This is a genomic window from Kitasatospora aureofaciens (genome assembly GCF_001188955.3).
GTDB classification, from domain to species: domain Bacteria; phylum Actinomycetota; class Actinomycetes; order Streptomycetales; family Streptomycetaceae; genus Kitasatospora; species Kitasatospora aureofaciens.
Genome location: NZ_JPRF03000001.1, coordinates 455,251 through 512,921, shown reverse-complemented (window position 1 = coordinate 512,921; position 57,671 = coordinate 455,251). Strand labels below are relative to the sequence as shown.

44 protein-coding genes and 4 pseudogenes (1 of these 48 running past the window's edge) are annotated in these 57,671 nt (G+C 71.1%); 16 read left to right on the top strand and 32 right to left on the bottom strand.

Features of this window, described 5'->3' with window-relative positions; all coding sequences use genetic code 11:
• Window positions 1-141: 141 nt before the first annotated feature.
• From HS99_RS48090 to HS99_RS02195, 4 genes and pseudogenes are all read left to right on the top strand, one after another.
• Window positions 142-468 (top strand): annotated as a pseudogene (locus HS99_RS48090) (hypothetical protein); the annotation flags it as partial.
• 33 nt (window positions 469-501) lie between these two features.
• Window positions 502-921, top strand: coding sequence for a DUF2267 domain-containing protein (locus tag HS99_RS46130; protein WP_050367043.1), 420 nt, complete (start codon window positions 502-504; stop codon window positions 919-921).
• Window positions 922-975: 54 nt separating this feature from the next.
• Window positions 976-1,179, top strand: coding sequence for a hypothetical protein (locus HS99_RS02200; protein ID WP_063737764.1), 204 nt, complete (start codon window positions 976-978; stop codon window positions 1,177-1,179).
• A 118-nt stretch (window positions 1,180-1,297) separates the two neighbouring features.
• Window positions 1,298-2,425: a site-2 protease family protein gene (locus HS99_RS02195; protein WP_030555656.1), complete on the top strand. Its 1,128-nt coding sequence runs from the start codon at window positions 1,298-1,300 to the stop codon at window positions 2,423-2,425.
• A gap of 257 nt (window positions 2,426-2,682) precedes the next feature.
• Here HS99_RS02195 and HS99_RS46125 read toward each other — a convergent pair whose 3' ends face one another.
• Window positions 2,683-3,066, bottom strand: coding sequence for an ATP-dependent metallopeptidase FtsH/Yme1/Tma family protein (locus HS99_RS46125; protein WP_030555658.1), 384 nt, complete (start codon window positions 3,064-3,066; stop codon window positions 2,683-2,685).
• 338 nt (window positions 3,067-3,404) lie between these two features.
• Here HS99_RS46125 and HS99_RS02185 point away from each other — a divergent pair, with 338 nt between their 5' ends.
• Window positions 3,405-3,821, top strand: coding sequence for an Hsp20/alpha crystallin family protein (locus HS99_RS02185; protein ID WP_030555660.1), 417 nt, complete (start codon window positions 3,405-3,407; stop codon window positions 3,819-3,821).
• Between the two features lie 212 nt (window positions 3,822-4,033).
• Here HS99_RS02185 and HS99_RS44490 read toward each other — a convergent pair whose 3' ends face one another.
• Both HS99_RS44490 and HS99_RS48300 read right to left on the bottom strand, forming a co-directional pair.
• Window positions 4,034-4,597, bottom strand: a complete 564-nt coding sequence (locus tag HS99_RS44490; RefSeq protein WP_050366315.1) for an Rv1733c family protein — start codon at window positions 4,595-4,597, stop codon at window positions 4,034-4,036.
• A gap of 827 nt (window positions 4,598-5,424) precedes the next feature.
• Window positions 5,425-6,069, bottom strand: a complete 645-nt coding sequence (locus tag HS99_RS48300) for a universal stress protein (protein ID WP_170066658.1) — start codon at window positions 6,067-6,069, stop codon at window positions 5,425-5,427.
• 1,010 nt (window positions 6,070-7,079) lie between these two features.
• Here HS99_RS48300 and HS99_RS02170 point away from each other — a divergent pair.
• Window positions 7,080-8,432 carry a phosphoribosyltransferase family protein gene (locus HS99_RS02170; protein WP_030556202.1) on the top strand — a complete coding sequence of 451 codons (1,353 nt, stop codon included), beginning with the start codon at window positions 7,080-7,082 and terminating at the stop codon, window positions 8,430-8,432.
• On the opposite strand, the gene HS99_RS02165 is transcribed toward HS99_RS02170, so the two are convergent.
• On the bottom strand, window positions 8,392-9,630 hold the full coding sequence (locus HS99_RS02165) for an acyltransferase family protein (protein WP_046386028.1): 1,239 nt from the start codon (window positions 9,628-9,630) through the stop codon (window positions 8,392-8,394). The genes HS99_RS02170 and HS99_RS02165 overlap by 41 nt on opposite strands.
• 158 nt (window positions 9,631-9,788) lie before the next feature.
• A complete protein-coding gene (locus tag HS99_RS02160) occupies window positions 9,789-10,073 on the bottom strand; it encodes a DUF1540 domain-containing protein (protein ID WP_030556207.1) in 285 nt (94 codons plus the stop codon).
• Window positions 10,074-10,458: 385 nt separating this feature from the next.
• On the opposite strand from HS99_RS02160, the gene HS99_RS02155 reads away from it, so the two are divergent.
• Both HS99_RS02155 and HS99_RS02150 read left to right on the top strand, forming a co-directional pair.
• Window positions 10,459-11,331: a universal stress protein gene (locus tag HS99_RS02155; protein ID WP_043481224.1), complete on the top strand. Its 873-nt coding sequence runs from the start codon at window positions 10,459-10,461 to the stop codon at window positions 11,329-11,331.
• Window positions 11,332-12,209: 878 nt separating this feature from the next.
• Window positions 12,210-12,707 carry an adenosine-specific kinase gene (locus HS99_RS02150; protein WP_030556212.1) on the top strand — a complete coding sequence of 166 codons (498 nt, stop codon included), beginning with the start codon at window positions 12,210-12,212 and terminating at the stop codon, window positions 12,705-12,707.
• Between the two features lie 71 nt (window positions 12,708-12,778).
• Here HS99_RS02150 and HS99_RS02145 read toward each other — a convergent pair whose 3' ends face one another.
• From HS99_RS02145 to HS99_RS02120, 7 genes and pseudogenes are all read right to left on the bottom strand, one after another.
• Window positions 12,779-13,318 carry a PspA/IM30 family protein gene (locus HS99_RS02145; RefSeq protein WP_370863213.1) on the bottom strand — a complete coding sequence of 180 codons (540 nt, stop codon included), beginning with the start codon at window positions 13,316-13,318 and terminating at the stop codon, window positions 12,779-12,781.
• Window positions 13,319-13,350: 32 nt separating this feature from the next.
• Window positions 13,351-13,480 (bottom strand): annotated as a pseudogene (locus HS99_RS48295) (transposase); the annotation flags it as partial.
• 55 nt (window positions 13,481-13,535) lie between these two features.
• Entirely contained in the window at window positions 13,536-14,459 is a 924-nt protein-coding gene (locus tag HS99_RS02140) for a carbohydrate ABC transporter permease (RefSeq protein ID WP_078938917.1), read from the bottom strand.
• The gene (locus HS99_RS02135) at window positions 14,456-15,769 is read right to left on the bottom strand and encodes a carbohydrate ABC transporter permease (protein WP_030556219.1); all 1,314 of its coding nucleotides are present in this window, start codon (window positions 15,767-15,769) and stop codon (window positions 14,456-14,458) included. Before HS99_RS02135 ends, HS99_RS02140 begins: the two co-directional genes overlap by 4 nt.
• Before the next feature lie 6 nt (window positions 15,770-15,775).
• On the bottom strand, window positions 15,776-17,104 hold the full coding sequence (locus HS99_RS02130; protein WP_030556221.1) for an ABC transporter substrate-binding protein: 1,329 nt from the start codon (window positions 17,102-17,104) through the stop codon (window positions 15,776-15,778).
• 53 nt (window positions 17,105-17,157) lie between these two features.
• On the bottom strand, window positions 17,158-18,753 hold the full coding sequence (locus tag HS99_RS02125) for a glycoside hydrolase family 13 protein (protein WP_043481246.1): 1,596 nt from the start codon (window positions 18,751-18,753) through the stop codon (window positions 17,158-17,160).
• Between the two features lie 311 nt (window positions 18,754-19,064).
• Window positions 19,065-20,372, bottom strand: coding sequence for an ABC transporter substrate-binding protein (locus HS99_RS02120; RefSeq protein ID WP_078938624.1), 1,308 nt, complete (start codon window positions 20,370-20,372; stop codon window positions 19,065-19,067).
• A 144-nt stretch (window positions 20,373-20,516) separates the two neighbouring features.
• Here HS99_RS02120 and HS99_RS02115 point away from each other — a divergent pair, with 144 nt between their 5' ends.
• Genes HS99_RS02115 through HS99_RS02105 form a run of 3 tightly spaced genes read left to right on the top strand, consistent with a single transcriptional unit; the run spans window position 20,517 to window position 24,149 of the window.
• Entirely contained in the window at window positions 20,517-21,020 is a 504-nt protein-coding gene (locus tag HS99_RS02115; RefSeq protein ID WP_030556227.1) for a PadR family transcriptional regulator, read from the top strand.
• Window positions 21,017-21,778, top strand: a complete 762-nt coding sequence (locus HS99_RS02110) for an ABC transporter ATP-binding protein (protein ID WP_043481227.1) — start codon at window positions 21,017-21,019, stop codon at window positions 21,776-21,778. The genes HS99_RS02115 and HS99_RS02110 overlap by 4 nt, the downstream gene beginning before the upstream one ends.
• Before the next feature lie 4 nt (window positions 21,779-21,782).
• On the top strand, window positions 21,783-24,149 hold the full coding sequence (locus tag HS99_RS02105; protein ID WP_046385803.1) for an FtsX-like permease family protein: 2,367 nt from the start codon (window positions 21,783-21,785) through the stop codon (window positions 24,147-24,149).
• Between the two features lie 94 nt (window positions 24,150-24,243).
• On the opposite strand, the pseudogene HS99_RS43045 reads toward HS99_RS02105, so the two are convergent.
• The 3 genes and pseudogenes from HS99_RS43045 to HS99_RS02095 all read right to left on the bottom strand — a co-directional run.
• Window positions 24,244-24,372: pseudogene (locus tag HS99_RS43045) on the bottom strand (family 1 glycosylhydrolase); the annotation flags it as partial.
• Window positions 24,373-24,785: 413 nt separating this feature from the next.
• The gene (locus HS99_RS02100) at window positions 24,786-26,954 is read right to left on the bottom strand and encodes a DEAD/DEAH box helicase (RefSeq protein ID WP_043481229.1); all 2,169 of its coding nucleotides are present in this window, start codon (window positions 26,952-26,954) and stop codon (window positions 24,786-24,788) included.
• Window positions 26,955-27,348: 394 nt separating this feature from the next.
• Window positions 27,349-27,773: pseudogene (locus HS99_RS02095) on the bottom strand (transposase); the annotation flags it as partial.
• 637 nt (window positions 27,774-28,410) lie between these two features.
• Here HS99_RS02095 and HS99_RS02085 point away from each other — a divergent pair.
• Entirely contained in the window at window positions 28,411-30,051 is a 1,641-nt protein-coding gene (locus HS99_RS02085; RefSeq protein ID WP_030556239.1) for a glycoside hydrolase family 27 protein, read from the top strand.
• Between the two features lie 222 nt (window positions 30,052-30,273).
• On the opposite strand, the gene HS99_RS02080 is transcribed toward HS99_RS02085, so the two are convergent.
• Entirely contained in the window at window positions 30,274-32,529 is a 2,256-nt protein-coding gene (locus HS99_RS02080) for an MMPL family transporter (RefSeq protein ID WP_078938581.1), read from the bottom strand.
• 144 nt (window positions 32,530-32,673) lie between these two features.
• Here HS99_RS02080 and HS99_RS02075 point away from each other — a divergent pair, with 144 nt between their 5' ends.
• The gene (locus HS99_RS02075) at window positions 32,674-33,348 is read left to right on the top strand and encodes a TetR/AcrR family transcriptional regulator (protein ID WP_063737763.1); all 675 of its coding nucleotides are present in this window, start codon (window positions 32,674-32,676) and stop codon (window positions 33,346-33,348) included.
• A gap of 173 nt (window positions 33,349-33,521) precedes the next feature.
• On the opposite strand, the gene HS99_RS02070 is transcribed toward HS99_RS02075, so the two are convergent.
• Window positions 33,522-33,764: a hypothetical protein gene (locus HS99_RS02070; RefSeq protein ID WP_030556246.1), complete on the bottom strand. Its 243-nt coding sequence runs from the start codon at window positions 33,762-33,764 to the stop codon at window positions 33,522-33,524.
• 14 nt (window positions 33,765-33,778) lie between these two features.
• Between HS99_RS02070 and HS99_RS02065 the strand changes: the two genes are divergently transcribed.
• Window positions 33,779-34,045 carry a hypothetical protein gene (locus HS99_RS02065; RefSeq protein WP_030556247.1) on the top strand — a complete coding sequence of 89 codons (267 nt, stop codon included), beginning with the start codon at window positions 33,779-33,781 and terminating at the stop codon, window positions 34,043-34,045.
• A gap of 332 nt (window positions 34,046-34,377) precedes the next feature.
• Here the strand turns inward: HS99_RS02065 and yjfF are convergent, their stop codons facing one another.
• From yjfF to HS99_RS02025, 9 genes are all read right to left on the bottom strand, one after another.
• On the bottom strand, window positions 34,378-35,349 hold the full coding sequence (yjfF, locus tag HS99_RS02060; protein WP_078867414.1) for a galactofuranose ABC transporter, permease protein YjfF: 972 nt from the start codon (window positions 35,347-35,349) through the stop codon (window positions 34,378-34,380).
• Window positions 35,346-36,428 carry an ABC transporter permease gene (locus HS99_RS02055; protein WP_030285835.1) on the bottom strand — a complete coding sequence of 361 codons (1,083 nt, stop codon included), beginning with the start codon at window positions 36,426-36,428 and terminating at the stop codon, window positions 35,346-35,348. The genes yjfF and HS99_RS02055 overlap by 4 nt, the downstream gene beginning before the upstream one ends.
• A complete protein-coding gene (locus HS99_RS02050) occupies window positions 36,425-37,948 on the bottom strand; it encodes a sugar ABC transporter ATP-binding protein (RefSeq protein WP_030556250.1) in 1,524 nt (507 codons plus the stop codon). Before HS99_RS02050 ends, HS99_RS02055 begins: the two co-directional genes overlap by 4 nt.
• A gap of 78 nt (window positions 37,949-38,026) precedes the next feature.
• Window positions 38,027-39,010, bottom strand: coding sequence for an ABC transporter substrate-binding protein (locus HS99_RS02045; protein WP_030285838.1), 984 nt, complete (start codon window positions 39,008-39,010; stop codon window positions 38,027-38,029).
• Window positions 39,011-39,422: 412 nt separating this feature from the next.
• Window positions 39,423-40,823, bottom strand: coding sequence for an IS3 family transposase (locus HS99_RS40505; RefSeq protein ID WP_078938582.1), 1,401 nt, complete (start codon window positions 40,821-40,823; stop codon window positions 39,423-39,425).
• A gap of 406 nt (window positions 40,824-41,229) precedes the next feature.
• Window positions 41,230-42,261, bottom strand: a complete 1,032-nt coding sequence (locus HS99_RS02035) for a LacI family DNA-binding transcriptional regulator (RefSeq protein WP_030285840.1) — start codon at window positions 42,259-42,261, stop codon at window positions 41,230-41,232.
• Window positions 42,262-42,406: 145 nt separating this feature from the next.
• Complete coding sequence (locus tag HS99_RS44485; protein WP_157881784.1) at window positions 42,407-42,556, bottom strand: hypothetical protein; 150 nt, start codon at window positions 42,554-42,556, stop codon at window positions 42,407-42,409.
• Between the two features lie 116 nt (window positions 42,557-42,672).
• Window positions 42,673-44,226: an alpha-L-arabinofuranosidase B gene (locus HS99_RS02030; RefSeq protein ID WP_030556254.1), complete on the bottom strand. Its 1,554-nt coding sequence runs from the start codon at window positions 44,224-44,226 to the stop codon at window positions 42,673-42,675.
• Window positions 44,227-44,373: 147 nt separating this feature from the next.
• The gene (locus tag HS99_RS02025) at window positions 44,374-45,936 is read right to left on the bottom strand and encodes an alpha-L-arabinofuranosidase B (RefSeq protein WP_030285845.1); all 1,563 of its coding nucleotides are present in this window, start codon (window positions 45,934-45,936) and stop codon (window positions 44,374-44,376) included.
• A gap of 474 nt (window positions 45,937-46,410) precedes the next feature.
• Between HS99_RS02025 and HS99_RS02020 the strand changes: the two genes are divergently transcribed.
• On the top strand, window positions 46,411-49,122 hold the full coding sequence (locus HS99_RS02020; protein WP_030556257.1) for a beta-L-arabinofuranosidase domain-containing protein: 2,712 nt from the start codon (window positions 46,411-46,413) through the stop codon (window positions 49,120-49,122).
• Window positions 49,123-49,300: 178 nt separating this feature from the next.
• Here the strand turns inward: HS99_RS02020 and HS99_RS02015 are convergent, their stop codons facing one another.
• Window positions 49,301-50,662, bottom strand: coding sequence for a jacalin-like lectin (locus tag HS99_RS02015; RefSeq protein WP_043481232.1), 1,362 nt, complete (start codon window positions 50,660-50,662; stop codon window positions 49,301-49,303).
• A 564-nt stretch (window positions 50,663-51,226) separates the two neighbouring features.
• Here HS99_RS02015 and HS99_RS48290 point away from each other — a divergent pair.
• Window positions 51,227-51,412 (top strand): ubiquitination-like system serine protease family protein, encoded by a 186-nt coding sequence (locus tag HS99_RS48290; protein ID WP_360329546.1) that lies wholly within the window; start codon window positions 51,227-51,229, stop codon window positions 51,410-51,412.
• Window positions 51,413-51,673: 261 nt separating this feature from the next.
• Here HS99_RS48290 and HS99_RS02010 read toward each other — a convergent pair whose 3' ends face one another.
• The 5 genes in view from HS99_RS02010 to HS99_RS01990 are tightly spaced (at most 30 nt apart) and all read right to left on the bottom strand, a layout consistent with a single transcriptional unit that may run on beyond the window.
• The gene (locus HS99_RS02010; protein WP_030285852.1) at window positions 51,674-51,871 is read right to left on the bottom strand and encodes a hypothetical protein; all 198 of its coding nucleotides are present in this window, start codon (window positions 51,869-51,871) and stop codon (window positions 51,674-51,676) included.
• Window positions 51,871-52,623, bottom strand: a complete 753-nt coding sequence (locus HS99_RS02005) for an SRPBCC family protein (RefSeq protein ID WP_030285854.1) — start codon at window positions 52,621-52,623, stop codon at window positions 51,871-51,873. The genes HS99_RS02010 and HS99_RS02005 overlap by 1 nt, the downstream gene beginning before the upstream one ends.
• A 30-nt stretch (window positions 52,624-52,653) precedes the next feature.
• Window positions 52,654-53,901, bottom strand: a complete 1,248-nt coding sequence (locus tag HS99_RS02000) for a cytochrome P450 (protein ID WP_030285856.1) — start codon at window positions 53,899-53,901, stop codon at window positions 52,654-52,656.
• Window positions 53,902-53,906: 5 nt separating this feature from the next.
• Window positions 53,907-54,122 carry an MbtH family protein gene (locus tag HS99_RS01995; RefSeq protein ID WP_030556262.1) on the bottom strand — a complete coding sequence of 72 codons (216 nt, stop codon included), beginning with the start codon at window positions 54,120-54,122 and terminating at the stop codon, window positions 53,907-53,909.
• A gap of 3 nt (window positions 54,123-54,125) precedes the next feature.
• Window positions 54,126-57,671 carry the 3' end of a non-ribosomal peptide synthase/polyketide synthase gene (locus HS99_RS01990; protein ID WP_050367038.1) on the bottom strand. The gene runs 20,433 nt beyond the window's last position, so only the last 3,546 of its 23,979 coding nucleotides appear in the window; its start codon lies off the right edge, out of view; its stop codon occupies window positions 54,126-54,128.

Genomic DNA, 57,671 nt, shown 5'->3' with positions numbered 1-57,671 from the left:
CGTGCCCATCTGCGGCCGAAACCGCTCACCCTTCCAGGCTCATCCCTCGCACCACCGCAGGCAATCCGTGCCAGGTACCGCAGGCGGACACGGCCACGAAGCACTCGGCAGGCCTTACCCTCCCCGGTAGACACGCGTCAGGTGCCCGACGACCGGCCCTCGGGATGCGAAGCCTCCACAACCGGGACAACTCTGGAGGGGACGGCCCCCGTCCACTGGGCGCTGTCCGACGAGCCCTGGCCGGAACGGATCGGCACATTCGACGTGATTCCGGCGGTTCGCCAGTCCCCGGGTCGCGCTCCCACACGCCCGAACCCGCCCCACCGAGGAGGCGGCAGTCATGAGCGCTGCGCGGGACATCATGCACGCCGGGGCGACCTGCGTGCTGGAGAGCGAAACGCTGGAGACGGCGGCTCGGCGGATGCGCGAACTGGACTCGATGCGCTGCCGATCTGCGGCGCCGACAACCGGCTGCACGGTATCGTCACCGACCGCGACATTGTGGTGAAGTGCCTCGCCGAGGGTCGGGACCCGAGGACCACGCCCGCGAGCGAGCTCGCCCAGGGCAAGCCGGTCACCGTCGACGCGGACGCCGACCAGGACGAGGTCCTGCGGCTCATGGAGGAGCACCGCGACCGGCTCCCGACCGACGTCGTGGCTCACCTCGGCGCGCAGCTGCCGTCCCTCGTCCGGGGCGTCTTCTACGAGGGCTGGAACCCGCACCCCACACCGGCGAAGTTCGAGCGGCAGGAGTACCTCGACCGTTTCTCCCACGAGGCCTCCCTCCCGACCGAGGACGCTGAGGACATCGTCCGCGCTGTCACCCGAGCCGTGTTCCTGCACATCCCACCGGAGCAGCTGGAGCACGTCTTCGACACGCTTCCGCACGATCTGCGGTCACTCGTCACCCCTGCGGCTTAGGCGCCCGGACTCGGGCGGGAGACGGCGGGCACGACGGGCCGGTACCGGCGGGTCGTGGTGAAGCTCAGCGGTGATGCGTTTACGGGCGAAGCTGGCCGGGGGACGGCCCCGGTCAGCCTCGTGCACCTCACCGAGGAGATCCTCGCGGTGCACGAACTCGGCGTCCCACCCGGTGCGATGCGCGCGATCTGCCAGGACCGCGACATCGGCACCCGTATCTCCGGCCGCGATCCGGCCGGGCAGCTCCCGGCAGCATGAGGCGGCGGTCCTGGGCCCGGCAGTCCTGGCAACAGGCCCGTAAGGCCCTGTGCCAGCCCTCGCGGCGGGAGGACAGTGGAGGCTCGAAGGCGTTCGGCGAGCCCTGGGAGAGGTCAGGATGCACGGGTCCGTGCGGCTGGGCAGGGTCTTCGGCATACCGCTGCGGATCCACTGGAGCGCGCCCGTCCTGATCCTGTTCCTCGGCGTCGGCCTGGCGGGGCAGACGCTCCCCGCGTGGGTCCCCGGCCGCTCCTCCGCCGCCTACGGCTTCGCCGGCCTGGCCGGGGCCCTGCTGCTCACCGTGAGCCTGCTGCTGCACGAAACGGCCCACGCGGTCACCGCACGCCGCGCGGGCATTCGCGTCGACGACATGACCGTCTTCGCGCTCGGCGGCGTCACGCGGATGGGACGTCCCCCGAGCCCACGGCTGCAGTTCGCCGTCGCCGGGATCGGGCCGCTCACCAGCCTGGTACTGGGTGGGCTGACCCTGGCCGCCGGGCTCGGCGCGCTGCACACCGTGCACTGGGCGATGCCCTCGGCGGTACTGCTGTGGACCGGCTGGACCAACCTGCTGCTCGGTGCGTTCAACCTGCTGCCCGCCGCGCCCCTGGACGGCGGCCGACTCCTCCAGGCGGCGGTCTGGTGGCGCCGGGGCGACCGCGAACGCGCCGAGCGCGTCGCCGGCCGGGCCGGCCAGGCCGTCGGCCTCCTGCTGTCAGCCGCCGGCTGGGTAGAACTGCTCTACGGCAACGGAGCCGGAATCTGGTTCGTCCTCATCGGCCTGTTCATGTGGTCCTCCGCCACGGCCGAGGTCCGCCGCGCCGCGCTGGTGGCCGCGCTACGCGGCGTCCGGATCGGCCAGGCCATGATCCCCGCGACCGCCGCGCCCGACTGGCTCACCGCGGACCGCCTCCTCGCCGACCCCGCCGCCCGCGCCGCTCACCAGCCGGTGGTCCCCCTGGTCGACGTCGACGGCCGAGCGAGCGGCCTGCTCGACCTGCGCCGCCTCACAGCGGTCCCGCCCGCCCACCGTGGCGAGGTGCGAGCCCGCGAGTTCGCCACACCGCTGTCGCGATGCCTGACCGCCGCACCGCAGGACGATCTCGTCGAGGTCCTGGACCGTGCGGCCGCTCCGCCACCGGTCCTCGTCCTGGACGACGGCCGACTGGCCGGGATCGTCACCGCCGAGGTCCTCGACCGGCTGGCCCGCAGACGCCTTGCCGCGACTGGGACCACCCCGCGCTGATCCCGGCGTACGACCGATCGGCGGTCTCCGCGGATACCGCGGGGCGGGGCGCAGAACCGGCATCGGAGCAGACGCCTGCCACCGCCGACGGCCTTGGCCTGCCCTGGAATTCGTGTCGCGCGAACCGGGCCGGGGCCCGAGGCGCCGCCGGACACGGGACCGGGTGGCCCTGGCCCGCGGAGGCCACCGGGCCGACCGACGGGGCGTCCGAGGAAGCCAGGCGGTGACCCGCGTTCGGCAGGCGCGGCGGCTCTGCGTCAGCGACCGCGCACGATCACGACTGGACACGGGGCGTGCTGGGCGCACTGCTGGCTGACGGAGCCCAGCAGGGCACCGGTGAACTTGATGCCGTCCTTGAGGGTGCCGCTGACCGCGCCCTTGTCGGTGATCTCGACGGTCTTGACCTGGCCCGCGTCCACCCTGCCGGTGAAGTCCGTGTAGGCGTAGCGCGTCCCCGTTCCGGACGGAGCCCGGGACAGCAGGACGAACAGCGTCACAGCCACGGCGATCGGCAGGATCCACCGCCGCCAGCTCGGTGGCTCCTGCGCCGGCTTCGGCGCGGGCTTCGGCGGGTCGGACGGTGGCCCGGGTCTGGCCCGCCCGGTCGGATGCCGGGCGGGGAAGCGACTGCGCGTGATCATCACGTACCTCCGTCCCCATCGTCCGCCACCGGGAACACCGCAGGCAGGGCCGACCGGGCCCGCCGACCCTGCCGCACTCCGGGAATGTGGCACTGGGCTGAACCCGCCGGAGGGCCGCGGCGCAGCACAGCCTCAGAAGCTTGGGGCCGCGGTGCTGCCCGGAGTCGCGTGTCGGCCGCCTGCCCCCGATCGGGGCCGCAGCCGTAGCGCACTGTCACAGCATGTGAACACTCCGACCGGAGACGGGAGTTGATGCCGGACGGTTGGCTCCGATCGCGGCCTCGCGGTCGGCGCAGCAGCATGGAGGAAAGGGATCAGCCGAGCGAGGAGGATGCGAGATGGCCGGCGATCTGCTTCAGCGGCGTGCGCACTGGTGGCCGTCGTTCTCGGAGCTGTTCGAGGACTTTCCCGCGGACCTGCGGATGGGCGAACACCTCATCCGGGTCGAGGAGTCCGAGGAGGACGGGGCCTACGTGGTGAAGGCCGAGCTTCCGGGGATCGACCCGGACAAGGACGTCGAGATCACCTTCGAGGGCGGGGTCCTGACCGTCCACGCCGAACGCAGCGAGGAGAAGAAGGAGAAACAGCGTTCCGAGTTCCGCTACGGCTCCTTCACCCGCAGCATCCGGCTGCCCGAAGGCGTGAAGGAGCAGGAGATCACGGCCAGTTACGACAACGGCGTGCTGACCGTGAAGGCCCCGATCGGTGAGGTCGAGAAGCCGACCCGACGGATAGAGATCTCCAGAGGAACCTGACACACGACCAGAGCGGGGCCTGGCCGGACCGCTTCCGGGGCCGGCGGGGCCCGCTCGTCCGCCCGCCTCACGCTGTCGGAAGGTGCTCTGGCCTGTCGCGGTCGGACATGTTGTCCCCCAAGCGGGCAGTGGCCGAACGCCCCGCCTCCGCGGGCCGGTCGGCCCGATCCGACCGAAAAGCGACGGTCCGATCCTCGGCCACGCCGCCTCGCTCAGCTGGGAAGCCGCTTGGACCAGCGCGGCTCGACCTGGCTCCACTCCGCGTCCCACTGGGCGTAGCGGTGGTGGTCCAGCACGCAGACCGAGCCCTTCCAGGCGGCCAGGCACAGGAGTGAGAGGGTTCCGGCGGTCATGGCGGCGGTCGTCCAGGCGGCCGCGGCGGCCTGGCCGCGGGTGAGGGGCGCGGAGGTGACCGTGTCCTGGTGGTCGACCCACAGCGGGACGGGGGTACCGGCCCGTTCTCCGGGCCACATCCGGACGGTGGCGGTATGAGTAGTGCCGTCGGCTGCCGTCCAGGCGGCGGTTGCCGGGACCCGGCTGTAGTCGTTGTTCGACGGGACGGGCGCGGCGGCGGTCAGGTGCGCGGTGACGGTGTGCCGGGCCGAGGACTCGACGTGCCCGGTGTGCATCTGGGCTCGGTAGGTCAGAAGGCCGGCACTGACCGCGGCGGCGGGAAGGCCGATGACCATGACGGCGAGCAGGACGCGGGCGAGCCACCACTGGATGCGGTCCGAGGTCCGCCGTACCGGGTTGCGCCGGCTCGGATGCGTGGACATGGCGTCCGCCTCCCACCGTTCCTGAGGCATCGGCTGAGCTGTCTTCCATCCTTGAACCCCGGACCCGTGCCGGTCATGGTCCAGGTGGCCCATATCGGCCCGAAGACCGGCCCTGAACGGACAGGGCCGACTATGCGAACAAGACCTTGTCACGCGCTGACAGGGCCGATGGTCCCTATCAGCGTGGCAGTCCGTCTGGCGACGGGGGCTACGCTCGCCCGTCTTGCGGCCGGTTGGGACGTGGGTGGGTGTGTAGGTGCGGCCCTCGCTCCCCCATTCGCCCCACGGTGGCCGGTGGCCGGCATCGATCGCACGCAGGCTGGGGCGGCCGATGTGGGCGAACACCAGCCACCGCACGCCCCGCCGCTGGGCTTCGGTGGCGACATCGCGGACGCTCATGTGACCGCCGACACCGCCGCGGAAACGGATCGGCCGATCCCAGCCAGAGGCCTCGGCGAACATCAGGTCGGCTCCGTCGGCCCAGGCGGGGAACTTCCAGAACTCCGGTGCCCACACGGCCACCAGGCCGTCAGCCTCGATCCGGTAGCCCCAGGCGGGATGCGAGGTGTGCACGACCGGACACGCCCGGACGGCCAGCCCGTCCAGGTCGAGATCCCCCGCCTGGGGGACGAGTTTGTGCTCGGCTGCCATTCGGTGCAGGGCGGACCGGAGTTCCGCGTGTTCGTCCGTCACCAGCCAAGCGTCCAGGCACACCGGGGGTTCGGCGCCCGGGCCGCCGTCGAAGGCCACGGCACTCCGGCCGTGGCGCAGCAGAAGTCCGGCGGGCGCGTACCGGGGGGAGTTCATGGCGCCCACGCCCAGCAGCGTCAGGTGCGGGCCCTGTCCGCGCGTCCCGCGGGCAGGGGATGTCGGCATCGCCGTGGCTGCCAAGCGGCGTGGCGGTCCGGGGCACGGAACTCGGGTGCGGTCACTTCGGGTGGTGGGCTGCGGAGTGTGGTCCGGGCATGCCGCGTGTCGCGGCGGTGCCGATGTCGATGTGGCTGTCGTCGGACGTGTGGTGGAGCGTCTGGTGGACGGCCACGACTCCGTCGACGCCGCGGCACAGGCGCTCGATGATGGGGACGAGGCTCTTGCGTTCGACCGTCCCGGTCAGGGTGACGACACAGGTAGCCCCCTCCGGTACCGATGCCCTGTGAGCCGAGTACCAGCAGTTGCTCGTCGCCTGCGGCGGACAGCAGGGCGGCGGGAGTGGCGGCGGGCAGCAGTTCGGTGGTGAAGGAAACGTCCGGGTAGTGCCCGCGCAGCTCGCTCTCCGCGCCCCGGAGAATGCGCTGCCCCACGGCTGTCCGAACCTCCCCGCTCGGGAGGTGCGGCGCCGCGACAGGGCTGAGCAGCCACAGCTGCACCAGCCGTACGGGCAGTCCCCGCAGTTGGGCCTCCCGCGCTGCCCACCGGGCGGCCGACAGGCTTTCGGCCGAGCCGTCAAGGCCCACGGTGATCTCCAACCGCATGCGAATTCGCCTCCTACGAGTTGCCCGAGCCGACGAGGCAGTTGCGACGGGCGGCCGGACCGACCACCTCTTCGTACCGACCGAGACGTCAGCCGGCCTGCTTCTCATCGTGGCCCCGCGGATCCCCCTCGGCATGGGCCGGTGAGCCCATACCCGGACGGTGATGGACCTTGCCCGGGTCGGGTCCGAGCCGGCGAGCTCGCCCGGCCCGGGTGGCCCGCCCCATGGTCACCGACACACCGGTTCAAGCTGGCGGCTCGCCCGGCACGACGACGGGCAGGTGGGCGTGATGGACGATCTCCGTGCTCGTCGAGCCGAGCGCGAGACGGCCCCAGAGGCCGGTTGCCACGGGACCCGACCACGAGCGGGCCCGCGCCCTGGCTCGCGTCCAGCAGGACCTGCGCGGGGCGGCCGCGCTCGCAGTGGACCTCGACCTCGACGAACGGCTCGCCGACCTGCCGGCGCAGTTCCTCGCCGGAGTCCGTCACCTCGGGGGCGGCCACGTCATGCAGGTGCGTCGGCGGCTCACCGCTCGTGCGGGGCCGGACAGGCGTGCTCAGGCCGGACGGGTCGGCGTGGCCGGAACCGTAGGCGTGCACGGCCCGTACCGACGCCGCGCACCTGGGCCTCGCGCAGGGCGAAGAGCACGGCCTGACGGGCCGGCTCCGAGCCATCCGTGCCGACCACGACGGGACCGGCGGAGCCCGGTGTGGGAGTGCTGCTCACGGGGGCCTCCAGGGCGCGCGCCTCGACTGTCCGTACGGACCGGCGCGACGGATCCGGATGCTCCGAGGGCGTGCGGTCGCCGACTGGCCCGCCTGCTTTCATGCTCCCCCGCCGCCACCACCGCGGCACGTCCGCCCCCGGCGCCCGGCGTCTGTCCGGGAGTCGGGGGACGGCCGCGGCGCTCCGGCTCGGTCACTCGCGCGCGTCCGGCGGCAAGAGGATCGTGGAAAGCGGCGGCCCGGCGCGGGGTCCGGGTCCGGCCGCGATCCCGGAAGAGGTGGATCATGTACTTCGTCGATCGTGTAGACGCGGGGCGGCGCCTCGCCGAGCGGGTCAGGCACCTCGCGGGCCGCGAGGTGATCGTCCTCGGGCTTCCCCGCGGCGGTGTTCCGGTGGCGGCCGAGGTCGCGAAGGTGCTGCACACCCCGCTGGACGTGATCGTGGTGCGCAAGCTCGGCGTGCCGTTCCAGCCCGAGCTGGGCATGGGCGCGATCGGCGAGGGCGGGGTGCGCATCGTCAACGACGCGGTGATGCGGGCAACCCGGACCACCGAGCAGGACCTCGCCGAGGTGGAGGCGCGGGAGCGGATCGAGCTCGACCGAAGGGCACGGCGGTACCGCGGTGACCGGCCCCGCACTGAGCTCGCCGGCCGTACGGCGATCGTGGTGGACGACGGGATCGCGACCGGCTCGACCGCGCTGGCGGCATGTCTGATCGCCAGGAACCAGGGCGCGGCCCGCGTGGTGCTCGCCGTCCCCGTCGCCCCGCCGGACTGGACCCGCAGGCTGGCGGACGCGGCGGACGAGCGGGTGGCGCTGTCGACGCCCGGGGAGTTCTACGGGATCGGCCAGTTCTACGAGGACTTCGCACAGACCACCGACGCCGAGGTGATCTCCTGCCTGGACGAGGCCGCCGTCCGGATGGCCGGTGACCGGCCACCCGACCCCGCCTCGCGGCTGCCCGCTCGGTCCGTTCCGGCGAGGGCCGACGATCCGGAAGTGGTCGTGGACGCAGGGCCGGTACGGCTCGGCGGCCAGCTGACCGTACCGGAGGGGACGGCGGGGATCGTGGTGTTCGCCCACGGCAGCGGCAGCAGCCGGCACAGTCCGCGCAACCGGTTCGTCGCGGGCGCGCTGAACCGGGCGGGTCTGGCCACCCTGCTGTTCGACCTGCTCACCGAGGAGGAGGCGTTCGACCGGGCGAACGTCTTCGACACCGCGCTGCTCGCCCGACGCCTGACCGACGCCACCCGCTGGCTGCACGGCCGCGACGACGTCGGCGGGCTCGCGGTCGGCTACTTCGGGGCCAGCACCGGAGCCGCCGCGGCACTGTGGGCGGCCGCGGAACCGGGCTCCACGGTCCGGGCGGTCGTCTCCCGCGGGGGGCGGCCCGACCTCGCAGGCCCCCGCCTACCCGCCGTCACCGCCCCCACCCTGCTCATCGTCGGCGGCGACGACCACGTGGTCCTCGACCTCAACCAGCAGGCCCAGGCACGGCTGCACTGCGAGAACCAGCTCGCCGTCATCCCGGGCGCCACCCACCTGTTCGAGGAACCCGGCACACTCGAAGAGGCCGCGGACCTGGCCGCGCAGTGGTTCACCGCCCACCTCGCCCCGGCGCCGGACCGCGCACCCTGAGGCCGACGTCCCACAGCCGACCCGACCGACGGCGCCGGCTGCAGGAGAACAGCACCAGCAGGAACCCGCCGACGTACAACGCGAGGACGCCCCAGGCCACGCGCCCGGCCGGGGCGAAGCCGCCGACGGCCAGTCGGGCGAGAGCGGGCAGGACCACGGCCAGACCGCAGGCGAGCAGAACGGCCGCCCCGCGCCCACCGCCTCCCGGGCCTGCGGCAAGGCGGCGCAGCGGCCGCTGCGCCCGTTGCACGGCCAGGGTCAGTGGGACGATCAGAAGGGCCAGGACGGCGAGCCAGAGCGGGCGCAGTGCCCACCACTGCCAGGAGCCGACAGCGGGCTGGGGGGCGATCCCGGACGGGTAGAACGTGATCGCGACGACCACCACCGGGACGGGATGCCACAGGTAGACCGTCATCACCGCCCGGTTGAGGCGGGCGAGCAGGGCGATGGACGGCGGCGTGGTGTTGCCGGCGCGGCTGCCGGTACCGACCATGTCCACCGGGAACGGGCCCCAGGCCAGCAGACCCGCGAGGAGGACGGTGCCGGCTGCGGCCAGTACGAACGGGCGTCGACCGCTGGTGAGTTGACCGTCGTACCAGGTGAATCCCCACTGGTGCATGGAGCCCCACACCAGCAGGTAGTTGGCGAAGCCGACCACTGGCAGACGCGGGCCGAGGGCCGCGAGATCCACGGCCGCGGCGGCGACCGCCATCACAAATGGCACCCGCAGACCCCATCGGTGGTGCGCGGCAAGAAGTACGGGAGTGAGGGCGATCAGCAGCAGGTAGACCGGCAGGAACCACAGGTGCAGGGCGATGTACCAACCGGTCAGCGCCAGTTCAATCGCACCGGCGCCGCTCGCCCGGGCGGCGGTGACCCCGAGGAAGGCGGCGGCCAGATACACCGTGGCGGGCCAGAGCAGCCGGAGGGCCCGTCGGCGCACCCAGCTCACCCAGTCGCCGCCGTGGCTGCGGTGCTCGGTCCAGGAGACCGCGTTGGCGAAGCCTCCGACCAGGAAGACGGCGGGCATCACCTGGAAGAGCAGGGTGAGCCAGCGGCCCCAGGCGACGTACTGCAGCGCGTCCTGACCCGAGAGCTGCCCGTTCTGGTAGGTGGGGTTCGTCAGCAGCCAGTGGCCGAGGACGACCGTGCCGACCGCCCCCGCGCGCAGGAGGTCCGCGTAGCGGTTGCGTTCCACGGTCCGCCTCCCCGGCCACGGACGGTCCGGGCCCACGCGCTGCGGGGACGATCACGCGCAGGAGCCCGGCGCGGACGGATCTCGGCGTGCTCCCCTTTGCGGGCGTCGGCGATTCGCAACGGCGCGCCCCTCTCAACCCGGGCCAGGGGTGCCGTCCGTCAGGCGGGTGCGTACGTCAGACAGTCGATGTCGCTCTGGTGGAACCCGACCGTGATGCCGGTGGCGCGGCACTCAAGGCCGACGTTGTGACGGCAGTCCGACATCTTGCACGCACCGACCCTGCCGTTGGCGGAGGGGTCGCCGCCCTTGGGCGGGGCCTGCAGGTAGGTGTCGCAGTGCGCGTGACGGGCGTCGCCGACTGTGATGGCCAGGGCGTGGCAGGCGAGGTCCTGGTTGTAGGCGCAGCCGTCGACCGAGCATCCGGTGATGACGGGCATTTCCATGGCGGGGTCCTTCGGTCGTGGCTTGCTCACGTGACGACAGCTGGTGGCCGGGGTGAGCCTGCGGGTCTTCCGTTCGAGCATGGGCAGTGGTGTGGTCCGCGGCCACTGGCGTTAGCCCAGCGGGAGCCGCGCTGCGGCTCTTCGTTTCGCCGCAGCGCCACATGTGAAGGCCGAGCGGCGGCGGGGTCGGTGCCTGGTCTCCTGTGGCAGGCTGCGCCCGCGAGGCGGAGCCTGGAGAGGGGTGAAGGAAACGGTGTTCTACGCAGGGCGTCTGTTCGCGTCGCTTCGGGTGCCTGGCCGAGACGGCCGGGCACCCGGCTGCCATGGGGTCTGAAGCCAGGAGCGGCATCCTGCCGGGAGCGTGTCCGGGGGCACAGGAGGAGTGATGGTTGATCCCGTGATTGTGGGAGTGGACGGCTCCGGACGGAGTCTGCGTGCGCTGGTGTGGGCCGCGAGCGACGCGGCGCGGCGCGAGTGCCCGTTGCTGATCGCCCATGTGCTTCCGGCCTGGGAGTTCGATTTCCCGTTCTTCCCCCCGGGGCGTTCTCAGGGCCTCAGTCGCCGGGGCGCGGAGATCCTGGCCGAGGCGGTGGCGATAGCCAAGGAAAGCCATCCGGGACTCGAAGTGGAGTCCGACCAGGTCTCGGGTTCTCCAGCCGAGGTTCTTCGTGCGGCGACCGAGCGGGCGTGTTGCATGGTGCTCGGCGCCCGCGGCGAGGGAGGGCTCGGCAACCTGCTGATGGGCTCCGTCAGTCTGCAGGTCGCCGGGCACGCGGCCTGCCCAGTGGTCGTGGTCGGCGAGATCGCCACCGGTCACGGACGTGTCCTCGTCGGCACCGACAGCTCCGAACACTCGACCGCCGCCCTGGAGTTCGCCTTCGAGGAGGCGTCCCTGCGCGGCGTCCGCGTTCACTCCCTGCGCGCTTGGAGCATGCCGACCAAGCCGGAACCGTCCGAGGACGGACCTGGCCCGGACGAGGTCGAAGCCGAGCAACGCCGCCAGCTCGACGACCAGCTCGCACCCCTCCGGCACCGCTATCCCGACGTCGAGATCGAGACGACCCTGGTCCGGGGGAAGCCGGTGACCGAACTCGTCCGCGCCTCCGACCGGGCGGACCTCGCCGTGGTCGGCTCACGCGGCAAGGGCGGCTTCCACGGCCTGGCCCTCGGCTCGGTCAGCCACGGCCTGCTCCACTACGGCATCTGCCCCGTCGCGGTCGAACGCCCGCCGCAGCCTCGGCACACACCATCGGCGTGATCGCCGGCCCCTTCCAGAACGGAGCTGCCTTGTCCATGATCCACAGCCTCAACGGTCCCCGGCAGCCCCCGAGCCATAGGTCCCACCACCGAGCGGCACTGACCCGATTGCCGCTCGGCTCAGCAGCCGGGGAAGTCCCGCACCGAGCGGCCTGCCCCGTCTCCGTCGTCCCCCGCCGACCACGGTGCCCGTTTTGGCCGCTCCCCGGCCGGATCGTCGTCTCAACTGCATCTCGGCGGCCTCCCCGCCGGGCTGCTCCCCCTGGTCCGGGCCCACGTGTCCAAGGGCCCGGACCAGCGTCTTACGCCCGAGGACCTGCTCGCCCGGCTGGCCGAGCCCGCAGTCCTCGCTGCCCCACGCCGCCGTTTCCGCTTCGGTCCGCCCCGGCGCCGGATCGCCCTGGGCCTGGCCCTCGCGCTCGTGGTCGCGGCCCTGTTCACGCTGCCCCGCATCCTCGACGCCGCCGACACCCTCCCACGTGTCGGCGCCCCGACCGCCTCCGCGTCCCCCGGCACGCCCCGGGTCCGACGGCCCTTCCCCGACAACCCCGCGGCCACCGCGCCTCCACCGACCCGGGCCCGAGCACGAGCCCCCCACCCGTTCTCGCGAACACCGTGCCGACCCCGGTCACCGAAGTGCCCGATTCACCGGCCGTCGACCAGATGATCTTCAACGCGGACGCGGCTTCCGGATCGTGCTGGGTGTCGGCGGTGAGCCCGAGCAGGACGGCCGGCAACGGTTCTCGCCCTGACGGGACGCCTTCCCGGCCGACTTGGCGACGCTCCGTCCGCGCGCCCTCCCGACGGCACGCGGGTAGGGCGGACATGATCGGGGCGAACGTGCATCGTCCGATGACGAGCGAGAGCAGGAGGTTCCTGATGGCCGCTGCCGGATTGTCCTTCGACGTGGTGAGCATCGAGAAGCCCGATGACGTGAATGTGATCATCGGCCAGTCGCACTTCATCAAGACCGTGGAGGACCTGCACGAGGCAATGGCCGGAGTCGGCCCGCACCTGCGCTTCGGGATCGCCTTCTGCGAGGCCTCCGGCGCCTGCCTCGTCCGCCGGTCCGGAAACGACGACGAGTTGGTGCCGCTCGCGGTACGCAACGCACAGGCGATCGGGGCCGGCCACTCCTTCGTGATCCTGCTGCGTGGCGGCTACCCGGTCAACGTCCTCAACGCCGTCAAGCTCGTGCCCGAGCTGTGCGGCGTCTTCTGCGCGACCGCCAACCCGGTCGACGTCCTGCTGGCCGTCACCGACCGGGGCCGCGGCGTGATCGGCGTGATCGACGGCGTACCGCCGGTCGGGGTCGAGACCGACGAGGACGCCGCGAACCGCCACCGCCTGCTACGCCAGATCGGTTACAAACACTGAGGCCTGACGTCCTGTATTCCGGCAGCTGCGGAGCCAACGACGGCAACGTCCGGAGGACCGAGTCGGCGCATTCACGCCGACGACTCGCCTCCGGACTCCGCACGCCTGGTTCCTGCTTCCCGCTCGTCCTCGGTCTCCGGCGATGCGAGGAGCTTGTCCTTCAGCCTCTTCAGGTCGTTCTCCACGTCCCGATCCACGCCGATCCGCTCCAGCTCGATCCGCACGTCATCGGCTTCGGTCGCGAGAGTGGCATTATCGAGCGCACCGGAAGCCATCAGGTCGTCCAGTGCCGACGAGCGGGCCCGCAGCTGCTCCGTCCGGTTCGTGGCGCGCTGCACGGCCGCCCCGAGGGCCCCGAGCTCCTCCCCGACGCCGGACACGGCCTCGACGACCCGCGTCTCGGCCTCGGCCCAGGTGTACTCGGCCTTGAGCGTCTCCTTTCGCAGCCGAAAGGCCTCCGTCTGCGTTTCCAACCGCTGCAGCACCCTGCCGAGCCGTCCCTCTTCCACTTCCAGCGACAGCCCCTGCTCCTCCAGACCGGCCAGCTGATTGCGGATGCCCGCCCGCCGGGCCAGCACCTCTCGGGCCAGATCCTCCCGCCCGGAAGCCAGCGCCTGCTCCGCCTTCTCCTTCTTCCGTCCGAAAGGGCGGCGTTGTCGGCCCTGTCGCCGCCTCGTGAAAGGCGGTGCCCGGTTGGTCCGTCCGCTGGAGGCGGGGACCGGTGCGGCGCCACAGAGGGCGGCGAAGGCCGCCTCTGTGCGCATACGTTCGGGGGCGCCTCGGCCCGTCGAACGGGCTGTCATTGCAGCGGGGCCGCCCCCACCGGTCTCACTTCACAGATCCTGCCATCGCTCCCTGGATGAAGAATCGCTGGAAGCAGAGGAACACCCCCACGGGGACCAGGAGGGACAGGAACGCGCCGGGTGCGAGGATGTCCATGTTGCTGCCGAACTGCCGCATCTGGGACTGCAGGTAGACAGTCAGCGGCTGCGAGTCGTTGCCGGCGAAGATCAGCGCGACCAGCATGTCGTTCCAGACCCAGAGGAACTGGAATATGCACAGCGAGGCGACGGCCGGTGCGGCGAGCGGCAGGGCGAGGGTGCGGAAGATCCGCCACTCCCCGCAGCCGTCCATCCGTGCCGCTTCCAGGAGTTCGGCGGGGATCTCCAGGAAGTGGTTGCGCATCAGGAACACGGCGAACGGCAGCCCGTAGCCGACGTGGAACAACACGACGCCGGGGATGGTGCCGAACAGCCCGACGGCGCCTTCGAGTTTGGCGACCGGGATGAGCCCGACCTGCACCGGCACGACCAGCAGCCCGACCACACCGAGGAAGACGGCATCCCGACCGGGGAAGCGCATCCAGGCGAAGGCGTAGCCGGCTCCTGCGGCGAGGGCGACGGTCAGCAGGGTCGCCGGGACGCTGATGAGCACGGTGTTCCACAACGCCTCGGGGACGTCGCCGCCGCCGAGCAGCGCCGTGTAGTTCTGCAGGGTGAGCTGGGCGGGCTCGGTCAGTGCCGTCCACCAGCCTCCGGTGGCCGCGACCTGCTTGGGGCGCAGCGAGGAGACCAGCAGGCCGACGGTGGGCACCAGCCAGGCGACGGCAGCCACGATCAGCACGGTCTGGACGAGGCCACTTCGGGTGAGGGCGGCGAGCCGGGTCGTGAGCGGCAGGGCGGGCCGGCCGGCGGGCACCGGTGCGGGCGCGGTGGTGATGGGGACGGACGGGGCCGCCTGGGTGGTGGTCATGCGCGACTCCCTCGGAAGCGTCGGACGTTGAGAAGCATCACCGGCACGACCAGGAGCAGCAGCAGGACGCTGAGGGCGCTGCCGAGGCCCTGGTCGTTGCCGCCCCCGAAGGAGACCAGGTAGAGCCGGAGAGCGAGCACGCCCGCGTCCTGCTGCACCGGTCCGGGCGCGATGATGTACACGAGGTCGAAGATCTTCATCACGTTGATGACCATGGTGATGAACACGACGCCGAGGACCGGGGCGAGTTGGGGCACGGTGATGCGGCGGAAGATCTGCCATTCGCCGGCGCCGTCGATCCTGGCCGCCTCGATGGTCTCGCGGGGCAGGTTGGCGAGGCCCCCGGCGATGATGACCATGGCGAAGCCGGCCCAAATCCATATGTAGGCGCCGATGATGGCAGGGGTGATGAAGGCGGGGCCGAGCCAGTCGACGCCGCGGTAGGGGGCGGCGAAGTTCGCGGCCGGCATCACCACCGAGGTGGTGGCGGTCGGGGCCGCGCCGAACCGGAAGGTGCCGTCGGCGGCGGTGGTGGTGGTGTCGACCGTCCGTCCGCCGTCCCGGAGTTGGACGGTGACGCCGGGAAGGCCCTTCTTCCCGGCATCCAGTCGGCCGGGGTGGCCGCCGCCGCCCGGGACGAAGTCCAGGAACACCGTGCCGCTGACCCCGTCGCCGCCGGCCGGCTCCTGGGCCGTCCGGGCGGTCGCCGGCAGAGCGCCGGGCTGCACGCCGACCAGCGGCAGCAGCACGACGCGCGTGCTGGTGGGCGCCGTGATGTCGCCGCCCTGGGCCCGATCGAGGCCGCCACCGGGGCGCGGGTGGGCTCCCGGGTAGGTCGACCGGTCGTTGAAGGTGTCGTGGACGGCGACCGCGGCGGCGTTGAGCGCGCCGCGATGCGGGTCCGCGTCGTACACCGTGCGGAAGATGATCCCGGCGGCGAGGAAGGAGATCGCCATCGGCATGAAGACGAGCAGCTTGAACGCGGTGGCCCAGCGGATCTTCTCGGTGAGCACCGCGAACACCAGGCCGACGGCGGTCACCAGTGCCGGGGCGACGGCGACCCAGATCGCGTTGTTGCGCACGGCGGTGAGGGTGGCGTGGTCGGTGAAGGCGGTGCCGTAGTTGTCGAGTCCGACGAAGCGGTGGCCGGAGGCGTCGAAGAGGCTGCGGGCCACCGAGTAGCCGATGGGGTAGACGACGAGGGCGCCGAGCAGCAGCAGGGCGGGCAGGACGAAGAGCAGGGCGAGGCCCCGGTGGCGCCGGAGCGCGCCACCGGATGCCCGGCCACTGCGGGGTGAGCGCAGAGACATGGTGGATCAGCCCTTGTAGGCCTTGGCCGCGTCGGCTTCGAGCCTGGCCGCGGCGCCCTGGACGTCGGAGGGGTCGGCGAGGAAGTCCTGGAGGTCCTTCCACTCGCCCTGGCCCGCGGTGCCGCCGAACGCGGCGGGGGCCTGGTCCGACATGTCGAAGCGGAAGGCGTCGCCGGCGTCGATCACCGACTTCGCGAACTGCCGGGTGGTGTCGTCGGGGTAGACCGAGGGGTCGACGGCCTTGTTGGGCGAGATGAAGCCGCCGGCCTTGGCCCAGACGGTGGCCGCCTCGGGGCCGGACAGGAACTCGACGAACTTCTGCGCGGCCTCGGGGTGCTTGGCGCCCTTGAGGACGACCGCCGCGTCGCCTGCGCCCATCACCGGGGCCTTGCCGCCGTCCACGGCGGGGAAGGGGAACACCTTGGCGTCGGTGCCGACCTGCTTCTTCAGCTCGGAGGCGATGACACCGCCGACAAAGTCGCCCTCGTAGGTCATTGCGGCCTTGGGTTGTGCTCCGAAGACCTCCTGGACAGAGGTCGGGAAGTCGGTCTGCAGGGCGCCCTGACCGCCGCCGGCGACGAGTTGCTTGTCGTCGAAGACCTTGCCGAGGGTGGTCAGCGCCTTGAGGACCGACGGGTCGGTCCACGGGATCTCGTGCCGGGTGAGCTTGTCGTAGAGCTCGGGTCCGGCCTGGGAGAGGTAGACGTTCTCGAACCAGTCGGTGAGGGTCCAGCCGGCTTGGCCGGCGACCGAGAAGGCCGGGGTGCCGGAGTCGGAGAGCGTCCGACTGGCCTTCAGCAGGTCGTCGAAGGTGGCCGGGGGCTGGACGCCGGCGTTCTGGAAGGCGGTGGGGCTGTACCAGACGGTCGACTTGTCGGCGGCCTTGAAGTAGAGGCCGTACTGGGTGCCGTTGACGGTACCGAGGCTGGACCAGATGCCGGCGTAGTCCTTCTTCGCGGCGTCGGTGACGGCGGACGAGAGCGGCGCCAGCCAGCCCTTCCCGGCGAACTGCTTGATCACGCCGGGCTGGGCGACCATGACCACGTCCATCGGGTCGCCACCCTCGATCTTGCTGCCGACCACGGTGGAGAGGTTGTCACCGGTGGAGGTGTAGCTGACGGCGGCACCGGTCTTCGCGGTGAAGGCGTCCAGCACCTTCTTGAAGTTCTCCTGCTCGGTACCGCTCCACACGGCGGCGATGGTCAGGGTCTGTCCCTTGAGTTCCTGGGTGGCGGAGTCGGCGGCGGTGCCGCCTCCCCCGCTGCCGCAGGCGGTTGCGGTGGCGGCCAACAGGACGCAGGCGGTCAGGGTGGGAAGGGCGCTACGGAGTCTCATCGTCGGGTCTTCTTCCGTGAGGGCGGACGGGAGGCGTTTTCTGTGATGGATAGTCAGATAGTGCTGACAGAAGTGGGATTGACCCACCAGGCGGCGGTGGCTGGCGACAGGAAGCCGTCAATGCACGGACCGCTGGCCAGCAGGGGCGGACCGACGACCGGGGCCGGCGCGGGGGTGTCGCCGAAGTTGACGGCGCACACCAGGCCCTCGCCGCGGACGAACGCGAGGACGCCGGGCGGGGTCTCCAGCCATCGCAGCGTGCCGTCGCCGAGCTGCGGGAGTTCACGGCGCAGCTGGAGGGCGGCGCGGTACAGGTGGAACACGGATCCGGCATCGTCCCGCTGCCGCTCTGCCGTGTGGGCGGCGAACGAGGCCGGCTGCGGCAGCCACGGCGCGGCCGGGCTGTCCGGCGGGCTGAAACCGAACGGGGCTTCGGCGCCCGACCAGGGCAGCGGTATCCGGCAGCCGTCGCGGATCCCGGTCCGGCTGCCCGTGCGGCGGAAGATCGGGTCGGTGATCAACTCATCCGGCAGGTCGAGGACTTCGGGCAGTCCGAATTCCTCGCCCTGGTAGATGTAGGCGGCTCCGGGCAGTGCCAGCATCAGCAGGGCGGCGGCCTTGGCCCGGGCGGGGCCGGAGGCCGGGTCCTCCCCGGCGAACCGGCTCACCGTGCGGACCTGGTCGTGGTTGTTGAGCACCCAGGTGACCGTCGATCCGGTGGCGGTGATGTCCCGCACGGCGTCGTCGATGACCCGGTGGAAGTGCGCGAGGTCCCACGGCGCGTGCAGCAGGTGGAAGAAGAATGCCTGGTGCAGTTCGTCGGGGCGCACGTACAGCGCCTGTTCGGCCGGCGTGGGCACCGACGCCTCGCCGACCAGCAGCCGCTGCCGGCCGTCGCGGACGGTGTACTCCTCGCAGATCGCGCGCCACCGGCGCCAGATCTCGTGCACCTCCGGCTGGTTCCAGGCCAGCGGGTTGACCGAGTCGCGGGTGCGCTCGTCCACGTCCGGGTCGGGCGAGTCCGGCAGCTCGGGATGCTTGTACAGCCCGGCCGCCACGTCGATCCGGAAGCCGTCGACGCCGCGGTCGAGCCAGAACCGCAGCACCTCCTCGAAGTGGGCGGCGACGTCGGGGTTGCGCCAGTTGAAGTCGGGCTGCTCCGGGGTGAACAGGTGGAGGTACCACTGGCCGGCCCGGCCGTCGGCCTCGGTGGCCCTGGTCCACGCCGGGCCGCCGAACATGGCCCGCCAGTTGTTGGGAGGCAGCTCGCCGGCCTCGCCGCGCCCGTCGGCGAAGTGGAACCGCGCCCGCTCGGGGCTGCCGGGGCCGTTGGCCAGCGCCTTCTGGAACCACGGGTGATCACTCGAGCAGTGGTTGGGGACGACGTCCAGGACCAGCTTGAGGCCGAGCAGTCGGCAGTCCGTCACCAGGCGGTCGAACTCGGCGAGGTCTCCGTAGACCGGGTCGACGGCGCAGTGGTCGGCGATGTCGTAGCCGTGGTCGTGCTGGGGTGAGACGTAGAACGGGTTGAGCCAGACGCCGTCGGCGCCCAGCTGCCGCACGTGGTGCAGCTGTTCCCGGACGCCGGCGAGGTCGCCGACGCCGTCGCCGTCGGTGTCACGGAAGCTGCGCACGTAGATCTGGTACATCACGGCGTCGCGCCACCAGGCACGGGCGGCGGGGGTGGTGGGGGCGTGCGAACAAGCGCGCGGCAGGGTGACCGCGTCGCCGTCGGGGAGGGTGGGGTCGGGCATCTCGCTACTCCAACGGTTATGCATTCGCGTTAGGTATAGCAGGCAGATACCGGCACTGTTAAGCCCTTGTTAGCTCTTGTTTGCTGCCGTTTCCCTGGGAGCTACGAGAAGAGACGCCCGATCATGGATAGATACATGTTATGTACTCACGGGTAGAGGCCTCGCGAAGCAGGGGCGGACCGCCCCGGGGCGTCGTCGGCGTCGACTCAGCCGACGATGGCGCGCAGGTCCGCGGCCAGCCTGGGCAGCGCCGCCTCGGCGGTCCGACGGCCCGACACGACCTCGAACGCCGTCTCGCTGAACGCGAGGCTCAGCTGCTGGTACTGCGGCACGCCGGGGCGCGCGCCAGCCGCCAGGATCGCCGTGCGCAGCACGGGCAGGTACGGGAACCGGGCTGTCAGGTCCGGGTCCGCGTACAGGTCGGCCCAGACCGGCGGCAGCCCACCGTCGGTCAGCACGCGGTACTGCGCCCGGCGGCTCGTCAGGTAGCCGATCAGCGCCCGGGCGGTGCGCTGGTGCCGGGAGAACCGGCTGACCGCCAGGCCCGAGCCGCCCAGCACACCGCTGCCGGGCCCGTTCGGGCCGGGCAGCGGCACCACGCCGAACCGCCCCTCCACGGGGGACCCGGCGGCGCCGACCGCGTGGTAGACGTACGGCCAGTTCCGCAGGAAGAGCAGGCCGCCCCGGCCGAAGGCCGCGCGGGACTCCTCCTCCTGGTAGCCGAGCACCTCGCGCGGGATCCAGCCGTCGCGCACGCCCCCGGCCAGGAACTCCAGTCCGGCCAGGGCCTGCGGACTGTCGACCACCACGGTTCCGTCGCCGGCCAGCAGGTCCCCTCCGGCCGAGCGGATGGCCTCCAGCGCGTTGACGGCGAGGCCCTCGTAGGGGCTCAGCTGGCCCGCGTACCCGGACAGCCCGTGCGCGGGGGCCAGCGTCCGTGCCTGCCGCACCAGTTCCGGCCAGGTGGTGGGCGGCTGCTCACCGGCGGCGGCGAGCACGTCGCTCCGGTAGTACAGCAGGGCGGCGTTGGCGACGAACGGTACCGCGTACAGCCGCCCGTCATAGCGTCCGGTCCGCACGACCGGCGGCAGGAAACTGCCCAGCGCGAAGTCCGACTCGTCCAGCGGCACGGTCCAACGCCTGGCCGCGAACTCGGCCGTCCACACCACGTCGAGGTTGAGCACGTCGAAGCGGCTCCCGCCGGTCGACAGCTCGCCGGCGAGCTGCGCGTGCACCTCGTCCGCCGCCTCGGGCAGCTCGACCAGCTCGGCGGGCTGGTCCGGGTGCTCGGCGTTCCAGTCGGCCAGCAGCCCACGCAGGTAATGGGTGGTGTCGCGGCCGGTGGCCAGCGTGACCGGCCCGACCCCCTCCGGGTCGCCCGTCGCCTGCGCGTCGCCGGCGAGGCCGTACCAGGCGGACGCGCCCCCGGCCGCGAGCACCGCCGCTCCGCCGACCAGCGCGCGCACCACGCGCCGACGGCCCGCGTCGGGCCCGGTGGGCGGCCGGTCGTCCATGGATCTCCTTCGATCCGCCGGCACGGGTGGGCGCCGACGTACGTCCCTTTATACGGCCTCCCTGCTGGTGGGAGCCTGCCTGCCCGTACTGTGTGACCGAGGTGTAACCAGCGAACAGGGACGAGAAGGAAGAGGTGACGCCCGGTGCGCCATCAGCTGCTGGCGCTGCTGGCCCGGCAGCCCGCCTACGGGTACGAGCTCAAGCAGGGGCTTGAGCAGACCTTCGGCGCGGCGTACCCTCAGCCGAACATCGGCCAGATCTACGTGACCCTGAGCCGACTGGAGAAGTCCGGACTGATCCACGGCACCGAGGTGACGCAGGAGGGCAGGCCGGACAAGAAGGTCTACGAGATCACGGAGAAGGGCACCGAGGAACTCGCCGGCTGGTTCGAGGCGCCCACCGAGGGGCCCCGGGTCAGGGACGAGTTCTTCATGAAGCTGATCCTGGCCGAAGGCACCGACCTCGCCGACCGGCTGACGCTGATCAACAATCAGCGCCGGCACTGCATCAACACGATGCGCGGACTCAACAAGCTGGCCGCCACCGAGCGCGGCAACCGGACCTCGCTGCTGCTGATCGAGGGCGCGGTCCTGCACCTGCAGGCCGACCTCGACTGGCTGGAGCGTTGCCAGGAGGAGCTCACGTGACCGGCTCGGAACCGATACGACCGCTGCTGGCCGCCGACGGCGTGGTGCGCTCGCACCTGAGCGGCTCGACCCTGATACCCGCGGTCCGCGGCGTCAGCCTGCGGATCGACAGGGGCGAGTTCGTCGCCGTCACCGGCCCTTCGGGCGCCGGCAAATCCACCCTGCTGCACCTCCTCGCCGGCCTGCTGCGGCCCGACGAGGGCGAGCTGTGGCTCGACGGGCGCCGGGTGGACCGCCTGCGCGAGTCCGCCTGGGCCCGCCTGCGCCGCCGGCACTACGGCATCGTCTTCCAGAGCGGCAACCTGCTCCCCGACTTCTCCGTCGCCGACAACATCGAACTGACCGCGGTGCTCGCAGGCATGTCCGGCCGCACCGCCCGCGAACGCCGCCAGGAACTCCTTGAAGACCTCGGCCTCGCCCACAAGGCCGCCGCCGGGCCCGGCGAGCTCTCCGGCGGTGAGCGCCAGCGGGTCGCCCTGGCCCGCGCGCTGGTCAACCGGCCTCAACTGCTCCTCGCCGACGAGCCCACCGGGAACCTCGACAGCCGCAGCACCCGCGATGTCCTCGCCCTGCTCAGCCGCTACCACGAACAGGGCACCACCATCGTGCTGGTCACCCACGACGCCAGGGCGGCGAGCACCGCCGACCGCGTCGTCAGCCTCTTCGACGGCCGGGTCGCCGACGACGCCCGGGTGGAGGAGCCCCCGGCCGGGCGGCGCGCCGTCGGGGTCCGCGACATCATCGATTTCGGCGGGTGAGCCGGTGCCTGCCATCCTCCGCTGGATCCGTGCCGACCTGCGCTCGCACCGCCTCCACGCCCTGCTGATCGTCCTCGCCACCGGCGGCACCGCCGCCGCCCTCCTGCTCGCCGGCACGCTGCTCGGCGCCGCCGCCGACCCGTGGCAGCGGCAGTTCCGTGCCGCCGGATCACCCGACATCCGGATCGACCTGCGCCCGTCCGCGACCGCCCGGGGCAGCGCCGACGAACCCTCGGCCGCCGTGCTCGCGGGCGAACCCGGCGTACTCGCCGTCTCACCGCCCCAGCACACCGCCGAGACCACCCTGGTCGGCCGACGCGCCGACGGCGCCACCAACGCGGGCCCGCCCGGCCGCACCACGCTCGTACTGCGCGGCGACAACCCGGACGCGGCCCGCCCGCTGCTGCGCTCCGGAACCTGGCTCGATCCGGACGACATCCACGGCATCGTGCTCGAACAGTCCGCGGCCGACGCCGCCTGGGCCCACCCCGGGGACCACCTGACCGTCCTCGACGCCCACGGCGGCCCCGTCGACCTCCGGGTCCTCGGTATCGCGGACAGCCCCGACCAGCTGCCCAGCCAGGCCGCCGGCTACGACCTCGGCTGGGCCCCTCCCGCCACCCTCGACCTTGTGCAGCCGGAATGGGCGGCCCAAGGACTCACCCTCGGCCTGCGGCTGGCCCACCCCTCCGACGCCAGGTACACGGCCCAGCGGGTGGTCAGCGTCCTCGGCGCCGAGCGGGTCTCCCGGATCACCACCTGGCTGGACGCGCGGGCCGCACGGCAGCAGGACAACCGGCTGGCCGGCCTGCTGCTGGGCCTCAGCGGACTCGCCGCACTGATCGCCGCCGCCCTCGCGGTGGCCGGCGCGGCCGGCGGGCGGATCCGCTCCAGGACCGGCGACATCGCCCTGCTCAAGGCGCTCGGCTTCACCGCCGGCCAGGTCGCCTGGATGTTCATCGCCGAACAGCTCCTGCTGGCCGGCACCGGAGTGCTGCTCGGCGCCGGCGGGGCCGCGATCGCCGTCCACACCGTACCGGCCCTCGGCGGCGGGACCGACGCGCTCCACGGGCTCGTCCCCGGCGGTACGGCGATCACCGGCGCCGTGGTCGCCGCCGCGCTCCTCGCCGTCGGGGCCGCCGCCGCGCTGCCCGCCCTTCGGGCCGCCCGGGTCGTCCCCGTACCCCCGACCGACGGCACCCGGCCACCCGTCATGACGGCCCGGCCGGTCCGGCTCGGCCCACTCCGACGGCTGCCGCCAGCCGTCGTGTTCGGGCTCGGCAGCGTCCTGCGCCGACGCTCGGACCTGGTCGGAAGCGCCCTGCGGCTGACCGTCCCGGTCGTTGCCGCCACCCTGGCCCTGAGCACCTGGTCGACCCTCGACGCCGTCACCCGGCCCGACGGCGGCGCCACCGTCCCGTCCGTCACCGCCCGCCGCACCACCCCCGATCAGACACCCGGCGACAGGCAGCTGGCCGGCGCCCTTGCCGCCGACGTCGCCGTGCAGGGCGTCTTTCCGGGCACCGAGGTGCAGGCCTTGGCGCCCGGCCAGTCCGCAACACTCACCCTCCGCGCCGTCGGCACCACCGACGCCCCGTACCCGTACACCCTCGTCGAGGGCCGGGCGATCCGCGCCACCGACGAGGCCGTGGCCGGACAGGGCGCCCTCGACCTGCTCGGTGCTCGGGTCGGCCAGTGGGTGCGGCTCACAACCGGGAGCACCCCGCGCATCCTGCACATCGTCGGACGCAATCTCGAACCGGAACACGGCGGCCGCGTCCTGTCCACCGGATTCGACACCCTCGACCGGCCCGGTGACCCCACCCACCCCGACTTCTGGCAGCTGACCCTGCGCCCCGGCCAGGACCCGGCAGAGGTCCAACGCGACCTCCCCGCCCGCGCCGGCCTCGCCGGGCAGGCGGAGATCCGTCTCCCCACCGGCCCGGTCACCCGACCCGGCGCCCTGCGGGCCAGCGTGGTCGGCCTCCTGCTCCTGCTCGCCCTCATCGGCCTGGTCGACCTGCTCACCACGGCCACCGCCGGCTTCCACGAACGCCGCAGGGACCTCGGCCTGCTCAGGGCGATCGGCTTGACCCCGGGCCAGTCCGCCGTCGTGCTCGCCGTCCGCGGGACAGCCATCGCCCTCATTACCGTCGCCGTCGGCTCGGCCGTCGCCATCCCGCTCGTCCGCCGGCTCATCGACCGGCAGGGCGAGCTGAGCGGCATCGGCGCGGGCATCGCCCGGGCCCCCTCCACCTGGACGGTCCTTGCCATGGCCGCCATCTGCGCCACGGCGGCCGCCGCCCTCTGCGCACTCCCGGTGCTGCGCATCCCCCCGCCCACCCGGACCCCGGACGGCGCCGACCGGTAGACGTCGCGGCCACCGGTTCACTGCTCGCCCTCCCGCCCACGAGTTGTTCGGCGACGGCGTCGCGGGCCCCGGCCCTGGTGAGGCGCCGCAAGGCCTACCTCCCGTGTCGCGCCCGGTGGGCCGCGATCACCTCGCGGTACCAGGCGTACGAGGCCCTCGGCGTGCGCCTCTGCGTCTCGAAGTCGACGTGGACCAGACCGAACTTTCGATGGAACCCCTCGGCCTGTCGAACAGGGTGTCATTATAGCGAGGCCGTCACTGTCAGTTACCTGATTTCTCCAAGCTGGCTATCCGGCGACGGAGTTTGAGGGATCCGTCCCAGCCCGCCTACTGCACGGACCTCTTCCGATGTCGAGCGATCAGGTCGCGACACCAGGCATACGAGGCCGGCTTCCGCCACCACCATTCGGCGTTGTGCTTCGGCGCGTGCAAGTGCTCGGGGCAGGGCCGCATGCCAGAAGCAGAGCCCCTCCGGAGAGCGAGTTCAGGTCCCGTGTTCACGCTGCGCTGCGCCCGCATCACCCGACGGACATCGCTATCCCTCGGTGGTGGGACGTACCGCCACCCACCACCGAACCGTAGGCCTCTCCCAGACCTGCCCCGACCCATGTGGCGCCACGAAGTGGCACCCCGAACTCAGTCACGCGGCAGGGCGGCCAGGCGAAGCTGCTCCTCCTCCACGATCCGCACCGCCAATGATTGTTCCGAAACATCCACGGCCTCCGGCGTCGACTCCGCCACCTCGCTCCGACGCGCGTACTCGTCGAAAAGCCGATCCTTCGCCCGCAGGATCTCCAGCATCCGCTGGTCGACACTGTCGGCGACGAGCAGCCGGTGCACCTGGACGCGCCGGACCTGGCCCATGCGTTGGGCCCGGCCCACGGCCTGACTCTCCATCGTGGGCTTCACCTGCGGCTCGCACAGGATGACGACTGAGGCCGCCTGGATGTTCAGCCCCACACCTCCGGCCTGGATCTGGCTCAGCAGCACCGCGTGACCCGGTACCGCGGCGAACTGGTCCACCACGTCCTGGCGCCGAACCGCCGGAAGACTGCCGTCGATCGGACCGAATGCCCTTTGGCTCAGTGATTCCCGGACGACCGCCAGCACGTCGCGGAAGAACGAGAACACGACGACCTTCCGCCCGTTGTCGGCAGCCTCCTCGATGATCTCCCGCAGTCGCTGCAGCTTCGCCGACCGCTCAGGGTCCGCGTACGCGGCACGGCGCATGGCCATGAAGTTTCCGGTGGCGACGGCGTCCCGATATGCCGCGAAGTCGGCCGACGTGAACTCCTCCCACTCGTCGACGTGAACGACATCAGGAAGCTCGGTGAGGACATCCTGCTGGTTGCGGCGGAGGTAGGCCGGAGCCACCGCCTTCCGGAACGCCTTCGGACCGGCGGCGGCCGAGCCGTTGTGGATCTGGGGCAGCAGTTCGGGCTGGAGGTAGTGCACCAGGTTGCGGAACTCCTCGACCCTGTTCTCCATCGGAGTGCCGGTGAGGAAGAGCACCCTCTCGACACGGTCGGTCCACGCGGCTACCGCCTGGGAGCGCTGCGCCTTGTGGTTCTTGACGTAGTGGGCCTCGTCGACCACGACCATTCCCACGGCCTGCGCCGGAGGGACCTCCAGCTGACGGAGGCCGTCGAATGTCACCACCGCGACGCCACCGTCACGGAGCCACTCGGCACGTGGCAGTTCCCGGTCCTGGCCGTGAAACCGGTAGGCGCGCAGGGTGCTTCGAGACTCGATCTCCCGGGTCCAGTTGATGAGGACGCTCGCCGGACAGACAACGAGGAAGTGTGTGCTCCCCTGCGCCCGGAGGTGCGCCATCGCCGCGATCGCCTGAACGGTCTTTCCGAGGCCCATCTCGTCGCCGAGGATCACCCGCTTCTGCCTGAGCGCGAAGCGGGCTCCGAAGGCCTGGTAGCCGCGGAGCGAGACCTTGCACTGTGTGTCGTCCAACGGCTCGGCCCGGACCCGGTCGGACAGTTCATCGGGTAGGAAGCCTTCGGAGGCGCTGACCTCAGTCGGACCGAGCCCGGCGACCTCGCCAAGGATGCTGTAGAACTCGGCCGAGTGGTGCTCGAAGTCCGTCCACGCCTCGACCTCGGAGGCTGGCGGGCGCAGGAGGTCCGCAGAAGTCTGGGCGAAGAGCATCGATGTCGCCTGCACCTCCAACTCCGCGAGCAGAGCCGTGAGCTGATCGATCGCCGCGAGGGCTTCCTGCTTCCTCTGCCGTCCGGCGAACAGGGCGCGGATGGCTCCTCTAGCCGGCTGAGCAGTGGAGATGAGGCCACCGACCTCACCGACGACACGCTGCGCGATCTCATTGGCGCGGGCAGCCTCGGGCCCGGCGACGACCAGCCGGTGAAGCGCGATGACCAGGGTCGTGCTCATCGCGTCCTGGTGATCGACGTCGAGCCGGACCGCCACGGCCTGCTCGGCCGCCGCGGCGATCCGGCGGGCGGCAGCAATGGTCTGGGCAGCAGTCTGCGCACCGATTCCCGGAATCAGCTGGAGCGAGTACGCCGAGACACCCACGATCTGCTGCACGGTCCTGAATCCCGCAGACTCCAACGCGCCGACCCTGAGTCGCCCCTCGGTCACATCCCTGAGCCGGGCCACGGGGATGGTTTCCAGTTCGTCGCGAACCAGCCGGTCCCTCAGCGCGGCTGCGGCCTGGGTCACCTGTGAAACGGCACTCCGGTGATCTCCGGTGACCGCGAGAGCGGCCGTGTGGAGTCGCTCGGCATCCGCAAGAACTGCCCGGGACTTCCGAACGGTCCGCTGCTTATCCCCCACCTACGGCTCCCTACCCCGGCTCGACCATCCAGCGCCATCTCCAGACCTCCACATGATTCCACCCGGGCCCCGTCCGTGCCGCCGCGATCGTCTTCGTCCGGAGCCGGAGCCAGCACGGAAATACCGCTCCCGCATCGGGCGGGCTCACAGGCACGGGGCTCCGACTGAGGCCGAAACCTCCCACCGAAGCCGCCGAACCCATCGCTCGTCGACAGCGAGCCTTCAACCACTCCCAACACCAGAACGCGCATCGCCGGCGTGCCCCGCCGTGGCATCCATGGCATACAGCCGTCAGGCAGCTTTACAGATACTCGACTTGGCATTCACGCCAGGGTCTGTCCAGCCAACGGCTCATACAAGATTTTCGTAGCCGGTGATCGCTTCTGAGTGTGTGTCAGCTGAGCAGGATGCGCTGACGCAGGAGGCGGTATCCGGCGCGGCCGTAGGTCTGCCTCTTGAGCAGCTTGATCTTGTTGTTGACGCCTTCGGTGCGACCGTTGCGCCAGGGCAAGGTGAGGGCGTGATCGACGGCCGTGCGATCGCGTTCGAGCCCGGTGACGTAGGCGTGCAGGAAGGGCAGGTCCGCGGCTCGGACCTGGGTGATCCAGCCGGTCAGCGCGTCGGCGTTGGCCGGTGCCGGGGTGAGCAGGGCGGCGAAGCCGGTCGTCGCGGCGGCCAGAGCCGTCATCTCCGGAAGGCCCCGGCGAGCTGGTCGCGCAGCACGAGCTGTTCTTCGTGCAGGTGGTCGGGGTCGGTGAGCAGGAGGCGGGCCACCCTGCGCGGGGAAAGGCTGGCGTGGTCGGCCTCGACCCGTCCCTGGAAGCGTTCGCAGTCGGCGGCGTGGCGGTGGCCGATAGTGACCGCCAGGTCGCCGCACACGACGTGGGCGAGTGCCGCGGCGCAGCTGCGCCCGAGCCAGGTCACGGCGTCCTCGCCGTTCGGAGCGAGGTGCAGGTGGGGGGAGCCTTCGCCGTCGTGGTCGTCGACCCGGATCAGCGGAGGGTGCTGTGCCCGTCCGCAGACGGCTGCGGCCGCCCTCACCCTCGCCGCCGAACTGCCGCCCGGAGTCGAAGCCACCAGTTCCGCGAGGCGGCCCGCCTGACCGCCCGTGAGCTGGGGCTGACCTGGCTGCTGCGCGCACTCTGACGGCACAGCACATGTGACCGGTGGTTGCGCCAGGGGGCGGCCAGCGGGCGGCGCGCAGTGTTGCAAGAGGGGTTGACACTGTGTGCAGGGTACTGGAAGCTCCCATTGGCCGACGCCGGGGACATTCACCCGGCGGTCTTTTCGCGACCGATTGTTAGCGCTAACAAGGAAGCCGTACCGGAAACCGGCGTGTAGTGCTCCCTGCTCGGAGCCCCCACCTCCCGCAACGGTGAGGCCGTCCAGTCACGGGGTTGTCATGCCCGCGAAGATTCACCTCCTCCATCACCCCACCCGCCAGGAGGCGACCACCATGCTCCATGCGAACCTGCGCAGGACGCTTGCCCGCGTCCTCTCGGCGTTGCTCCTGTCCTTGGCGCTTCCGCTGCTCTCACTGGCCGCGGCCCCGCCGGCTGCGGCGCTGGGCAACGGTCTGGCGCTCACGCCGCCGATGGGTTTCAACGACTGGAACGCCTACGGCTGCAACGTCTCCGAGCCGCTGATCAAGAGCACGGCGCTGGCCATGCACAACAACGGCATGCAGAATGCCGGGTACCAGTACGTCAACATCGACGACTGCTGGATGACCCACACCCGGGGCTCCGACGGGCGCCTGGTACCTGATCCGAACAAGTTCCCGGACGGGATCAAGGGCACCGCCGACTACGTCCACTCGCTGGGGTTGAAGCTGGGCATCTACGAGGACGCCGGACTGCAGACCTGCGGCGGCTTCCCGGGCAGCCTGGGCCACGAGACCACGGACGCGCAGACCTTCGCCGCCTGGGGCGTGGACTACCTGAAGTACGACAACTGCTATGCGGGCCCCGGCTGTTCGCTCAACTCCTGCCCCAACGGCACCAAGGCGCCCGCGCAGACCCGGTACACCACGATGCGCGACGCCCTGGCCGCGACCGGCCGCCCCATCCTGTTCAGCCTGTGCAGCTGGGGCGAGGACAGTGTGTGGACCTGGGGCGCCGGCGTCGGCAACAGCTGGCGCACCACCGGCGACATCAACGCCAGCTACAACAGCATGTTGTCGATCTTCCACAGCAACGTGAACCTGGCCGCCTACGCCGGGTCCGGTCACTGGAACGACCCGGACATGCTGGAGGTCGGCAACGGCCCGCTCACCGACACCGAGAGCCGCTCGGAGTTCAGTCTGTGGGCGGAGATGGCGGCTCCGCTGATCGCCGGCACCAACGTCGCCTCCGCGAGTCCGGCCACCCTGGCCACGCTCACCAACGCCCGCGTGATCGCGGTGGACCAGGACTCGCTCGGCAAGCAGGGCATCCTGGTGTCCTCCGCCGGCGGTCTCGACGTGCTGGCCAAGCCGCTGGCGAACGGCGACGTCTCGGTGGCCCTGTTCAACGAGACCGGATCGACCGCGACCATCAGCACCTCCGCCGCCGCGATCGGGAAGACCGGCGCCGCCAGCTACGGCCTCACCGACCTTTGGTCCGGCGCGACTTCGACCACCTCCGGCACCATCAGCGCCTCGGTGCCGGCGCACGGCACCACCATGTTCCGCGTCGCGGGCGGCACCAGCGGCGGAACGAACCAGACCGGCCCGGTGTACGCGGTCGGTGCGGGCAAGTGCCTGGACCTGCCGAACTCGACCACCACCCCGGGTACCCAGATGCAGATCTGGGACTGCAACAACCAGCCGAACCAGACCTGGACCCGCACCGCCTCCGGCCAGCTGACGGTCTCCTCGGGCGGCACCCGGATGTGCCTGGACGCGTACAACGGCCAGACCTCGCCCGGCACCAAGGTCGAGATCTGGACCTGCAACGGACAGCCCAACCAGCAGTGGACCCGAAACACCGACGGCACCGTCACCGGCGTCCAGTCCGGACTCTGTCTGGACGTCAGCGGAGCGTCGACGGCGAACGGCGCGCTGGTCCAGCTGTGGGCCTGCAACGGGCAGAGCAACCAGCAGTGGAAGCTCGGCTGACCACCGCTCGAAGCCTCATCCGGGCCCGGCTCCGGCTCGCCCACAGGGCGGTGCCGGTGTCGGGCCCAGGTGCGTAATCGATCGGTGGCCGCCGAGGGTGTTGCGCATGATCGGACGGAATCGGTCGGGTCCGCGCAGGCCGGGGCGGCGCGTTCCGCACCAGCGGACCGCAGGCGTCGTGGGGCGCCCGTGGTCCGCTGGTGTGACTGTCCGCTGGTGCGACTAGCCGACCACTGTCGGGGAGCGGGGCGCCTCGGCGGCGGCCGCCGGCTGGTAGAACTCGGTGTGTCCTTCGACGTGGAGGTGGGGCAGGCGGCGGTCCAGCCAGGTGGGCAGCCACCAGTTGCCTCGGCCGAGCAGGTGCATCACGGCCGGTACCAGCAGCAGTCGGACCAGCGTGGCGTCGATCAGGATGGCCGACCCCATGCCGACGCCGATGACCTTGATCGGCAGGTCGGGCGCCGGGACGAAGGCCGCGAACACGGCGACCATGATGGCCGCGGCCGCGGTGATCACCCGCGCGGTGCCCGCCAGTCCGCTGACGATGGACTCCGCGTTGTCGCCGGTGCGCAGCCAGGCCTCACGCATCCGACTCACCAGGAAGACCTCGTAGTCCATCGAGAGGCCGAACAGGACGGCGAAGGTCAGCACCGGGACGAAGGCCGGCAGCGGGGTGGGGCTGTCGATGCCGATCAGTCGGCCGGCGGTGCCGCCTTCGAGGACGAGGGCGACCACGCCGTACGCGGCGCCGACGGAGAGCAGGTTCATCACGGCGGCCTTGAGGGCGACGGCGAGGCTGCGGAAGGCCACCAGGAGCAGAAGCATCGACACCGTGACCACGCCCCCGACCAGCAGCGGGATGCGCTGGGAGATGTTGTCGGTGCTGTCGATCGCGCTGGCGGTCGCCCCGCCGACGTGCACCCGGACGCCGGGGCCGACCGCGGCCGGGATGACGTGATCGCGGAGGTCGCGGACCAGGGTCTTGGTGGCGCTGGACTGCGGACCGCTGTCCGGGACGACGGTGAGCAGCAGCGAGCGGCCGTCGGCGCCGGGCACCGGAGGGGTCACAGCCGTGACGCCGGGCACCGCCTTCAGCGCGGTGGGCAGCGAGGCCGTCGCGTCGGCGGGGGTGCCCGGCGCCAACTCGGCGACCAGAACCAGAGGCCCGTTGCTGCCCGGTCCGAAGCCGGCGGCCACCGTGTCGTACGCCAGCCGGTTCGAGCGCCCGGCGGGGTCGTTGCCCGCGTCGGGGAAGCCGAAGCGCACGCCGAGGAACGGCGCCGCGAGCGCCAGCAGGACGACGACCCCGGTGAGGGCACCGAGGACGCGGTGACGCTCGACGAGCCGGCTCCAGCGCAGCCAGCCGGCGCCCACCGGGCTCTCGCCCTGGGCGGCGCGGCGCTGGGGCAGGGGTAGCCGCAGGCGCTCGATGTGTCGGCCGAGGTAGCCGAGCAGGGCGGGGAAGAGAGTGGCGGACGCGGCGATCACGATGAACACGGAGAGGATCGCCGAGACCGCGGCGCCGCGCATGAACGACAGGCCCATCGCGAACAGCCCGAGCATGCTGACCACCACGGTCATTCCGGCGACCACGACCGCGCGGCCCGCGGTGTCCAGCGCGGCCACCGTGGCGGCCTCGGGTTCGAGCCCCTCGGCGCGCCACTCGCGGAACCGGGTGACCAGCAGCAGCGCGTAGTCGATGCCGACGCCGATGCCCAGCATCGCGGCGAGCGAGGTCGACCAGTCCGGGACCGGCATGATCGCGGCGAGGACCGGCAGCAGGGCGCTGCTGACCGCGAGCCCGCCGAGCGCGGTGAGCATCGGCAGGCCGGCGGCCACGACCGACCCGAAGGTGATCACCAGGATCACGGCGGCGGCCGCGATGCCGATGCCTTCCGAGCCGATCGCGCCCTGCTCGGCCAGCTGGACCGTCATGCCGCCGAGGTGGACGCGCACGCCGCCGTCGACGGGGCGGGCGAGGTCGAGCAGCTGCTGGGTGTCCGCCTTCGGCATGTCGGGGGCGACGGCGACGTCCAGGTGGATCTGCCCGAGGGCGGTGCGGCCGTCGGCCGACACCCTGCCGCGCGGGCCGTACGGGTCGTCGATGCCGCTGACGTGCGGCACCTTGGCCATCCGGGCGAGCAGGTCCTTGACCCGGTCGCGGGTGGCGGCGTCGGTCACGCTGCCGTCGGAGGTCAGCACCAGGCTGATCGATTCACCGCCCAGCCCGGGGAAGTCCCGTGCCAGCAGTTGCTGGGCCTGCTTGGAGTCCGAGCCGGGCGCGGTGTAGTCGGCGCTGTACTTGGCGCCGAGGCTGGCCGAGAGGCCGAAGGCCGCGCCGGCGGCGAGCAGCCAGAGCAGCACCGTGCGGCCCCGGTTCCGGAAGCTCCAACCGGCTATTCGGCCGAGCGGGCCGGGTCTGTGTGGCCCGCTCTCCCCGGCGGCTGTCCGCCGATCCGCGCGCAGTCCCTGGGACATGTGGTCCTCCGTACGTCGTCAGGGGCCCCGTTCCCCCCCGGCATGGCGTTACGCTTCATAACGGGCCTTACGAAGCGTAACGTTTCCCTCGACGGGTACGGATTGTCAACGCGGTGACTGGCGCAGCGAGCCGATGGAGATGCGATGACGGGTGGGTCGACCGATGAGAGCGGGGGGCGGAGCCGCCGTGAGCGGCTGCGCGCCGACACTGTGGAGGAGATCAAGCGCGCGGCCCTGGGCCTGATCGTCGAGCGCGGCGCCGCGAACCTCCGCTTCACCGACATCGCCCGCAGTATGGGGATGACCCCGCCCGCGCTGTACCGCTACTTCGCCGACCGGGACGAGCTGCTCACCGCCCTGGTCGCCGACTCGTACGACAGCCTGTCGGACGCGTTGACGACGACCCGCGAGACCGTGCCGGCGGACGACCTGGACGGACGCTTCGTGGCCACCTGCACCGGCTACCGCACCTGGGCGCAGCGGAATCCGGAGCGCTTCGCCCTCATCTTCGGCTCCCCCGTGCCCGGGTACGCGGCCCCACCGGACGGACCGACCGTGGTGGCCGCCCGGCGGGCGATGGAGCACATGGCCGAACTCGTCGCCGAAACGGCCGAACGCGGCCGGCTCGGCAGCCCGCTGGTGCCGGACGCGGCGGAATCCCTGATGCTGGCCTGGGCCACCGTGCACGGCTTCGTCGCCCTCGAGGTGCACGGCCACTTCCACGCGCTCGACCAGGACGCGCGGGACCGCCTCTTCGCAGTCCAGGCGGGCGTCGCCGCGCGCACCGCGGGCCTGTCGCCGGCCGTGGACCAGTGGTGATCAAGGCCCGTCCCGGCCGCCTGGTGCATCGAACAACTCCGCGAACTCCTCGCGACCGCACCCACTGCGAACGGTTCCTCAGGAGCCCCGCCGAACGAGGGCACCGGGGCGGACACATCGCCGGTGTCACCGAGGGCGGATCACCCGACACGTGTGGTCGGCCCGGCATCCGGTCAGAGTGCGGGGAACGCGGGGAAGGCGCAGGAGGGTGCGGTGCCCGAGCCGGAACCCGGGATGACGGTAACCCCGGGGCCGCTCGGGGTCAGGTTGCTGCCCGCGACGGTGATCCTGGCGTGAGCCGAGGTGGCGGCGGTGACGTCCAGGTTGACGCGCCTGAGGGTCAGTTCGAGCGGGTGGGCGTCGTTCAGGCCGACCAGGGTGGACTTGGCGCCGTTGGCCGGGTTGAGCAGGGCCACGTGGTAGAGCGTGCGTGAAGTTGTCGGAGTGGTCGGCCTGGATCAGCCTGGGGTTGTTCTGGTTGGACCCGGCCTTCTGGATGTCGCTGGCGAGCTGCCACCAGCTGGTGCCGGTCCCCAGGATGCTCTGGTCGCCCCGGCCGTCGATCCGGCCCTGGCCGCCGTCGGCCGCGCGGACCGCCTCGATGCCCGCGTTGGCCCCGGCGACGCTGATCAGCGGTCGGCAGCCGCCGCTCGACGAGGCGAGGGTGCCGCAGGCCGGCTTGCCGGAGAGCTGGTAGTCGGCGGGGTTGCGTGATCCGAACAGGGTGGCGCCGCTGTCCAGCACCAGTACCTCGCCTTGGTGCACGGTCAACGGACGGCGCCGGCCGCCGGCGGATCCGCAACGCTGCGGCGCCGACGGCCGGCTCGGTGTTCCGCCGACCTCACCCTCCGGAGGGGACGGAACGGGGACCGCTCGGGCCCGCCCGGCGAAGCGGGGGCCGGTGGACCCGGCGGAGATCACTGGCGCGAGCAGGATTGTTAACGCTAACGATCACTCGTCGAACGCGCCCCCGGCACGGCCGGGGCAGGCCGGCCGGGGTGGTGGTGTGGTGTGGTGTGGCGTGGTGCGCTATCGACGGCGGGCGGTGATCAGGCGCTGCAGGACGATGAAGACGAACAGCAGCCCGCCGATCACGATCCTGGTCCACCAAGAGCTGAGGGTGCCCTGGAAGCTGATGACGGTCTGGATCAGGCCCAGCACCAGCACGCCCAGCAAGGTGCCCAGCAGGTAGCCGGAGCCGCCGGTGAGCAGGGTGCCGCCGATCACCACGGCGGCGATCGCGTCCAGTTCCAGGCCGACCGCGTGCAGGCCGTAGCCGGAGAGCATGTAGAAGGTGAGCAGCACACCGCCGAGCGCCGAGCAGAAGCCGCTGATCGCGTACACGGTGGTCTTGGTCCGCCCCACCGGCAGACCCATCAGCAGAGCGGACTGCTCGCTGCCGCCGAGCGCGTACACGTTCCGCCCGAGCCGGGTGTAGTGCAGAACGACGAACCCGGCTGCCACCACCAGCAGCGCGATCAGCACGCTCGGCGAGACGAACAGGTCGCCGAGCGGGATCCGGGTCTGTGCCATCGCGGTGTACGACGGGTCCGTGATGGAGATCGACTCGACGCTGATCGTGTAGCACAGGCCCCGGGCCAGGAACATGCCCGCCAGCGTTACGATGAACGGCTGGATCTCGAAGGTGTGGATCACCCACCCCATCAGCCAACCGCCGGCCGTGCCCATCAGCAGCACCAGCGGGATGACCACCAGCGGCGGCCAGCCGTGCCGCTCCACCAGCCAGGCGGAGACCATGGTGGACAGCGCCACCACCGCGCCGACCGACAGGTCGATGCCGCCGGTCAGCACGACGAAGGTCATCCCGACCGCGACCACGAGCAGGAAGGCGTTGTCGATCAGCAGGTTGAGCAGCACCTGCCCGGAGAAGAATCCGTCGTACTGCACCGACCCGACGGTGAACATCGACACCAGCAGGACGGAGGTGACCAGCAGCGGGATCTGTCCGCGCACTCTGGTCAGCAGGGCGTTGGCGTTCACGCGCCGACCTCCCGGTTGGTGGTGGTGGCAGGGCTCGGCCGGACACCGGCGCGGCGCCCGGCACCGCGCCGGGCGAGCTTGGCACGGAAGTTCGGTGACTGGATCAGGCAGACCGTGATCACCACGAAGGCCTTGAAGACGAGCGTGGTCTCCGGCGGGATACCGATGGTGTAGACGGTGGTGGAGAGGGTCTGGATGATCAGCGCGCCGAGGACCGTGCCGCCGATCGAGAACCGGCCGCCGTTGAGCGAGGTCCCGCCGATCACCACCGCGAGGATGGCGTCGAGTTCGATCCACAAGCCGGCATTGTTGCCGTCCGCCGCCGAGACGTTGGAGGAGACCATCAGTCCGGCGAGCGCCGCGCACAGCGCGCTGAACACGTACACCAGGCCTACCAGGCGCATCGCCCGGATACCGACCAGCCGGCTGGCCACCGGATTGCCGCCGACCGACTCCAGCAGCAGGCCGAGCGCGGTGGAGCGGGTGAGCAGCGCGGTGAGCAGCGCGACCAGTCCGCTGAGCAGGATCGCGAACGGCATCGCCAGCCAGTAGCCGCCGCCGATCAGCTTGTACGGCTCGCTGGTGATCGTGATGATCTGGCCGTCGGTGATCAGCTGGGCGACGCCGCGTCCGGCGACCATCAGGATCAGGGTGGCGATGATCGGCTGCACCCCGACCCGGGCCACCAGCACCCCGTTCGCGAGGCCCAGCAGCACCGCCGTACCGAGCGCGATGCCGACCGCGCCGAGCACCGTGCCAAGACTCGCCGGGTCGGCGGCCTCGCTGATGTGCAGACAGGCCAGCGCGCCGGCGATGGCGACGGTGGAGCCGACCGAGAGGTCGATGCCGCCGGTGGCGATCACCAGGGTCATGCCGAGCGACACCAGGATCAGCGGAGCGCCGAAGTGCAGGATGTCGATCGTACTGCCGTACAGGTGGCCGTCCTTGAGGTGGACGGCGAAGAAGTCCGGGGTGAAGGCGAGGTTGGCGAGCAGCAGCACGGCCAGCACCGCGGCCGGCCAGAACAGCCGGTACCGGGTCACCGCCCTGGCCCCCGGGGTGGTCGGCGCCGTGGTCATTGTTCCGCTCCGCTCGCGATGGTGGCCAGGACGCGCTCCGGGGTGAGCTCGCCGTCGTTGCGCAGTTGGGCGACCATCCGGCGGTCGCGCAGCACGCCGACGCGGTGGCTGAGCCGCAGCACCTCCTCCAGTTCGGCGGAGATGAACAGCACCGCCATGCCCTTCTCGGCGAGGTCCGCGACCAGCTTCTGGATCTCGGCCTTGGCACCGACGTCGATACCGCGGGTGGGCTCGTCCAGGATCAGCAGCTTGGGGTCGGTGATCAGCCAGCGGGCCAGCAGCACCTTCTGCTGGTTTCCGCCGCTGAGGTTGCGGACCAGCGCCTCCGGGTTGCCCGGGCGGATGTCCAGGGCGCCGATCCAGCGCAGCGCCAACTTGTCCTGCGCGGTGCGCGACAGCGGACGGGCCCAGCCGCGGGCCGCCTGCAGCGCCAGCACGATGTTTTCCCGGACGGTCAACTCGCCGACCAGGCCCTCGGTCTTGCGGTTCTCCGAGCAGAACGCGATGCCGTGGGCGATCGCGTCGCGCGGGCTGCGCAGGTCCGTCTCGGTGCCGTTGATCCGCACGGTGCCGCGGTCCTTGTGGTCGGCGCCGAACAGCAGCCGGGCGGCCTCGGTCCGGCCGGATCCCAACAGGCCTGCCAGGCCGACCACTTCACCGGAACGGATGGCGAGGTCGTACGGTTCGACGGAGCCCTGCCGGGCCAGGCCCTCGGCCTCCAGGAAGGCCCGGTCGGTGGCCGGAGCGGAGCGCTCGCGCCGCTTGCCTCCGGCAAGTTGGTCGAGCCCGGCGAGTTCGGAGCCGATCATCCGGGAGACCAGTTCGACCTGGTTGAGCTCACTGGTCAGGTACTCGCCTTCGAGCCGGCCGTTGCGCAGCACGGTCATCCGGTCGCAGATCTCGTAGATCTGGTCGAGGAAGTGCGAGACGAACAGGATGGCGACCCCCTGGTCGCGCAACCGCCGCATCACGGTGAAGAGTTGGCGCACCTCGTCTCGGTCCAGGCTGGAGGTGGGCTCGTCCAGGATCAGCACCTTGGCCGAGACGTCCACCGCGCGGACGATGGCGACCAGCTGCTGGACGGCGATGGAGTAGCTGTCCAGCGGCGCGCTGACGTCGATGTCCAGCTCCAGCGTGCAAACCAACTCGGTGGCGCGGCGGCGCATTTCGGCCCAGTCGATCAGGCCGAGGCGGCGCGGTTCGCGGCCGATGAAGATGTTCTCCGCGACCGACAGGTTCGGGCAGAGGTTCACCTCCTGGTAGACGGTGCTGATGCCCGCCTGCTGGGCCTGCAGCGGACCGGCGATCCGCACCCGCTGCCCGGCCAGCACCACCTCGCCGCCGTCCGCCGGGTGCACCCCGGTCAGCACCTTGATCAGCGTGGACTTGCCGGCGCCATTCTCCCCCATCAGGGCGTGCACCTCGCCGGGGAAGAGCCGGAAGTCGACCCCGTCCAGCGCCACCACCCCGGGGAACTCCTTGCGGATCCCCCGCACTTCCAGGACCGGTTGCTGACGCACCCCGGTTCTCCTCTCCTCGTGCGACCCGGCCCGCCCGGGGAGCGTTCCGCCGATCGCTCCCCGGGCGGGCGGGCCCGGTCAGTACTGGCGGGTCGGCAGCTCGGCAGCGGCCTGGTCCTGGGTGAAGACACCCTCCTGCGTCTTGATCCGCTTCGGCACCTGCTCGCCGGCCTTGACCTTCTTCGCCAGGTCCATCAGCTGGTCGCCGAGGAGCGGGTTGCACTCCACATCGACGTTGATCTTGCCCTGGCTCATCGCGGTGAAGGCGTCCTTGACCCCGTCCACCGAGATGATCCTGATGTCGGTGCCCGGCTTCTTGCCGGCCTCCTCGATCGCCTGGATCGCACCCAGCGCCATGTCGTCGTTGTGCGCGTACAGCACGTCGATCTTCGGCTGGGCTTTCAGGAAGGCCTGCATGACCTCCTTGCCCTTCGCCCGGGTGAAGTCACCGGTCTGCGAGGCCACCACCTTGAACTTCGCGTCCGCCTTGATCACGTCGCCGAAGCCCGCCTTGCGGTCGTTGGCCGGCGCCGAACCCGTGGTGCCCTGCAGCTCGACGATGTTCACCTCGTCGGACTTGCCCTGGTACTCCTTCACCAGCCAGTCGCCGGCCTTCTTGCCCTCCTCGACGAAGTCGGAGCCGAGGAAGGAGACATAGAGCGAGTCGTCCTTGGAGTCCACCGCCCGGTCGGTGAGGATCACCGGGATCTTGGCGTCCTTCGCCTCCTTCAGCACGGTGTCCCAACCCGACTCCACCACCGGCGAGAAGGCGATCACATCCACCTTCTGCTGGATGAACGATCGGATCGCCTTGATCTGGTTCTCCTGCTTCTGCTGCGCGTCGGAGAACTTCAGCTCGATGCCCGCCTTCTTCGCGGACTCCTGGATCGACTTGGTGTTCGCGGTGCGCCAGCCGCTCTCCGCGCCGACCTGCGAGAAGCCCACGACGAGCTTGTGGCCGGCACCCTTGTCGGCCGAGCCCCCACCTCCGCCGGAACCGCACGCGGTGAGGACGGTGACCATCGCACCAGCGACCAGGGCCGCCGCAGCTCTCTTGGACATGGTGGGACTTCCTCTCGGGATCGTCGATCGCGCGAACGGCACCGGTCACGTGAACGGGAGGTATCGGCGCCGTTTCGCTCCAGACAGATTGTTAACGCTCACAATCGGCACCGGCAAGGCTCTCGCACCCCGTTACCCAATCTTGACCAGCCCGTCGAGGGCGGCCCGAAGCACCGTCAACTCGAGCGCAACGCGGGGAGTTGGCCCGCGTTGCGGGAGGAGAATTCCTTGCCGCGCGCACCGCACGGTGTTTGGATGACGCGCACGCCCCCGGCTGGAAGGCGGCACACGGAGAGCCATGAACCCGGGGGAAGACGCGACGACTTGACCTGCTCGGAGCGCTCTCAGTGACGGCCGCCGCCATCGGCGCAGCCGCGCCGGAAGTTGTCAAGTCAAATGAGACGGTTTGACACTATATGGACTGTTGTGCGGGCACTGTCTCCGGCTTGGGCTGGTTGATCCAGACCTTCTGGGGTATCTCGGGCGGCTTCGGGCGTCGGGCGAAGCGTTCGGGGTGGCGTGCGTAGGCCTCGGTAAGGGTGACGGCTCGCTGCTCGCGGACCAGATCGGCGGCGCCGAAGTGCACGGAGGCGGGGGTGTGCAGGCCGATGCCCGAGTGCCGGTGTTCGTGGTTGTAGTAAGTGAAGAAGCCCTCGCACCATTCGCGGGCGTGGGTAAGGGAGTTGAAGTATTCCGGGAAGTCGGTGGAGTACTTGATGGTCTTGAACTGGCTTTCACTGTACGGGTTGTCGTTGGAGACCTTCGGCCGGGAGTGGCTTCGGGTCACACCGAGGTCGATCAGCAGCTGGGAGACGGCCTTGGAGGTCATCGAGGTGCCCCGGTCGGCGTGCACGGTCTCCGGCACGATGCCGTTGCGTTCGATGGTCTCGCGGATCAGCTCCTCGGCGCGGTGGGAGTCCTCGGCGGCCTCGACGGTCCAGCCGCAGATGTAGCGGCTGTAGATGTCGATGATCGCGTAAAGGTGGTACCACTCGCCCTTGTTGGGGCCGCGAAGCTTGGTGATGTCCCAGGTCAGGACCTGGCAGGGGGCAGTGGCCAGCAGCTGGGGCACGGTCTTGGCGGGATGGGTGGCCTGCCTGCGGCGTTCTCCGGATTGCCCGGCGGCGTTGAGGATGCGGTACATGGTGCGCTCGGAGCACCAGTAGGTGCCGGCGTCCAGCTCCCGCGCCCAGACCTGGGCGGGCGGCAGGTCGACGTACTCGGGCCGGTTCAGCAGGTCCAGCACCGCCGCCCGTTCGGACGGGCTCAGCGCGGAGGGCGGGGACGGTCGTGGCTTGCGCTCGGCGGCCCGGGACGGTTTCAGCCTGCGGTAGTGGGTAGCCCGCGAGCGTCCGATCAGGCGGCATGCCGAGGTGGTGCCGAGTTCGGGTTCCAGGCCCGCGAACGCCTCGTCCAGGACCGGCGCGAGGGCGCGGTTCAGTCCGCGCTCTCGGAGAGCATCTCCAAGAGCGCATGTGCTTTTCCCAGAACAGCCAGGGCTGCGTCGCGCTTGGCGACGTCCTGTTCCAGGCGGGCGACCTTCTTGCGCAGCCGTTCCAGCTCCCTGTTCGGCGGCCTTCTTCGGGCGGGCGGGCGAGGTCCGCTTGTCGGTCAGCGTGACCGTCGCCCCGGCGTCGCGGGCCTGGCGCCACTCGATGATGTGTGAGTGGTACAGCCACTCGCGGCGCAGGATCGCGCCCTTCTCGCCGGTGGGCGCGGCGTCGTACTCGGCGACGATCCGCAGTTTGTACTCTGGCGAGAACGTCCGCCGCTTCGGCTTCGGCGCCGGGTCGGGATTGGTGGTGCTGGCCATGCTGAAGGGATCTCCTGTCTCGCCCATCCAGACTAACCCGACATTCCGGGCGTCTCAGTCGAGACTGTCAGAGAGGGCGCAGACGGCTTCCACCGACGTGCGGTGGAAGCATGCGACCGCGACTACGCGTTCGCGCCCAGCCCTGGTCCCACGCCGATCGCCGGCACCGACGGATGGCAGCAGGACTGGAACGACAGCGTTCCCCTCGACCCGCAGTAGACCCGGCAGAGCCACGTCCTCGCTCGACGCGCCCCCAACCTTCGGCCGGGAGGTGCCCCGCCCGCACGGACTCCCTCCGCGCACCGCCGAGGCACGCCCTCCTCGAGACCTCAGCCGTCGGACCGCCGGGCACCAGCCGGTCCGACGCGGTCCGAACGAGCGCACCCGGCGGCCGCGGGCGGCAGGGTCAGTCGCGGCGGGCGGGGCCGGCGCTGCGGCGGAGGACCATTTCCGGGGAGATCTGGACGTGGTTGCGGGTATGGGCGACGCCGACGAGTTCCTCGAGGAGGAGTTCGAGGGCGCGGCGGCCGAGTTCGCCGAAGTCCTGGCGGACGGTGGTCAGCGGCGGGGTGAAGTACGCGGCCTCGGGGATATCGTCGAAGCCGATCACGCTGATCTCGCCCGGGATGGCGCGGCCCGCCTCGTGCAGGGCACGGAGCAGGCCGAGGGCCATGTGGTCGTTGGCGCAGAAGACGGCCGTGACCTCCGGGTCGTGCGCGATCCGGAGGCCCGCCTCGTAACCGGAGCGGGCGCTCCAGTCACCGCTCCCGACCCGCGGCACCCGGGCACCGCCGGCCTCCAGGGTCTGCCGCCAGCCGTCCTGGCGGTCGCGGCTCTCCATCCAGCCGGCGGGCCCCGCGAGGTGGTGCACGGTGCGGTGGCCGAGGTCGAGCAGGTGGCGGGTGGCGACCTCGGCGCCGGCCCGGTTGTCGAACGACACCATCGGCATCCGGGACCGGCTGCCGGAACCGACCGCGACCACCGGTACCGAACTGGACAGCTTGGCGAGGGCGCTGACCGCGGAGATCTGCGGGGCGATCACCACGACGCCTTCCACGCCCTGGTCGAGCAGCCGGTCCACGGCCTCTTGCACGGAGCGGCTGTCCAGGGAGCGCAGGCTGGCGACGCTGACGAAGTAGTCGGCGGTGCGGGCGGCGCGCTCGATGCCGTCGAGCATCGAGGCGGGCCCGTACAGGGTGGAGTCGAAGCTGACGACGCCCAGGGTCTGCGAGCGGCGGGTGACCAGGGCGCGGGCGGCCGAGTTCGGCCGGTAGTCGAGTTCGCGGATCGCGGCAAGCACCCTCTCCCGGGTGCCGGGCCGCACGTGCGGAGCGCCGTTGAGCACCCGGGACACCGTCTGGTGGGAGACGCCGGCCAGCTTCGCGACGTCCGCCATCACCGGCTGTCGCGCCTCCGTACCGACCGCTTCAGTTCCCACGCGCAGCCCCCTCTGGTGCCCCGGTCCGACCGTCCGCCCCGTCGTCGCGCGGCGGCGCCACTGTCTCATGCCTACACTGTGCAGCGTAGATGTTAGCGTTAACAAACAACTCGGAGGCACGCCTCGATCCGCCTCAGAACGGGCGTCAGGGCAGGCCGCAGCGCTTCTCCTCGCGCAGCCCCAGGTGGTCGCGGAGGATGCCGTACGCCTCCTGCCCGTACGACCAGACCTCTCTTCGGCGGTGTGCCGCTCCAGACCGCCCGCGCGGACGCTGTAAGGCAAGGGTGATTGCCACGGCCACCGTGGCCGGTACCGTCTCTGGCGCTCGACGGTACCGGCCACCCCAAATCAGTGCGTCTTGTCGTGGCCCAAGCGCGGGTGCCGGCCGGTGTGCGGTGGTGGTGCCCGGGCTCAGCCCCAGGGCTGGTCGACCAGCCAGCTGGTGTCGGCGGCCCAACTGGTGCTGCTGTCCCAGCTGTTGGATCCGCCATTGGCGGCTACGTAGACCGTGTAGTTGTAGTGGCGGAGGTACTTCGTCGGGTAGTTGACGGACTGGAAGGACTGGCCGACCCCGCTGTTGCCCGAGGTGGGACAGAAGGTGGCGTCCTGCGCGAACGAGCTGCCGCCGTCGTCGGCGCTCAGGTAGAGCTCGAAGTTGTAGTGGCGCAGGAAGCGGCCGGGGTCATTGGCGGACTCGAACGTCAGGCAGGAGGTGTTGGCCAGGCCGGCGCGCACGATCCAGGTGGCGTCGGCCTTGTCGATGGCCGGGCTGGAGGAGTTGACGGCGGAGATGACGACCTTGTTGTCGGCGTCGTCGTGGCGGATGTAGTCGGAGGTGCAGCACGTGGTGGTGGCCTGCATGGAGACCCGGGAGCCAGGGGTGAGTGCTCCGGTGCTGGTTGAGCTGCTGCTGTAGCCGGCGGCGGTGATGTTGGCCTGGACGGCGTTCTCGGTGGCGTCGGTCGGGTAGCCGGAGGTCATGACGCCCTCGTAGAAGGTGCCGGCGGAGCCCTTGCTGTTGTCGCCGCCGATGCCCAGGATGATCGCGCCCTCCTTGTGCATCGGGTTGTAGCCGGCCGCGTTGGGGCGCGCGCCGCTGTAGTAGGTGGACAGGCCGCCCGACTGGGCGTCGCCGGCCCGGATGGCCCACTGGTTGGGCTCGCCCTTGACGATGGCGGTCAGGAACCGGTTGTTGACGCTCGGGTCGTTGGCGTTGAAGCGGGTGTTGATGCCGGAGAACAGGCCGTTCTCCTGGTCGGCCATCACCCAGGGGCCGTTGCCGGAGCCGTAGCCCCAGGCCTTGCTGTTGCCGAAGTAGATGGCCTCCATGTGGCCGTTGCCGGTGTCGGTGTTGCTGGTCTCGGCGTTGCCGTAGTCGAAGCAGCAGCCGCCGTCGTAGTGGGTGCCGTCCAGGATCGCGTACATGCCCTCGGGCTGGTCGCCGGTGGCGATGCCGTTGGTGTTGTTGTTGCGGTAGCCGGTGCCGGGGGCGATGTAGACGCCGTACGCCTCGTGGCCGGCGACCGTGACCGGCGCCTCGAAGGCGTTCGCGAGGTTGTCCGGGCCCGGCGCGGCACCGCCGGCGGGGGCCTGGGTGAGGTGGTTGCCCTTGCCGGACTGGTCGTAGATGACGGTGATGACGCAGCTGGTAGCGGCACAGAAGGAGTCCTGCGCGGCGGCGTCGGCGTAGCCGCCGGTGCTCAACAGGCCGATGTCCTTGGTCGCGCCGTCCGACGCGCGCTTCACCTGGTACAGCGCTCCGCTGTAACCGGCGTACAGCGCCCGGGTGGTGGAGTGCGCGGCGACGCACGGCGTATTGCCGGCGGCGTAGATGTCGCACGGCCCCTGGGTGGCCGCCTGCGAGGTGGTGGTCGTGGCAGTGAGCAGGCCGGCGGCGAGCGCGGCGGTGGTACCGGCCCCGAGCAGCGCGCGCCTGACGCGGCGGATCCACGGTCGCTTGATCATGAAGAACTCCTTCACAGGGTGGGGTGTGAGGTGAGCGTCGACGAACCCCCGGTGCCCGGCTGTGCGGGCGGCGTGGGTTGCGTTGCCGCCTCCGGGTCCGGTGCGGATTCGGCCGTCTTCGGCACCGGACTCGGGGCGGGCTGCTCGTCAGCTCCAGGGGGCGGCCGCGAGCCAGCTGGTGTCCTGGGCCCACGACGAGGTGGCGTCCCAGGCGTTGGTGCCGCCGTTGCTCGCGATGTAGGCGGTGAAGTCGTAGTGGCGGATGTATTTGGCCGGGTAGTTGAAGGACTGGAGGGAGTGACCTGTGCCGCTGTTTCCTGGCTGCGGGCAGAAGGTGGCGTCCGCGGCGAACTGGGTGGTCCCGTCGTTGGGACTGAGGTAGAGCTCGAATGCGTAGTGCCTGAGGTAACTTCCGGATGCGTTGGCCGACTCCAAGGAGATGCAGTTGCTGTTGGCCAGGCCGGCGCGGACGATCCAGGTGGCGTCGGCCTTGTCGGTGGCCGAGCTGGAAGAGTTGATCGCGGAGATGACGACCTTGGTGTCGGCGTCGTCGTGGCGGAGGTAGTCCGAGGCGCAGCACGCGGTGGTGGCCTGCAGGGAGACCCGGGAGCCGGGCGTCAGCGAGCCGGTGCCGGTCGAGGCGCTGCCGTAGCCGGCTGCGGCGATGTTGGCCTGGACCGCGGCGTCAGTGGCGTCGGAGGGGTAGCCCTTGACCATGGCGCCCTCGTAGAAGGTGCCCGCGCTCGCATTGTGGTTGGTCTGGCAGCAGTCGCCTCCGCTGCCGAGGATTATGGCGCCCTGCTTGTGCATCGGGTTCCATCCGCTGGGCAGTGCGCCGCTGTAGAGCTGGGTCAGGCCCCCGGACCGGGCGTCGGCGCCCTTGAGTGCCATCTGTGTGGTGCCGTTGTTCTTGAGCATCGCGGTGACGAAGCGGCTGGTCTGCGAGACCTGGTCGGGGTTCCACGTCTTGCCGCCGCCGGAGAACAGGCCGTTCTCCAGGTCCGCCTGCACCCACGGCCCGGTTCCGCTGCAACCGCCGAACCAGCATTCCGTGCTGAAGTTGATCGCGTCCATGGCGCCGTTGCCGTCGGCCTTGTGGTCGATCTCCGTGTTGCCGTAGTCAAAGCAGCAGCCGCTGTTGACGTGGGTGCCGCTGGTGACCATGTACTCGCCCTCGGGTGAGCTGCCGGTCGGCACCCCCGAGGTGGAGCTGTATGCGAAGTAGCTGTTGCCGGGGTTGATGTAGAGCGCGTAAGCCTTCTGGCCGCCTACGGTCACCGCTTCGGTGGTCGCGGTGGCCGCCGTGTCGGCGCCGCCGGTCCCGCCGGGTCCCTGGTAGACCAGGGTGCTGCCGCTACCGGTCTGGTCGTAGAGGCGGGTGATGGTGCACACGGTGCCCGCGCAGAACGAGTCCTGCGCCGCGGCGTTGGCGACGCCTCCGGCGGACAGTACCCCGATGTTCTGTGTCGTGCCGTCCGACGCCCGCTGCACCTGGTAGAGCGGGCCGTTGTAGGAGGCGAACAGCGCGCGGGTGGTGCTGTGCGCCGCGACGCATGGTGTGCCGCCGGCGGCGTAGATGTCGCATGGGCCCTGGGTGGCGGCCTGGGAGGTGGTGGCCGTGCCGGTGAGTACGCCGGCGGCGAGCACGGCGGTCGTCCCCGCCGCCAGCAGCGCCCGCCGGGCACGGCGCAGCCACGATCGTACGGTCATGAACGAACTCCTTCCATGGGGTGGGGGAAAGGAAGGGGTGTGGGGGTGGGGGCGATTGTTAACGCTAACAATTGCACCCGAGAAGGAGCGGTGCGCGCATACGATGGAATGGACACCTCAGGGGCACCGCAACGGCCATCACTATGGCCACACGTTGGGGCACCGTCAAGACATCGCACATGGAACCTTTGTCAGCGTGCGAACATTTTTCGACTCGCGGTCCGGGTCGGCACCGCCGGCCCGTCACCGCGGTCGGTCGAGAACCGGTGGGCAGTGACGGTCCCCCGCCCCGCGGACCTCTGGACACGCCCGGCGCGCGGGGCTATAAACGTGGGACCTGTTAACGACAGATGTCGCGATGTTAGTCACCTCTCGCCCCGCCCCGCAGAGTTGCCGTGCCTCGGGCATCTTTGTTAGCGCTAACACTTCACGGGCGCACGGTGGTTCTTCCTCCCCGAAAGGAACAGGTCAGCAATGCTGCCCCCTCCCCTGAGCCGCCGCAGTCTGCTCCAGGCGACCGGCGCCCTGGCCGTCGCGCCCGCCGTCGGTCTCGGTCTCGGTCTCACCGCCCCGGATGCCGAGGCCGCCGCCATAGGCGTCTCGGCGCTGCCGTTCGACCTCGGCCAGGTCCGGCTCACCGGCGGCCGGTGGCTCGACAACCAGAACCGGACCCTGGCGTACCTGCGCTTCGTCGACGTCGACCGCCTGCTGTACAACTTCCGCGCGAACCACCGGCTGTCCACCAACGCGGCCGTCGCGACGGGCGGTTGGGACGCCCCGGCGTTCCCCTTCCGCACCCACGTGCAGGGGCACTTCCTCAGCGCCTGGGCCCAGGCCTACGCGGGAACGGGCGACACCACCTGCCGCGACAAGGCCGCCTACATGGTGGCCGAGCTGGCCAAGTGCCAGGCCAACAACGCCACCGCGGGGTTCGCCGCCGGCTACCTCTCGGGCTTCCCCGAGACGGACTTCACCCAGCTCGAGTCCGGCACGCTCAAGAACGGCAACGTCCCCTACTACTGCGTCCACAAGACCATGGCCGGCCTGCTCGACGTCTGGCGCCTCATGGGCAGCGCCCAGGCCCGGGACGTGCTCCTGGCGCTGGCCGCCTGGGTCGACCAGCGCACCGGCAGCCTCGGGTACGGCCAGATGCAGGCACTCCTGGGTGTCGAGTTCGGTGGCATGAACGAGGTCCTGGCCGACCTCCACCTGCGGACCGGGGACGCGCGCTGGCTCGCGGTCGCCCAACGCTTCGACCACGCCGCCGTGTTCGACCCGCTGGCCGCGGGCCAAGACCAGTTGAACGGCCTCCACGCCAACACCCAGGTGCCCAAGTGGACCGGCGCCGTCCGCGAGTACCGGGCCACCGGAACCGCGCGCTACCGCGACATCGCCTCGCACGCATGGACGATCTGCACCACCTCGCACAGCTACGCCATCGGCGGGAACAGCCAGGCCGAGCACTTCCGCGCCCCCGACGCCATCGCCGCCTACCTGACCAACGACACCTGCGAGCTCTGCAACTCGTACAACATGCTCAAACTCACCCGCGAGCTCTGGCAGTTGGACTCCGCACAGGCCGCGTACTTCGACTTCTACGAGCGCACCCTGCTCAACCACGTCATCGGCGCGCAGAACCCCGCCGATCCCCACGGGCACGTCACCTACTTCACCCCGCTCAAGCCCGGCGGCCGCCGCGGCGTGGGCCCGGCCTGGGGCGGCGGCACCTGGAGCACCGACTACGACACCTTCTGGTGCTGCCAGGGCACCGGCATGGAGTCCAACACCAAACTGGCGGACTCCGTCTACTTCCACGACGGCACCACCCTCGTCGTAAACCTGTTCGTGCCCACCGTCCTCACCTGGTCCGAACGCGGCATCACGGTCACCCAGTCCACCTCGTACCCGGCGCAGGACACCACGACGCTCCGGGTCACTGGCAGCGTGAGCGGCACCTGGTCGATGCGCATCCGCATTCCTGCCTGGACCTCCGGCGCCACCGTGAGCGTCAACGGCACGGTCCAGAACATCGCCACCACGCCGGGCAGCTATGCCACCCTCACCCGCTCCTGGACCTCCGGCGACACGGTGACCGTCGAACTGCCCATGCGCGTCACGCTCCGGGCCGCCAACGACAACCCGGACGTCACCGCGATCACCTACGGTCCGGTCGTCCTGTGCGGCAACTATGGCAGCACCGCCCTCGCCGCCCTCCCAGTCCTCGACCCGGCGTCGATCACCCGGACCGGCACGACCGGCCTCGCCTTCACCGCGACCGCCAACGGCTCACCCGTCGGCCTCGTCCCGTTCCACGAGGCCCAGGGCTTCAACTACACCGTCTACTGGAGCACCGGGAGCACCGGATTCCGCCTGCTCAACGCGGCCAGCGGGCTCGTTCTGGGCATCCAGGACATGTCCACCACGGACGGCGCGTCCGCCCTCCAGTGGGCCGACTCCGGCACCGCCGACCACGACTGGGGGCTCGTGATCGACGGCACCGCGCTGCGCCTGCGCAATGCCAACAGCGGCAAGGTCATCGGCGTGCAGAACATGTCCACCGCCGACGACGCCCCCGTGCTCCAGTGGTCGGACAACGGCACCGCCGACCACCGGTGGTCCGTCGTCGAGGCGGCCGACGGCGCGTACGAACTGCGCAACGCAAACAGCGGCAAGCCGCTCGGCATCGCCGGCGGATCCCTCGCCCAAGGGGCCCTCGCTGTGCAGGCCGCGGACACCGGTGCGCCGACCAGCCAGTGGCGGTTCGTACCGAGCGGCACCCGCCGCATCCAGAACGTGGCCAGTGGGCTGGTGCTGGGTGTACTGACCATGTCGACCGCCGACGGCGCACCGGCGATCCAGTGGGGCGACAACGGCACCGCGGACCACCTGTGGACCGCGGTGATCGACGCCGGAGGCTACCTGCGGCTTCGGAACTCCAACAGCGGCAAAGTCCTTGGCGTGGAGGGCGGCAGCACGACGAACGGCGCCAGGATCGTCCAGTGGACCGACGACGGAGCCGCCGACCACCGGTGGCGCCTACGGCACGGCGGCGGCGACACCTTCCGCATCCAGTCCGCCGTCAGCGGCCGAGTCCTCGGAGTATCCGGCGCCTCCACCGCCGCAGGAGCCCAGGTCGTCCTGTGGGACGACAACGGCACGGCCGACCACCTCTGGCGCTTCGTCTGACCGGGCGATCACGCCCCGCCGCGCACACGCGTCCGCGCCGGTGTCCCGGCCGTCCGCCGTCATCCGCCGGCACCGGCGGATGACGGCGGACGCCGATGAAGCGGCTCTGGAAGACCGGGGACCCCTGGAACACCGGATCGCCGCTGCCACGGTGTTCGGGTCGTTCATCCCTCGTCTCTCAGCGTCGGGTGAAGATGAAGCCGAGCTTGTCGACCTCGTCGCCGGCACGACCATCGAAGCCGGCGAGCTGCCACCCGGCGGGCGCGGTGCGGGTGACGCAGTCGGCGGTGGTCGTGCCGCCGGCCAGGGACCGGCCCAGGCTGGTGGTGAACTTCGCGTAGAAGATGCGGGTGTGGCCGTTGTACGCCCCCTGGCAGAGGGTGGCGGAGCTGACGTACTCGCCGCTGCCGAGGCCGAGCGAGGACGCGGTGCCACCGGAGCCCCCGTGGGTGAGCGTGGTGCCGTTCCCGAGCGTCAGCTGGACCTGGTCGACGCGGGAGCCCGCACGCAGGCCGATCACGGCGGCCTGCGCACCGGCCGGGACCTGGTCGATGTCGTCGTAGAAGTCGCCGTGCGGGCCGCCGAACTGCTCGCTCGTCCGGTAGGCGGGGCTCTGGTTCCAGCTGAAGCCGACGGCGATCGGGTCGTGGTCGGAGAGCATCGCGCCGGAGCCGTCCAGGAAGTCGGCGTGCTTGTTGTGGTACGAGGTCGCGCTGAGCGAGACGAGCGCGCTGCTGCGGTAGAGGACCTTGTCGACCACCTCGCAGGTGTCGGTGATCGCGTTCTCGTCGCACAGCAGCGGATCGGCACCGCGGGTCGGTGCCACGCCGCCGCGCTCCAGCTGCACCCAGGCGTCGGTGAGTCGGTTGTCGGCGGCGAAGGCGGCGACGGTGTCGTCGGCACGCGTGTAGCGGGTGTTGGTGTCACCCATCACGATCACGGCGTTCCCCGCTGAGTGGGTCCCGATGTACGAGGTGAGCTGCGCCAGGTTGGCGGCGCGAGCGGCCTCGTCACCGGCGGACGTGCCCGCGTTGGCGTGGAGGTTGTAGACGTCCACGTACACGCCCTCGGCCAGCCGGGCCCGCAGGAAGGTGAACCCCTTGGGGGTGAGACAGTCGCCGGAGTCCAGCTGGCAGTCGTTCCACCTGACGCGCTCGAAGTCGTCGGTGTCGTAGGCGAGACCGGACAGGGTGTTGAGTCCGCTGCCGATGCCCGCGCCGCCGCTGGTCGGCGTGCGGTAGGGGTGGGAGTCGGCGGCGTAGAGGGCGGCGTGGTAGTTGAAGTCCTCCTGGACGTCGACGAGGTCGTACGGGGCCAGGCGCCCGCCGATCGCGGTGGTGCTGGACTGCCGGTCGGTCGAGGCGCTGGACAGCACCTGGGGAAGTCCGGCGACGTTGTATGTCAGGACGGCGAACGACCCGCCGCCCTCGGCGGCCTGCGCGGCCGGCGCGCTGACCAGGCCGCCGAGGGCGGCTGCCGCGGCGAGAGCGCCGGCGAACACGGTTCGGACGAAGGGGCGGCGGAGGCGGGGCTCGGACATCGCTGCTCCGGTGGGATTCGACTGCGGGGATCCGGTTTCCCGGAGCGTATGAGCCGACCATGTGCGCGTCAACAGTGCCGATGACCAGCCGTTACCCGTGTGACCTGGACCTTTCTGTCACTGTCACGAATGATTCCGGACGGTTCTGTGAGCGTTAACGGACATTTCCTTCGGGTTTCGACTCTGGGCAGGAGTCGCGCCGCCAGCGGTGCTCGGCGAAGGCGGCGCGCTGGTCGGCGGGCTCCGGCCGTTAGACCCCTCGGCGGCCGGTGATCCCCCGGCAGTCCGATGAACGCGACCTGCCCCGTCAGGACGGCGCGAAGGCGCCGGCAAGGGCTCGATGACGTCAGCAACTCCCGCAGTCTGTCGCCTGCTCTGGCCGACACGGCTTTCGGCATGTGCCGGGGGTGGGGGATCTGCCCGGTCATGTCATGGCCTCTTGTCGGCATCGGTTACCACTGGCGAAGGGTTGGCGGCGGCTGTACGCATGCGAGGTCTTCATGACCTCCCCCAACGGATCCCTCGCGGAACAGTCGCCCTGGTGGCCAGCGGACAGATCATGAAGTGGATCGCGTTCGACTGCCCCTGCAAGGCGAGCCATCGGGTACTGCTCAATCTCAACCCGAACGTCCGCCCAACTGGACCGTGAAGAGCTCCAAGCCGCTCACGGTGTCGCCCAGTATCGACGAACTTCGCGGAAGCGAGCGATGCCACTACTTCATCAGGGACGGACACATCGTCTGGACCTGAGGTCTCCTCCGAACCCCGTTTCGAAGCCTCCGAACTTTGAACGGGTCAAGTACTACCAGCTCACCCCGAGGACCTTTAGCTGTCCGAGCTGTCCCGGGGGAGTTTGTCCCGGCGGGCCTTCTGATGGTTGAGCCAGGCCCCCAGCCTGGGGTAGCGGCCGGCTGCGCCCGCGCGTCTCAGCTGGCGAACGCGCCCGTGGTCGAGGGAACGGCGGCCGGTGCCGTCCCTCCGGACGGCACCGGCCTCGTGGAAGGGGGAGGTCTACCAGCGGCGGCGTGGCGGCGGGTCGAGCTTGGCGGCGAGGGCCGAGAGAAAGGTGGGGAGCTTGTCGACCATCGCCTTGGGGACCGGGGTGGTCTGGACGCCGCCCCGTTGCACGTCCTCGACGAGGAGGGTGTAGGTGCCGTTCTCCTCGACGAGTTCGGCGGCGAAGAGCAGTGTCCTGGTGGAGGTTTCCATCAAACGTCCTGGGACTGGGTGTCATTGAGCCAGGCGGTCCACGCTGCGGTGGCCCGCTGCTCGTCGGCGTCCTTGGCAAACAGGTGGTGGCCGAGCCAGATCGGTACGTTCCAGGTACTGCCGTTGAAGAAGCGGTACAGGGCGTCCGGGCCGCGCAGGCCGACGAAGTCGGGGCTGAGCCAGTCGACGACCACCTCCTCCGGGCCCGTGTCCGCACCGGGGACGAGGAGTGGAACGCGGTCGCCGACGGACGCGTCGTCGGCGAGGCCGAGGCGGCGGCGCAGAGCGGCGAAGTCGGCCGGGTCCGAGGTGGGTTCGGGGCGCTGGGCCCTGACGTAGACGGCGGGGCGGCCGGCGAAGTGCCGCAGGTACTCGGCGAGGCCGTGCTGGTAGAAGTCGACGTGCTTCTCGGCGGCGTCCGACTTCCTGTCCCAGACCTCGTCCCAGACGCCCTGGTGCACCCAGTGGATCCCCATCCGCAGGTGGCTCGTTCCGCCGTCCGCAGGCGCGATCCGGTAGCTGAGCGTGTTGGAGAACTCGTCGCCGACGGTCGCCCGGACGGCGAAGTGGCTCGGCGGCTCCCAGGCCACGACCGTGCTGTCGGCCCGGCTGGCCTTCCCACCGACCCGCGGTTCGACTTCCATGGGATACAGCCAGCCCAGGTTGCCGGCGCCGGTGGCGACCGCGGCCCAGACCTGCTCGGGCGTGGCGGGTAGGTCCTGTTCCCGGCGGACCTCGAACTCTCGGGCCATGGTCGGTGCTCCTTCGTCGTCGTTCGGGTGTCAGTAGGTGATCGGGAGGGCGCTGAGCCGGCGTTGCAGCGGGTTGGGCCGCCAGTCGAGCGTCGACCCGTCGGCCAGCCGCAGGGCCGGGAGGCGGCGCACCAGGGTGCCGATCGCCACCTCGGCCTGGAGCTTGGCCAGCGGCCCGCCGAGGCAGAAGTGCGGGCCGTGGCCGAAGCCCAGGTGCCGGTTGCCGGGGCGGGTCAGGTCGAGGCGATCCGGGTCCTCGAAACGCTCGGGGTCGCGGTTGGTCGCGCCGAGGAACAGGTACGCCAACTCCCCCTCCCGCAGGAGCTGTCCGCCGATCTCCAGGTCCTCGGCGACGACCCGCACGATCGCTTGGGTCACCGTGTCGTATCGGGCGAGTTCCTCGACCGCGGCGCGGATCAGTCCCGGGTCCGCGCGCAGCCGGGCGAGCTGGTCCGGGTGGCGCAACAGGGCGAGCGTGCCGTTGCCGATCAGGTGGGTGGTGGTCTCGCCACCTGCGGTGATCAGGACAAAGCAGGTGGACAGCAGTTCCGAGTCGCTGAGCCGGTCGTCCTGCGCCTGGGTGGCGACCAGGGCGCTGATCAGGTCGTCGCCCGGGTGGGCCCGCCTGCGGCGGACGAGTCCGGCGAGGTATTCCTCGTACTGCTCGATCGCCTCCTCGGACTTGTCGATGTCCTCGCCCAGCCGGCCGAAGCGGCGGAACCACACTTCGACCTGCGGGCGGTCCTCCGGCGGGATGCCGAAGAGCTCACAGGTGACGGACATCGGCATCGGGGCGGCGACCGCCTCGATCAGGTCCGTGGTCGGTCCGGCCTCGACGGCTTGGTCGATCAGCCGGTCGACGATGCGCTGGACGCCGTCGCGCAGGGCTTCGACGCGCCGGGCGGTGAAGGCCCGGTTGGCGAGTTTGCGCAGCCGGGCGTGGTCCGGCGGGTCGGTGTTGGTCATCACCCGGCCGAGCCGGTCGGTGAGCCGGCTGAAGGCCTTCAGGTCACCGCCGAGCGCTTCGTAGGCGCGGGTCATCCGGTCCCGGTCGTTGGACAGTCGCAGGTCGCCCAGCGCCGTCTCCACGTCGGTGTACCGGGTGAGGTACCAGATGCCCTGGGCGCTGCGGTGGACGGGACTCTCGCGCCGCATGCGGGCGTAGAAGGGGTACGGGTCCCGCCGGGCCTCGGGGGTGAACAGGTCCGCGGCGAGGTCGTGGGGCGGGGCGAGGCCCGCGGTGCCGCGGGCCCCGTCCCCGGTGCCGATGGAGGTCACGTCGACTACCGCTGGGCGTCCATGGCGTCGGCGAGGCTCTTGGGCCGCATGTCGGTCCAGGACCGCTCGACGTACGCCAGGCAGGCGGCGTTGGTGTCGGGTCCGTGGACGACGGTCCAGCCGTCGGGGACATCCGCGAACTGCGGCCAGAGCGAGTGCTGGTTCTCGCCGTTGACGAGCACGAGGAAGGTGCCGTCCTGGTCGTCGAAGGGGTTGGTCATCGGTCAGTCCTCCTGGTGGGAACGGATGGTGCTGTAGGTGTCGCCGGTCGCCCCGGCGATCCTGGCGGCGACGATCGGTCCGATCTGGGCCAGCGAGCCGGCCTGGGTCATCCGGTCGTGCCGGGTGGTGATCTCGTGGGATTCGATCCGGCCGGTGACGTACGGGCGCCAGGTCTCCGACCCGGCGTTGTCCTCGGCCCGGTCGATCGTGGAGTTGAAGAGCAGCAGGTCCCCGTCGTACCTGCCGGGGACGAAGTCGACCGCTAGCTTGGCATTGTTGATCATGATGTCGACGATGACCTCCACCTGCCGCTCGGACAGGCCCTGCAGCGCGCTGCCCCGCCGGTTCAGGACCTCGGCGACCTCGGCGTAGGTGATCTCCCGGTCGCCCAGCTCGTCCGGGTCGACGTCGAGCACTCCGACGAGCACGTCCCGCACGGTGGGCACCGGAGCGACCTCGAACTTCACGTCCTTCACCGGGTAGGCGTCGAGGACCGCCAGCAGCGCGGTCGGCTCACCGCGGGACTGGAGCTCACAGGCGAGCGCGTGGGCGATCAGCCCGCCTGCGGACCAGCCGAGCAGCAGGTACGGGCCCTCCGGCTGGATCTTCTGGACCTGGTCGGCGTAGTCGGCCGCCATCTCCTCGTAGGAGGTCGGCAGCGGCTCGGGGCGGCCGAGGCCGCGTGCCTGAATCGCGTAGACCGGGTGCCGGGGTGGGATGTGGTTCAGCAAACCGCTGTACGACCAGCTGATGCCACCACCGGGATGGATGCAGAACAGCGGCGTGCCGGTCCCGGTCGAACGCAGCGGCAGCACCACGTCCAGCGCGTCGTCGGGGTTGTCCATGACCAGGCGTTCGGTGAGCCCGGCCACGGTCGGTGCCTCGAACAGCATCCGCAGGCCCAGCTCCAGGCCGAGGGTCTCGCGAACCCGGGAGGCCAGGCGGGCGGCCAGCAGCGAGTGGCCGCCGAGGTCGAAGAAGCCGTCGTCGATGCTCACCTGCTCCCGGCCGAGGACCTCGGCGAACAGGCCGCACAGCAGCTGCTCCTGCGGTGTCCGGGGGCCGCGCCCGGCGCCCGTCGCGCCGTACTCGGGGGCGGGCAGGGCGGCCCGGTCCAGCTTGCCGTTGGCGGTCAGTGGCAGCGCGTCCAGGGTGACGAAGGCCGCCGGCACCATGTAGTCGGGCAGTTCGCGGCGCAGTCGGCCGGACAGCTCGCCCGGCTCGGGCGCCCCCTCGGAGGTGGGCACCAGGTAGGCGACCAGCCGCTTGTCGCCCGGCCGGTCCTCGCGGGCCACCACGGCTGCCTGGGCGACGCCCGGGCAGCCCGCCAGGACCGCTTCGATCTCTCCGGGCTCGATCCGCAGGCCGCGAAGCTTGACCTGGTGGTCGGCGCGTCCGGCGAATTCCAGTGCGCCGTCGGGCCGCCACCACGCCAGGTCGCCGGTGCGGTACATCCGGCTCCCGGACGGCCCGTACGGGTCGGCGGTGAAGCGCTCCGCCGTCAGGCCGGGGCGGCCCTGGTAGCCGCGGGCCACGCCCGTCCCCGCGAGGTACAGCTCACCGACCAGGCCCGTGGGCACCGGGCGCAGGTGGTCGTCGAGGACGTAGGCGCGCATGTTCGCCATCGGCCCGCCGATCGGCACCGACGCGGCGTTTGCGGAGAGGGTGCGCACCGGGTGACAGGTGGCCAGGGTGGTGGCCTCGGTCGGCCCGTAGCCGTTGACCACCTCGATGCCGGGGCATGCCGCCAGCACCCGGGCGGCGGCGGCCGGGGAGACCACGTCGCCGCCGGTCCACACCTCGCGCACCCCGGCGAGCAGGCCCGGGCGCTCCTCGGCGACCAGCCGGAACAGTCCGGCGGTCAGCCACAGTCCGGTCACCCCGTGGGTGGTGACAGTGTGCTGCAGCAGGTCGAGGTCGAGCTGTTCGGGCGGCGCGACCACGATGCGGCCGCCGCCCAGCAACGGGACCCAAAGCTCGTAGGTGGAGAGGTCGAAGGCCGTCGGGGAGTGCATCAGTACCCGCTCGTGTCCACCGCCGCGCCATTCGGGGGTGAGCGCGTGCCCCACCACATCACGGTGGGTGACGGCCACGCCCTTCGGCCGCCCGGTCGAGCCAGAGGTGTACATGATGTACGCCAATTGCCGCGGATCACAGGGGACTTCGACGGCAGACGAATCGGGCTCGGACTGCGTCAGGGCGGTCAGTACCTCCCGCGTGAGGATCAGGGCGGCCCCGCTCTCGCGCAGGATCAGGTCGATCCGGGAGGACGGGAAGCGCGAGTCGAGCGGTACGTAGGCTCCGCCCGCCTTGATGATCGCCAGGATCGCCACGACCAGTTCGGCCGAACGCTCCAGCAGCACCGCGACCGGTGTCTCCGGCCGTACGCCCTGGCGGACCAGGGCCCGGGCGAGCCGGTTGGAACGCAGGTCGAGCTCCCGGTAGGTCAGTTCGCTTCCGCCCGCCACGACGGCCACCGCGTCCGGCAAGGCCCGCACCTGGCGCGCGAAGAGCTCAGGCACCGCGGCCCGGGGCAGCTCGGCCGCCGTGTCGTTGAACTCGGACAACAGCCGGTGGCGTTCCGCGGCGGACATCAGGTCGATCCGGCTGATCGGCCGGTCGGGGTCGGCGACCGCCGCGCGCAACAGACGGGCCCAGCGTTCGGACAGCAGCTCCACGGTCGGCGCGTCGAACAGGTCGGTGGCGTACTCCACGGCGCCGACCAGGCCGTCCGGGGTGCCGTCCGGACGGAACTGCTCGGCCAGGCTGAAGGTCAGGTCGACCCTGGACGTGCCGGTCGGCGCCGCCAGGTGGCCGGTCTCCAGGCCGGCCAGCGCGAACTCGCCCACCGGCGCGTTCTGTAGGGCCAGCATGACCTGGAACAGCGGGTGGTGGGCCAGCGACCGCGCCGGGTTGACCACCTCGACCAGGTACTCGAACGGCACGTCCTGGTGGTCGTACGCGGAGAGCGCCTTCTGCCGTACCCGGCCGAGCAGTTCGGCGAATCCGGGGTTCCCGCCGGTGTCGGTGCGCAGCACCAGGGTGTTGACGAAGAAACCGACGAGTTCGTCGAGGGCCTGGTCGGTGCGCCCGGCGATCGGGCTGCCGATCGGGATGTCCGTGCCGGCTCCGAGCCGGGTGAGCAGCGCGGCGAGACCGGCCTGGAGCACCATGAACATGCTGGCCCCGCGAGCGGCGGCCAGGTCCCGGAGGGCCTGGTGCAGGTCGGCGTCCAGCCGGATCTCGACCCGGTCGCCGCGCTGGGAGGCCACCGGCGGCCGGGGCCGGTCGGCCGGCAGTTGCAGCTGCTGCGGGAGCCCTGCCAACTCCTCCTTCCAATAGTTCAGTTGCCGGGCGAACAGGCTGTCCGGGTCGGCGGAGTCGCCGAGCAGCTCGCGCTGCCAAAGCGTGTAGTCGGCGTACTGTACCGGCAGCGGGGACCACTGCGGGGCCTCGCCCTGGCAGCGGGCCGCGTAGGCTGCGGCCAGGTCGCCGGAGAGCGGGCCCATCGACCAGCCGTCGGCGGCGATGTGGTGCACCACGACCAG

Coding starts and splice junctions, on each gene's coding strand:
- HS99_RS02195 (WP_030555656.1), top strand. CDS start 1,298: ATGCACGGGTCCGTGCGGCTGGGCAGGGTCTTCGGCATACCGCTGCGG.
- HS99_RS46125 (WP_030555658.1), bottom strand. CDS start 3,066: ATGATCACGCGCAGTCGCTTCCCCGCCCGGCATCCGACCGGGCGGGCC.
- HS99_RS02185 (WP_030555660.1), top strand. CDS start 3,405: ATGGCCGGCGATCTGCTTCAGCGGCGTGCGCACTGGTGGCCGTCGTTC.
- HS99_RS44490 (WP_050366315.1), bottom strand. CDS start 4,597: ATGTCCACGCATCCGAGCCGGCGCAACCCGGTACGGCGGACCTCGGAC.
- HS99_RS48300 (WP_170066658.1), bottom strand. CDS start 6,069: ATGCGGTTGGAGATCACCGTGGGCCTTGACGGCTCGGCCGAAAGCCTG.
- HS99_RS02170 (WP_030556202.1), top strand. CDS start 7,080: ATGTACTTCGTCGATCGTGTAGACGCGGGGCGGCGCCTCGCCGAGCGG.
- HS99_RS02160 (WP_030556207.1), bottom strand. CDS start 10,073: ATGGAAATGCCCGTCATCACCGGATGCTCGGTCGACGGCTGCGCCTAC.
- HS99_RS02155 (WP_043481224.1), top strand. CDS start 10,459: ATGGTTGATCCCGTGATTGTGGGAGTGGACGGCTCCGGACGGAGTCTG.
- HS99_RS02150 (WP_030556212.1), top strand. CDS start 12,210: ATGGCCGCTGCCGGATTGTCCTTCGACGTGGTGAGCATCGAGAAGCCC.
- HS99_RS02140 (WP_078938917.1), bottom strand. CDS start 14,459: ATGACCACCACCCAGGCGGCCCCGTCCGTCCCCATCACCACCGCGCCC.
- HS99_RS02135 (WP_030556219.1), bottom strand. CDS start 15,769: ATGTCTCTGCGCTCACCCCGCAGTGGCCGGGCATCCGGTGGCGCGCTC.
- HS99_RS02130 (WP_030556221.1), bottom strand. CDS start 17,104: ATGAGACTCCGTAGCGCCCTTCCCACCCTGACCGCCTGCGTCCTGTTG.
- HS99_RS02125 (WP_043481246.1), bottom strand. CDS start 18,753: ATGTACCAGATCTACGTGCGCAGCTTCCGTGACACCGACGGCGACGGC.
- HS99_RS02120 (WP_078938624.1), bottom strand. CDS start 20,372: ATGGACGACCGGCCGCCCACCGGGCCCGACGCGGGCCGTCGGCGCGTG.
- HS99_RS02085 (WP_030556239.1), top strand. CDS start 28,411: ATGCTCCATGCGAACCTGCGCAGGACGCTTGCCCGCGTCCTCTCGGCG.
- HS99_RS02080 (WP_078938581.1), bottom strand. CDS start 32,529: ATGTCCCAGGGACTGCGCGCGGATCGGCGGACAGCCGCCGGGGAGAGC.
- HS99_RS02075 (WP_063737763.1), top strand. CDS start 32,674: ATGACGGGTGGGTCGACCGATGAGAGCGGGGGGCGGAGCCGCCGTGAG.
- HS99_RS02055 (WP_030285835.1), bottom strand. CDS start 36,428: ATGACCACGGCGCCGACCACCCCGGGGGCCAGGGCGGTGACCCGGTAC.
- HS99_RS02045 (WP_030285838.1), bottom strand. CDS start 39,010: ATGTCCAAGAGAGCTGCGGCGGCCCTGGTCGCTGGTGCGATGGTCACC.
- HS99_RS40505 (WP_078938582.1), bottom strand. CDS start 40,823: ATGGCCAGCACCACCAATCCCGACCCGGCGCCGAAGCCGAAGCGGCGG.
- HS99_RS02030 (WP_030556254.1), bottom strand. CDS start 44,226: ATGATCAAGCGACCGTGGATCCGCCGCGTCAGGCGCGCGCTGCTCGGG.
- HS99_RS02025 (WP_030285845.1), bottom strand. CDS start 45,936: ATGACCGTACGATCGTGGCTGCGCCGTGCCCGGCGGGCGCTGCTGGCG.
- HS99_RS02020 (WP_030556257.1), top strand. CDS start 46,411: ATGCTGCCCCCTCCCCTGAGCCGCCGCAGTCTGCTCCAGGCGACCGGC.
- HS99_RS02015 (WP_043481232.1), bottom strand. CDS start 50,662: ATGTCCGAGCCCCGCCTCCGCCGCCCCTTCGTCCGAACCGTGTTCGCC.
- HS99_RS02010 (WP_030285852.1), bottom strand. CDS start 51,871: ATGGAAACCTCCACCAGGACACTGCTCTTCGCCGCCGAACTCGTCGAG.
- HS99_RS02005 (WP_030285854.1), bottom strand. CDS start 52,623: ATGGCCCGAGAGTTCGAGGTCCGCCGGGAACAGGACCTACCCGCCACG.
- HS99_RS01995 (WP_030556262.1), bottom strand. CDS start 54,122: ATGACCAACCCCTTCGACGACCAGGACGGCACCTTCCTCGTGCTCGTC.